A 57,671-nucleotide genomic window follows, 5' to 3' on the forward strand; every position below is an offset into this window, starting at 1 on the left:
TGCCGTGCGTGTCGGCTGGCACCACCATCCGCCACTAGCGTCATCCTGAGCTTGTCTCAGGATCCACCGTGCCGCGTACCCGATGGCCGTGGCGCTTGCGGTACAGTGGATCCTGAGACGAGCTCAGGATGACGCCAGGAGGTGAGGGCGCCGCGCCAACTCACGGGACCGCGCGCGAGGACAACTGCGCTCACCGGGCGCCCTCTCTGCGCCTCCGCGCCTCCGCGTGAGTGCCCCACCAACGAAAAAGGCGGCCTCGTAAGGCCGCCCTCCCGTGTTCCACCCCGACCCACAGCTTATCGCGGCGACGCCTCGCGCTTGCCGTCGAGCCGTCGCGCCACGCCCCAGGGGTTGGCGTCTGACAACGCCTCAGGCAGTAGCGACGCGGGCAGGTTCTGCAGGCTCACCGGCCGCAGGAAGCGGTAGATCGCCGCGGTCCCGACCGAGGTGGTACGGCCGTCGCTGGTCGCCGGGAAGGGCCCGCCGTGCACCATCGCGTGGCTGACCTCGACCCCGGTCGGCCAGCCGTTGACCAGGATGCGACCGACGCGATCGGCGAGCACCGGGATCAGCGTCTTGGCCTCCGCCTCGTCCTCGCCGTCGAGGTGGAGCGTCGCGGTGAGCTGGCCCTCAAGGCTGGCGATCACCTGACGCACCTCGTCCATGTCGCGGCACGCCACCACGATCGAGGACGAGCCGAACACCTCGTGCCCGAGCGCGCGATCGGCGAGGAAGCTGGCCGCGTCGGCGCGGAACAGCGCGCCGACCGCCTGGTTGACGCCCTCGCCGACCTTGCCGCGCGCCACCGTCGTCACCGCGCTGTGACGTGCCAGCGCCTCGACGCCCTGCTCGAAGCTGGCGTGGATGCCGGGCGACAACATGGTCGCGGGCGCGCTCTCGGTCAGCGCGCGGCCCGCCGCGGCGACGAAGGCGTCGAGCGCCTCGCCCGCGATCGCGAGCACGAGGCCGGGATTGGTGCAGAATTGCCCCGCGCCCATCGTCAGCGACTGGACATAGGCCGGCGCCAGCGCCTCGCCGCGCGCTTCGAGCGCGTGCGGCATGATGACGACCGGGTTGATGCTCGACATCTCGGCATAGACCGGGATCGGCTCGGCGCGGTTGGCCGCGATCTTCACCAGCGCGAGCCCGCCCCCGCGCGAGCCGGTGAAGCCGACCGCCTTGATGCGGCGATCGGCGACCAGCGCCTCGCCGAGCCGGTTGGTCTCGCCCGGCAGGTAGGAGAAGACCCCCGCGGGCAGCCCGGCCTTGTCGACCGCGGCGCGGATCGCGCGCGCGACCAGCTCGCCCGTGCCCGGGTGCGCCGGATGGCCCTTGACCACCACCGGGCAGCCCGCGGCGAGCGCCGAAGCGGTGTCGCCACCCGCGACCGAGAAGGCGAGCGGGAAGTTGGAGGCGCCGAACACCGCCACCGGCCCGACAGCGACGTTCATGCGACGCAGGTCGGGGCGGGGAAGGGGCTGCCGGTCGGGCAGCGCGGGGTCGATCGTGGCGTCGAGCCAGTCGCCCTGGCGCACCACCTGCGCGAACAGCTTGAGCTGGCCGACGGTGCGGCCGCGCTCGCCCTCGAGCCGCGCGCGCGGCAGCCCGCTCTCCTGCTGCGCGCGCTCGATCAGCTGGTCGCCGAGCGCGACGATCTCGTCGGCGATCGCCTCGAGGAAGGCGGCGCGGTCCTCGGGCGCGGTCGCGGCATAGGCCGGGAAGGCCGCGGCGGCGAGCTCGCAGGCGTCGGCGACGGCGTCGGGACCGGCGGAGGAGAAGGTCGGGGTGAGAGGCGCGCCCTTGGCCGGGTCGACCGCGGTGAACCGCGCCTCGGCCTGGCGCAACTCGGCACCGATCAGCATCGCTCCGTCGATCATGAATATCCTCGGCTCTGGGGAATTAGTCGGACATATTTAGGCGGCGGTAGGAGGGGGCGCAACCCTGGGTAGGTTCGCCGCCTTCACCGCAACCTTGTTCCCCGGCGAACGCCGGGGCCCAGGTGGGGGACGCTTGTGGGTGCTACCACGGCGTTTCCAACCGGACCCCGGCTTTCGCCGGGGATAGTCAAGTTTCGGCGAACGTCCCGTCACCATGGCGAGGCGGCGTGACCCACGCCGCCCCGCCGTTCTCTCAGATGAAGCGATTGAGCAGGTTCTCGATCCGCTCCTGCTGGCCAGAGCGCGGGCGCGGGTCGACATTCTCACGCTCGGCGAGGTCCGCGATCCCGGCGAGGTCGAGCGACGACACCTGCTGGCCGAACGCGCCGTCCCAGCCGGCGTAGCGGTCGCGCTTGATCGAGTCGAGCCGGCCGTCCTCGATCAGCTTCGCCGCGTTGAGCAGCCCGCGCGCGACCGTGTCGATGCCGCCGACATGGCCGTAGAACAGGTCGGCTGCGTCGATCGACTGGCGGCGTACCTTGGCGTCGAAGTTGAACCCGCCCGTGGTGAAGCCGCCCGCACGGATGATCTCGAGCATCGCCAGCGTCAGTTCCTCGACCGAGTTGGGGAATTGGTCGGTGTCCCAGCCGTTCTGCGGGTCGCCGCGATTGGCGTCGATCGAGCCGAAGATGCCGAGCGCGGCGGCGGTGGCGATCTCATGCTCGAAGGTGTGGCCGGCGAGCGTGGCGTGGTTCGCCTCGATGTTGACCTTGACCTCGTTCTCCAGCCCGTAGCGCTTGAGGAAGCCGTACACCGTGGCGGTGTCGAAGTCGTACTGGTGCTTGGTCGGCTCGTGCGGCTTCGGCTCGATCAGGATCGTGCCGTCGAAGCCGATCTTGTGCTTGTGCTCGACGACGAGGCTGAGGAAGCGGCCGAGATTGTCGAGCTCGCGCTTGAGATCGGTGTTGTGGAGCGACTCATAGCCCTCGCGACCGCCCCACAGCACGTAGTTCTGGCCGCCGAGCCGATGCGTCGCCTCCAGCGCGTCGCGCACCTGCACCGCGCCGAACGCGAAGACCTCAGGGTCGGGGTTGCTCGCGCCGCCGGCGGCGAAGCGCGGGTGGCTGAACAGGTTGGCGGTGCCCCACAGCAGCTTGCGGCCCGACGCGGCCTGCAGCTTCTCGAGATGATCGACCGCCTCGGCGAAGTAGCGGCGGTGCTCGGCGACGCCGTGCGCGTCCGCCATCACGTCGACGTCGTGGAAGCAGTAATACGGCACGTCGAGCTTGCCGAAGAAGTCGAACGCCACCTCACGCTTTTGCGCCGCGGCGGCGCTGTCGTTGGCGCCGGCGTGCCACGGGCGGTTGAACGTGCCGCCGCCGAACACGTCCGAGCCGGGCCAGCAGAAGGTGTGCCAGAAGCAGGCGGCGAAGCGGAGGTGGTCCTCCATGCGCTTGCCGAGCACGACCCGGTCCTTGTCGTAAAAGCGATAGGCGAGCTCGTTGTCGCTGTCGGGCCCCTCGTACTTGATCTGGGGGATGTCGGCGAAGAAGTCGGTGGCCATGCAGGCGCTCCTTGGCGTGGTGGTTCGTGGGTAAGATCAGGCCGCGTGCGGCGCGATGCGGGGGTAGGCGTCGCGGAAGGCGGCGCGTTTGGGGGCAAGCCGGTCGACCAGCGCGGGATCGGGCGCGACGACGTGGCTGACCGGCGGCGCAACGCAGACCTCGGCGGGCGTACCGCCGTCGACCGCGAGCTGCGCCAGCCGTGCCGCGCCCATCGCCGGGCCGACCTCGCCGCCCTTGAGATAGGCGAGCTCGACCTCGAGCGCGGCGGCGAGCGTCTCGCCCCAGTAGCGCGAGCGCGCGCCGCCGCCGATCACCGAGAGCCGCTCGACCGCGGTGCCCGACTCGCGCAGCACGCGCACGCCGTCGGCCAGCGCGAAGGCGACGCCCTCCAGCACCGCCTGGGCGAGCCGCTCGGGCGTGGTGTCATGGTCGAGCCGCAGGAAGCCGCCGCGCACCTGCGCGTCGTTGTGCGGGGTGCGCTCGCCGGAGAGATACGGGAGAAAGAGCTCGGGGCCGTTGCCGACGCCCGCCGACTCGGCGCGCGCGAACAGCTCGGCCGCCCCCGCCGCGCCGATCAGCCGCGCCGCCCAGTCGACGCAGACCGCGGCGGAGAGATGCACCGCCATCTGGTGCCACAGGTTCGGCAGACAGTGGCAGAAGGCATGGACCGCGGCCGCCGGGTTGGCGCGCAGCTCGGCGGTGGCGACGAAGATCACGCCCGAGGTGCCGAGCGACAGCAGAGCGTCGCCGTCCTTGACCACGCCGACGCCCGCCGCGCCCGCGGCATTGTCGCCGCCGCCGCCCGCGACCGGCACCTGGTCCATGCCCCAGCGCTCCGCGATCTCGGCGCGCAGCGTGCCGGCGACGTCGCTGCCCTCGACCGCGCGCGGCATCTGCTCGCGGCTGAGCCCGGTGGCGGCGAGCAGGTCGTCGCTCCAGTCGCGCTTCGCCACGTCGAGCCACAGCGTGCCAGCGGCGTCGGACACGTCGCTCGCCTTCTCGCCGGTCATGCGCAGCCGGACATGGTCCTTTGGCAGCAGCACGGTGCGGATCGCGGCGAACACTTCGGGCTCATGGTGCGCGACCCAGAGGAGCTTGGGCGCAGTGAAGCCGGGCATGGCGAGGTTGGCGGCGACCTGGTGCAGCTCGGGCGCCTTGGCCTCCAGCTCCGCACACTCCGCGAAGGAGCGGCCGTCGTTCCACAGGATCGCGGGACGCAGCGGGCGGTCGTCGGCACCGAGCAAGGTCGCGCCGTGCATCTGGCCGGCGAGCCCGATGCCGCGCACCGAGCGGCGCACCTCGGCGGGGAGCGCGCGCACCGCCGCCTCGGTCGCCTGCCACCACGCCTCGGGGTCCTGCTCGGACCAGAGCGGGTGCGGGCGCTGAACCGTGAGCGCGGCGGTACCCTGCGCGACGATCGCGCCCGCGGGGTCGATGACCACCGCCTTCACGCCCGAGGTGCCGATGTCGATGCCGAGGAACATGGTATTCTAGCCTTCGGATGCGTTGGTCGTGCCCCGGCGAAGGCCGGGATCCAGGTGGGAAGGCGGCAGCGAGTCAGCCCGCACGTTCCGTAACTGGGCCCCGGCCTTAGCCGGGGAACAGCTTGGACGTACTGCCGCGCGCCTCACTTCACGAACGGGTCGATCGTCGGGATCGTGCCGTCCGGGTTGAACTTCAGCTCGGTCATCTTGACGTTGCGGAGGTGGTTCTTCCCCGACAGCTGGGTGTCGGCATAGAACAGCCACCATTTGCCCTTCCACTCGACGATCGAGTGGTGCGTGGTCCAGCCCTGCACCGGCTTCAGGATATGGCCCTTGTACGTGAACGGGCCATAGGGCGTCTTGCCGATCGCATAGTTGAGGAAGTGCGTGTCGCCGGTCGAGTAGGTGTAGTAGTATTGGCCGCCGCGTTTGAAGACCCACGACGCCTCGAAGAAGCGCTTCTCATGGTCGCCGCCGAGCACAGGCTTGCCCTTCTCGTCGAGGATCACCGCGTCGCGCGGGGTCTCGGCGAAGCTCTTCATGTCGGCGTTGAGCTTGGCAACCTTGCCGGAGAGCGCGGGCTGGTCGTCCTGCTTCAGGTCGGTGTCGCTGCCGTTGGGATCGTATTTGCCGTCCTGCCAGCGCTGGAGCTGGCCGCCCCAGATGCCGCCGAAATACATGTACGAGGTGCCGTCGGCGTCGGTGAACACCGCCGGGTCCATCGAGTAGCTGCCCTTGATCGCCTCGGGCTCGGCCTTGAACGGACCCATCGGGTTGTTCGAGGTGGCGACGCCGATGCGGAACGCGCCCAGGCCGTTGCGATCCTTGGTGCGGTCGCGCGCCGGAAAATAGAGGTAGTAGGTGCCGTTCTTGAAGGCCGCGTCGGGCGCCCACATCTGCTGCGAGGCCCAGGGCACGTCCTTCACGTCGAGCGCGACCGGGCCGACCGTCACCTTGCCACCGGGCTCGTCGAGCCGCAGCACGCGATAGTCGCGCATGGCGTACTGGTTGCCGAGATCGTCGTCCTTGGTCTCGGTCGGAATGTCGTGGCTGGGATAGACGTACAGCTTACCGTCAGGCCAGACGTGCGCGGAGGGATCCGCGGTGTAGATGTCGCGCACCAGCGGCTGTGAGAGATACGACCGACCGTCCGGCGCGCGCTCCTGGTCCCAGCCGGCTGTCTCGGCGGTCGCGTTGTTGCTCGCGGCGGCTGAGCCGCTCTCCTGCGACGAGCAGGCGATCAGCGGCAGCGGCGCGAGCGCGGCGAGCAGCAGCCGGCGGGCAGTGGATCGGGATGGGCGCATTCGGGCGTACTCCTCTCGGTTCGCAGCGGATCTTCGCCCGCGTCGGTGAGATAGTTAGCGCTACCATGCGGTCCGCGCAACAGCTTTGATCGTGTGACCGCGTGACGTTCGATCAGGCACGGGACGATGCACGCCCGGTCCGCAGCGCGGTGCCAAGCAGCAGCACGATCCAGCCCAGCGCGAGCAGGTACGATACCGCGGCGAAAAGCAGCAGCGGCAGGTAGCCGAGCCCCGCCGCGAGTACCACGCCCGCCACCTTCGAGATCACCACACCCCCGACATTGCCGCTGAACGAACCGAAGGCGGTGACCCGCCCGACCTTCTGCTGCGGCACGATGTCGGCGATCAGCGCGAACAGGTTGGTGGAGAAGGCCTGATGCCCCGCCAGCGCGAGCGCCATCAGCGCCACCGCGGCAGGATAGCTAGCGGTCGCCAGCGCGAGCGGCACGGGCAGTACGCACAGCGCCGCCGCCAGCATCACCCCCCGCCGCACCGTCCAGGCGCGATGCCCGAGTGCGAGCAGTCGGGTCGCGATCCCGCCGCCGAGCAGCGAGCCGAGCGCGGCGCCGCCATAGGCGAGCGCCAGCGGCACGCCGAGCTCGACCCCGCTCAGCCCGAAGCGGCGGTGGAAGAAATCGGGCAGCCAGAACAGCAGCAGCCACCAGGTCGCGTCGGACAGCAGCTTGGCGCCCGCGACCGCCCACGTTCGCCGCTCGCGCAATATGGGGCCATAGTCGACCGGCGCCGACGCGCCCGGCACCATTGCGGGCGAGTCCAGCCGCAGGCCACGCGTGGCGACCAGCCAGGCCAGCGCCCAGCCGAGCCCGATCACGCCGGCGGCGGCGAAGGTGCCGCGCCAGCCGAGCAGCAGCGCCGCGGCCGGGATGGCGAGCGGCGCCAGGATCGCGCCGAGGCTGCTCGCCGCGTTGCTGACGCCGAAGCCGGCCGAGCGCCAGTTGGCGGGCAGTACCGCGGCGACGGTCTTGGTGGCGGTGGGCGTGCCCATCGCCTCGGTGGCGCCTAGCGTGACGCGGACCAGCACGAATTCGATCGTGGTGCGCGCCCAGCCGTGCAGCAGCGCGGCGACGCTCCACGCCGCGACGCCGACCGGGTTGGCCCATTTCACCCCGAGCTTGTCCGCGATCCAGCCGGTAACGAGGAAGCCGCCCGCCGCACCGGCCTGGAACCAGGCGGCGAGCGTGCCGTAATCGTCGTCGCTCCAGTGGAGGTCGGCGGCGATCTGCGGCTTGAGCACCGCGATGATCTGGCGGTCGACGAGGTTGAGCACGCCCGCGGTGATCACGAGCGCGAAGAGGAGGGAGCGACGGGCGGAGCCGAGGTCGGCGAGGCTGCGGGTCATCTGGCGCGGGCCGGTACGATCGCCCCCCTCCTCGTCACGCCGGCCCTGAGCCGGGGGCCATGGTGCCGCGCGCTCCACGCCTGTTGTGTACGCGGCGCCATGTATGCCGGGTCAAGCCCGGCGTGACGGGCGAGGGTGTGAGCGGCATCAAGGTGAGCCGGCTTGTCCCAGTTCGGCGATACGGCTCGTCCGCGAACGTCCTCCGTCACCCCGGACTTGTTCCGGGGGCTACCCGCCCATGGGCTCGACGACCGCTGCGCTCGGAACACGGTGGATCCCGGAACAAGTCCGGGATGACGGAGGAGCCTCGAATAACGGAGCGGGAGGGGAGGGCGGGGCCAAGGCGCCCATTCCGCCACTCCCCGTGCCCGCGCACCCTGCCGCACCACCCTAGCGCGCCAGCGGTGCGTGGTCGAGCCGCGGCAGCACGTGGCGCGCGAACAGGTCGGCCTCGGCGGCGTGCGGGTAGCCCGAGAGAATGAAGGCATCGATCCCCTCGGCGCGATACGCCTCCAGCTTGGCGAGCACCTGATCGGGGTCGCCGACGATCGCGGCGCCGCAGCCCGAGCGCGCGCGCCCGATCCCGGTCCACAGGTTGGCCTCGGCATAGCCGTCGTCGCTGCCCTCGCGCAGCTCGGCCTGGCGCCGCACCCCCGCCGACTGCGAGTCGAGCGAGCGCGCGCGGATCGCGGCGCCGGTGGCATCGTCGAGCCGCGACAGCAGCCGGTCCGCGGCGTCGCGCGCCTCGGCCTCGCTCTCGCGCACCACGACATGGACGCGATAGCCGAAGCGCAGCGTCCGCCCCTTCGCCGCGGCGCGCGCGCGCAGGTCGGCGACGATGCCGCGCACGCCCTCGATCGTGTCGGGCCACATCAGATAGACGTCGGCCTGCTCGGCCGCGGCGTCGCGCGCCGCCTCCGACAGGCCGCCGAAATAAAGCAGCGGACAGCGCCCCAGCGTGGTGGTGATGCCGGGCGGGTCGAGTTGGAGCTGCCAGAACTCACCCTGGTGATCGAGCGACTTGCCGTCGAGCAGCGTGCGCAGGATGTGCATCGCCTCCACCGTGCGGCGGTAGCGCGGCGCGCTCTCCAGCGTCTCGCCCGGCAGGTCGCTCGAGATGATGTTGACGGTCAGCCGGCCGCCCAGCATCCGGTCGATCGTCGCGATCTGGCGCGCGAGCTGCGGCGGCCAGCCCTCGCCCACGCGCACCGCCATCAGCAGCCATAGCCGGCGCAGCAGCGGCGCGATGCCCGCGGCAAAGGCGGTGGTGTCGATCCCGAGCGTGTAGCCCGACGGCAGCAGGATATTGTCGAACCCGCCGGTCTCGGCCTGGAGCACGATGTCGCGGCAATGCTCCCACGACGAGCGCAGCCGCTCGTCCGGAACGCCGAGGAACTCGTAATCGTCGTCGCACAACGCCGAGAACCAGCTTACCTCGCAGGGCGGGCGCGTCATGGCAGTTTCTCCCCCATGCCGGTCTCGAGCACTGCATACCAGCGCGCGCGCGTCCACTCGACCTTGTACGCGTCCGCGGCGGCGCGCACGCGCGCCGGGTTCTGCGAGCCGATGATCGGGATCACGCGCGCGGGATGCGCCATCACCCAGGACAGCGCCGCGGTGGCCGCGTCGACGCCGAACGCGGCGCCCTGCTCGGCGAGCAGCCGCGCCGCCGGGTGCGACGGGTCGGCCAGCCGCCCGCCGCCGAGCGGCGACCAGGCGAGCACCGCGAGGTCGAGCCGCATCGCCTGGTCGAGCACGCCGTCGAACAGCGGCGCGGCGCGCAGCGGCGAGAACTCGGGCTGCGTGCTCGCCAGCGGGTGCGCGAGGAAGGACTGGAGCGCCTCCAGCTCGTGCACCGAATGGTTGGAGACGCCCAGCGCGCGCACCTTGCCGCTCTCCACCATGCGGGTCAGCGCGGCAGCGACTTCCTGCGGGTGGGTGAGGAAGTCGCGGCGGTGGACCTGGTAGAGGTCGACCACCTCGACGCCGAGGCGGCGCAGCGAGGCGTCGAGCGCCTCGGCAAGATAGTCGACGCTCGAGTTGTACGGGACGCCGGGCCGGATGCCGCCCTTGGTCGCGATCACCATACGGTCGCGCAGCGCACGATCCTCGGCCAGCGCGCGGCCGAACAGTTGCTCGGCCGAGCCAAAGCCGGCGGGCACGTCGGCGCCGTAGATGTCGGCGGTGTCGAACAGCGAGATCCCGGCCTCGAGCGCGGCATCGATCAGCGCGCGCACCGGTGCAATGTCGTCGCCGGCGAGGCGCCACATGCCCCAGGCGAGCGGTGAGACGGTCAGCCCGCTCTTGCCGAGCGGGCGCGGTTGGTTCGATAGGCGCAGCGTCGTCATCCGCGGCGGCATGGCACAGGGTTGGACGTGATGGTAGCCGAGATCAGGTACGGATTGGTCGGCACGGGGATGATGGGGGTCGAGCACCTGCGCAACATCGCGTTGGTGCCGGGCGCGCGTGTCGTCGCACTCGCCGACCCGGTCTTGACCTCGCTCGGCTGGGCGCGCGACGCGCTCGGTGAGGCGGCCGCGGGCGCGATCGCGTATGACTCGGCCGAGGCACTGGCGCGCGACGCCCAGGTCGACGCGGTCGTGATCGCCTCGCCCAACCACACCCACCGTGCCGTGCTGGAGCCGCTGTTCGCCACCGAGGCGGCGATCCTGTGCGAGAAGCCGCTCGCCACTACGCTCGACGACGCGCGCTGGATCGTCGATCGGACAGCGACGCGCGCGGCGCCGTTCTGGACCGGCATGGAATATCGCTTCATGCCGCCGGCCGCGGCGTTCATCGCGCAGGTGCACGCCGGGCGCGTCGGCGCGTTGCGCATGCTGTCGATCCGCGAGCACCGTTTCCCCTTCCTCAAGAAGGTCGGCGACTGGAACCGCTTCGCCCGCAACACCGGCGGCACGATGGTGGAGAAATGCTGCCACTTCTTCGACCTGATGCGTGTGATCACCGGCGCCGAGCCCGTGCGCGTTCACTGCTCTGGCGCGATGGACGTCAACCACCTGGACGAGCGCTACGGCTGCGAGCGCCCCGACATCATCGACAACAGCTACACCACGGTCGACTTCAGCAACGGCGTCCGCGCCCTGCTCGACCTCTGCATGTTCGCCGACGGCGCCGAGCACCAGGAGGAGATGAGCGCCACCGGGGACGCCGCGCGGCTCGACGTGCTGATCCCGCCGGGCGAGCTGGTGTTCTCGCCGCGCACTGGCTTCGGCAACGCCAAGCGCGTGGAGCGAACGACCGTGGCGATCGACCCGGTCGCGCACGCCGCCGGCAGCCACGAGGGGGCGACCTATTACCAGCATCTCGCCTTCGCCGCCGCGGTGCGCGGCAAGGCGCCGGTGCAGGTGAGCGCGGAAGACGGGCTGCGCGCGGTCGCGATCGGCGTCGCCGCCGAAATCAGCGCGCGCGAGCATCGCGTGGTCGAGATGCGGGAGCTGGGGCTGTGACGCTGGTGCAGCCGGGCGACCATGTCGCGATCGTCGGCGGCGGCTTCTCGGGGACCTTGCTCGCGATCAACCTCGTCCGCCACGATGGCCCTCGCGCGACGCTGATCGAGCGACGCCCCGCTCAGGTCGCGCGCGGCGTCGCCTATAGCGCCGCGCACGACGAGCATCTGCTCAACGTCCGCGCCGGCAACATGAGCGCGCTGCCCGACGACCCCGACCATTTCGTCCGCTGGCTCGAGCGCGAGCGGCTGGGCGACCGCGCCACCTTCGTCCCGCGCAAGACCTACGGCCGCTATCTCCGCGCGATGCTCGAGGAGGCCGCCGCGGCGCATCCGGAGCGGCTGACGCTGGTGACCGGCGAGGTCTGCGCGCTCGACTGCGACTCGCGCGGCTTCGCGCTGACGCTGGCCGAGGGCGGGCGCGTCGAGGCCGATGTCGCGGTGCTCGCGCTCGGCAACCTGCCGCCGCACAGCCCGCCCGGGCTCGACCCGGCGACGCTGCCGGAGGACTGCTACCGCGCCGACCCCTGGTCCGGCGACATCGCCGAGGGGCTGTCCGACGACGACGAGGTGGTGCTGGTCGGCACCGGGCTGACAGCAATTGATGCCGCGCTGCTGCTCGAATCCGCGGGGTTCCGCGGGCGCATCCTCGCGCTGTCGCGGCGCGGGCTGGTGCCGCGCCGCCACGCCGACGGCGCGCCGCGACCGGGGCTGAGCGAGCGGCCCGCGGCGACGCTCTCGGCGCTGGTGCGCGCGGTGCGCGACCGCACCGAGGCGATCGGCTGGCGCGCGGCTGTCGACGAACTGCGCCCGGTGACCCAGATGATGTGGGGCAGCGCCGACGCGACGACGCGCGCGCGCTTCCTCCGCCACTTGCGCCCTTATTGGGACGTGCACCGCCACCGGCTCGCCCCCGCGGTGGCGGGTCGGATCGACGCGTTGGTCGAGGCGGGGCGCTTGCGCTTCGCCGCGGGCAAGCTGGTGGCGGCCGAGGCGGACGGCACGCACGCGCTGCTGCACTGGCGTGCGCGCGGCGGTGAGGCGGTGACGACGACGCGCGCGGCGCGGATCGTCAACTGCACCGGACCGCAGGGCGATCTGCTGCGCTCGCGCGAGCCGCTGATCCGCCAGCTGCTCGCCGCCGGGATGATCCGGCCCGACGCGCTGCGGATCGGCCTCGACGTCGACCGCCAGTCGCGCGTCGTTGCCGCCGACGGCGGGATCAGCGACCGGCTCTACTGTATCGGGCCGATGACGCGCGGCGAGCTCTGGGAGGTAGTGGCGGTGCCCGATATCCGGCAGCAGAACTGGACGCTCGCGCGCCGCCTCGCCAACGCGCAATGGGTCGGCGGCGAGGGGCTGTGAGGAGCCGTGCTCCTGCGGGCGCAGGAGCCTGGAGCCGCAAGCGCGGCGTCAACGCCCGCAACGTCCGCGTTCGGGAGCATGGAAGCGCCCGGACCGGCGCATCATAACAGTGCAGCGCGGGTCAGGCGCGGATTGTGCGGCGCGGCGCGATCCCGTACGCTCCGGGCTCGTCACTGGAAGACCGACTCATGACCGCGCACGCGCACGAATATCCCGTCCATGTCGCGGACGAGGACATCGACTTCATGGGCCACGTCAACAACGCTGTCTATCTCAAGTGGGTTCAGGCCGCGGTGATGGATTATTGGGAGCGCGTCGCGCCGCCCGAGGCGGTGGCGCAGCATCTCTGGGTCGCGCTCAAGCACGAGATCACCTACCGCCGCCCGACCTTTCTTGAGGACGGCATCGTCGCCGAGGTCATCGCGGAGAAGGCGCAGGGCGCGCGCACCTTCTTCAGCACCCTGTTCAAGCGCGGCGAGGAGATCGTCGCCGAGGTGAGCAGCGTGTGGTGCTGTCTCGACGCCGCGACGCAGCGCCCGGCGCGTCTCGCCAAGGACGTGATCGCGCGCTTCGTCGCCGAGCCCGGCACCGCGCGCGGTTGACGTCGCTGTCCCGAGCCCCGACACACGGCGGCGCAACGGGTTAGGGGAGAGCGATGGGCAGACTGCTGGCGTTCGGCGAGGTGATGCTGCGGCTGTCGCCGCCGGGGCGCGAGCTGTTGCTCCAGTCGCCGCGGCTCGATGTCTGGGTCGCGGGTGCCGAGGCCAATGTCGTCACCCAGCTTGCCTGCCTCGGCCATGACGTCGCCTTCGCCAGCCGCGTGCCCGATAATGATCTCGGCCGCGCCGCGCTCCGCACGTTGCGCGCACACGGGGTCGACGTTTCTCATGTCGCGCTCGGCGGCGAGCGGATCGGGCTCTATTTCGCCACCACCGGCGCGGGGCTGCGCGCGACCGAGGTGGTGTACGACCGCGCTCACTCCGCTTTCGCCGAGGCGCCGGCCGAGTCGTGGGACTGGGACCGGTTGCTCGACGGCGTCGACCGGCTCCACCTCTCGGGCATTACCCCCGCGCTCGGTCCGGTGCCAGCCCGCAGCGCGGTAGCGGTGGCGCAAGCGGCGGCGTCGCGTGGAGTGGCGGTCTCATTCGACGGCAATTGGCGCGGCAAGCTATGGGCGCGCTGGGACGGTAATCCACGCGCGATCCTCGGCGAGATCGTCCGTCACGCCGACCTGATGTTCGGCAACCACCGCGACGTCGCGCTGTTGCTCGGCCGCGACGATCTCGCCGGCGATCCGCGGCGCGCTGCCGAGGCGGCCTTCGACGCCTTCCCGACGCTGCGGACGATCGCCTCGACCGCGCGGCACGTCGAGCATGTCGACCTCAACCGGCTCTCGGCGCGGATCGACACGCGCGAGGCGGCGGTCGAGAGCGAGGAAGTGGTGCTCGCCGGGATCGTCGACCGGATCGGCGGTGGCGACGCCTTCGCCGCCGGCGTGCTCCACGCGTTGCGGCGGGGCGAGGGCGCCGCGGCGGCGGCGCGGAGCGGGCTGGCGCTCGCGGCGCTCAAACATTCGCTGCCGGGAGACGCCGGGCTGTTCCGCGAGAGCGACCTCGACGCGTTCCTCAGCGGTGAGTTGGACGTGCGGCGGTAGGGGCCTGAACGCACCGCGCCGTGCGTCTGCGCACGCAGGAGGCCAGTGCTAGTCACGCCCACGCCGCGGCTCTGTGCTCCTGCTCGCGCAGGAGCACGGATCCAGCGGTTAGGCGGGCGTCCGCTACCGTCGTCCGATCAGCGCCTCGGCACGCGCGACCTCGTGCGCCGCGACCTGGTGGGTCACGCGCAGGAACAAGCGCTGCGCCTGCTGCCACGCGCCGCGCTCGTCCGCGACGCTGCGGACCCGCCGCCCGGCGATAAGCTGGCTGCCCCAGGCGTCGAGCGTCGAGCGGATCGCCGCCTCGTCGTGCTGCGGCTGGATCACCACCGAGGGGAAGGGCAGCGGCGTACCCGGCGAGGCGAACAGGCCGGGGTCTCCGTCGACGCCGGTCTCCTCGCCGCGTGGGGCGAACAGCAGCGCGCCCGCGATCCGCGAAACATAGTCGGCGGGCGAAAGCCGCCCCCACCAGGCGCTCGCGGCACAGCCCAGCCCGTCGGCGATCAGCAGCACCGGCCGCTGCGTCGCGCACACGGCCTGGTCGACCTTGGCCGCCCAGATCTTGCGGTCGGCGCGCGAGCGGACCGACAGCGGCAGCGCGCGCGGATCATCGGCGGGCCAGCCGAACATCGTCTTCCAGGTCGGCACGGGTCGCGCCGAGTCGTTGATCGCGAGCACCGCGAACGGCCCCGAGTCGGCGATGGCGAACATGATCGTCTCCCACGGATCGGCGTTCGCAGGCTAGGCTATCCGATCGCGGAGACGAGTCCAGATGCACTTGGCATCGCAGCAGTTCTTCTATCATCGCAGCGAAGCGAGCCGATCCCGGCTTGAGCGTGCGTTGACGTTGACGTAAGCGGCATCCAACGAACTCGGACTCGAGAGGTATGAGATGAGCAACGTCGTGATCGCCGGCTACGCCCGGTCGCCCTTCCAGCTCGCGGGCAAGGGCGAGCTGGCGCGGGTCCGCCCCGACGACCTCGCCGCGCAGGTGATCCGCGGGCTGCTGGAGAAGACGAAGGTCGATCCCGCCGCGATCGAGGACATCATCCTGGGCTGCGCTTTCCCTGAGGGCGAGCAGGGGCTCAACGTCGCGCGCCTCGTCGGGCTGCTCGCCGACCTGCCGCTGTCGGTCGGCGGCATGACGGTGAACCGCTTCTGCGGCTCGTCGATGAGCGCGATCCATATCGCGATGGGGCAGATCCAGATCGGTGCGGGCGAGGCGTTCATCTGTGCCGGGCTCGAGTCGATGAGCCGCATCCCGATGGGCGGCTACAACCCGCTGCCCAGCCCCGAGCTCGCCGCCAAGAGCCCGGGCGCGTACATGGGGATGGGCCAGACCGCTGAGAACGTCGCGCAGCAATATCAGATCACGCGCGCCGAGCAGGAGGCGTTCGCGGTGAACAGCCAGCAGAAGGCGGCCGCGGCGCGCGCCAAGGGACGGCTCGCCGAGGAGATCGTGCCGATCCGCACGAAGAAGGGCGAGGTGACGCAGGACGGCATCATCCGCCCCGAGACCACCGCCGAGGTACTCGCCGGGCTCAAGCCCGCGTTCAGCGCCGACGGCTCGGTCACCGCGGGCACTTCCTCGCCGCTCACCGACGGCGCCAGCGCGGTGCTAGTCACCTCCGAAGAGTTCGCGGTGAAGCACGGGCTCAAGGTGCTGGCGCGGATCGTGTCGGTCGGTGTCGCCGGCTGCGCGCCCGAGACGATGGGGCTGGGGCCGATCGGCGCCTCGAGGAAGGCGCTGGAGCGCGCCGGGATCGCCGCGGGCGATCTCGACGTCGTCGAGATCAACGAGGCCTTCGCCAGCCAGGCGATCGCCTGCATCCGCGACCTGGGCCTCAAAGAAGAGACGATCAACCTCGACGGCGGCGCGATCGCGATCGGCCACCCGCTCGGCGCCACCGGCGCGCGCATCGTCGGCAAGGCGGCGGCGCTGCTCGAGCGCGAGGGCGGCCGCTACGCGCTGGCGACGCAATGCATCGGCGGCGGGCAGGGCATTGCCACGGTGCTGGAGCGCGCGTGACATGAGCGAGGCTGTGAAGAAGGTCTGCGTTATCGGCGCGGGCGTGATGGGCGCTGGGATCGCCGCGCAGGTTGCCAACGCGGGCGTGCCGGTGCTGCTGCTCGACATCGTGCCCAAGGACGCGACCGACCGTGACGCGGTCGCCAAGGGCGCGGTGGCGAAGATGCTCAAGACCGAGCCCGCGCCGTTCATGTCGGCCGCCGCGGCGCGGCTGGTCGAGACCGGCAACATCGACGACCATCTCGACCGCGTCGCCGAGTGCGACTGGATCGTCGAGGCGATCGTCGAGCGGCTCGACATCAAGCAGGCGCTCTACGCAAGGCTCGAGCAGCTCAAGCGCCCCGGCACCGCGGTGTCGTCGAACACCTCGACGATCCCGCTCGGCCATCTGGTGGAGGGCCGCTCGGAGCAGTTCCGGCGCGACTTCCTGATCACCCACTTCTTCAATCCACCGCGCTACATGCGGCTGATCGAGATCGTGCGAGGCGCACACACCGACGCGGCCGTGGCGGAGAAGGTCGAGGCCTTCGTCGACCGCTTCATGGGCAAGCGCATCGTCCGCGCGAAGGACACGCCGGGCTTCATCGCCAATCGCATCGGCACCTACTGGCTCGCGGTCGCGGTCAACGCCGCGCTCGACCAGGGACTGACGGTCGAGGAAGCGGACCAGATCGGCGGGCGCCCGATGGGCGTGCCCAAGACCGGCATCTTCGGGCTGATCGATCTCGTCGGGATCGACCTCATGCCGCTGCTGTCGAAGAGTCTGTCTGCGACGCTCCCCGCCGGCGACCCGTACTTCGCGACGGTGCGCGAGCTGCCGCTGGTCGATCGCATGATCGCCGAGGGTTTCACCGGTCGCAAGGGCAAGGGCGGCTTCTACCGGCTGGACAAGCGCCCCGACGGCAGCCGTGCCAAGCTGGCTATTGATCTCGCCAGCGGCGACTATCGCCCCGAGCAGAAGCCGGCCGCGCTGCCGCCCGCGGCGGAGAAAGATCTGGCCGCGCTGGTGACGGCGCCGGGCAAGGTCGGCGACTATGCCTGGACGATCCTCGGCAATGTGCTGAGCTACGCCGCGATGCTGGTCGGCGAGGCGGCGGACGACGTGGTCGCGATCGATGACGCGATGAAGCTCGGCTACAATTGGAAGTTCGGCCCGTTCGAGCTGATCGACCGGCTTGGGCCCGGCAGGCTCGCCGAGCGGTTGCGCGCCGAGGGCCGCGCCGTGCCGGCGATCCTCGACACCGCCGGCGACCGGCCGTTCTACCGCGTCGAAGGCGGGGTGCGGCAGTACCTCGGCGGCGATGGCGCGTACCACGACGTGCCGCGCGCCGAGGGCGTGCTGCTGCTCGAGGACGTCAAGCGTCGCTCGGCGCCGGTCGCGACCAGCGCCTCGGCGGCGCTGTGGGACGTCGGCGACGGCGTGCTGTGCCTCGAGTTCACCGCCAAGATGAACGCGCTCGACGGCGAGGTCGCGGCGCTGATCGAACAGGCGGTGGCGCTGGTGCCGGGCCGCTTCAAGGCGCTGGTGATCTACAACGAGGGGAGCAATTTCTCCGCCGGCGCCAATCTCGGGCTTGCTTTGTTCGCGGTGAAGGCGGGCGCCTGGGGCGAGGTGGAGAAGCTGGTCGCGTCCGGACAGCGCGCGTTCAAGGCACTCAAGTACGCGCCCTTCCCGGTGGTGAGCGCGCCCTCGGGGCTGGCGCTGGGCGGCGGCTGCGAGGTGCTGCTCCACTCCGACGCGGTGCAGGCGCACGCCGAGAGCTATGTCGGGCTGGTCGAGTGCGGCGTCGGATTGGTGCCGGGCTGGGGCGGGCACGGCGAGCTGCTCGACCGGCTCGCCAAGCTGCCGACGATACCCAGGGGTCCGATGCCCGCGGTGATGAAGGCGTTCGAGCTGATCTCGACCGCGCAGGTCTCCAAGTCCGCGGCGCAGGCCAGGGAGATGGGCTTCCTGCGCGCGAGCGACGGCGTGACGATGAACCGCGACCGGCTGCTCGCCGACGCCAAGGCGCGCGCGCTGGCGCTGGTCGACGGCTACCAGCCGCCCGAGCCGCCGGTCTATCGTCTGCCGGGCGAGAGCGGGCGTGTCGGCATCGCTGGCGCGGTCGCCGACTTCCACCGCAAGGGCGTCGCCACCGACTATGACGTGGTGGTGGCGGGCCGGCTCGCCGAGGTGCTGACCGGGGGCGAGGCCGATCTGGTCGACGCGGTCAGCGAGGAGCAGCTGCTGTCGCTGGAACGCGCCGCCTTCCTGGAGAGCGCGCGCGACGAGCGCACGCACGCGCGGGTGGAGGCGATGCTGATGACCGGCAAGCCGCTGCGCAACTAGCGCGCTCTCCGCCAACCCGGCCTCGAGCCGGGATCCATCGTGCCGCGGACGCAACAAGCGTGGTGTGAGTGGCACGATGGATCCCGGGTCAAGTCCGGGATCACGGAAGTGGGGGACGTAAGTTACTGAGAACGTTAAACCGTCCACGCCACCTTACATTTTCCTTCACCGCGCGTTCAGCCGACCTGGCCGCAGGCAGATCACAGAAAACGTCACAAGAGAGGTTCGCCCATGTCCCCGTCGAAGAAGCTGGCCCTGATCGTCATTGCCGCCACGGGCGCGCTGGCGAGCGCCGGTGCTGCGCACGCCCAGGCCTTCTACCTTCAGGAGCAGGCCGCGCGCGCCGCAGGTCGCGCTTTCTCGGGCGAGGCGGCCGATACCGGTGCGGCCTCGCTGTGGTGGAACCCGGCGGCGATCGGCGGGCAGGAACGTGCCGAAGCCACGGTCAGCGCCTCGGTGATCCTCCCCAAGGGCAAGGTGACCAACAGCAACACGCTGATCCGCCGCCCCGGCGGCACCTTCGCGCCGGTCGGCGGTGACTCCACCTCCGAGGATCCGATCAACAACGGCGTGCTGCCCTCGGGCGCGGTCGCGGTGCCGCTGACCGACCGGATCGCCGTCGGCCTCGCGGTCACCTCGCCGTACAGCTTTACCACCGACTACAGCGGCGACAGCTGGGCGCGCTACAGCGCCGACCGTACTTATCTGCGCACCTTCGACATCCAGCCCTCGGTCGCCGTCGCGGTGACCGACTGGCTGCGCGTCGGCGGCGCCGCCAACGTCGAGCATGCCGAGGCGAGCCTCACCAACGCGCTGCCCAACCTGGCCGCGGCGCTGCCCGACGGCAGCCAGAAGCTCGCCGGGGGTGGCTGGGACGTGGGCTGGAGCGCCGGTTTCCAGATGCACAATGACTGGGCGACCGTCGGCGTCAGCTACAAGTCGGCGATCAAGCACAACCTGAAGGGTGACCTGACCGTCAGCGGCCTGCTCGGCCCGCTCGCGGCGAACAACCGCGAGATCAACGGCGTCGACGCCAGCTTCTCCACGCCCGCGCAGGTGATCGTCGGCGGCCGCTTCCGCGTGACGCCAGCGCTGACGCTCAACGCGCAGACGATCCGCTACACCTGGGAGAAGTTCGACGCGATCCGCCTCGGCGCGCCGGTCAACGCCGCGCTGCCCGAGAACTACCGCAGCACGTGGAGCTACGCCGGCGGCATCGACTATGCGGTCTCGCCGCGGCTGACGCTGCGCGGCGGCGTGCAGCGGGCGCTGACTCCGACGCGCGACGGCGAGCGCGACGCGCGCGTACCCGACGCCAACCGCTGGAACTACGCGCTGGGCGCCTCCTTCGACGTGACCCCGAGCTTCTCGCTCGACCTCGCGGGCAATTACGTCGACTTCGCCGACACCACGATCGACCGCACCACCGCCGCCTATGCCGGGACGGCGGCGCAGACTCCGGTGCTGGTCAACGGTACGCTGACCGACGCGCGCGCGCTGGTGTTCTCGGCGGGCGGACGCGTGCGGTTCTGAAGGGGGGGCGAGCTACCTCACCGTTCGTGCTGAGGAGGCACTGAGCTCGTCGAAGTGCCGTCTCGAAGCATCGTTCCGCTCTAGGTGACGGCGCTTCGAGACGAGGCTTCGACGGGCTCAGCCTCTCCTCAGCGCGATTGCTGTGGGGGCCAGCGTGTGATTTCTCTCTCCTCGGCCGTGCGCGTGCTCCTGAGGACGCAGGAGCCCAGAGCCACGAGTGTCCGCCCCCTGCAGCCCTCCACTCCGGCGTTCGCCGGAGCACGGTTCGGTCGAGGTGGATCTATTGCGAGGCGGGGGTGGGCCTAAAGCGCCCCCTCACTCCCCCGCCAACTCCCGCAACAAGGCCGACGCCCGCTCCAGCCGTTCGTGCGCCGAATCGATCCGTTCGCGCAGCAGCAGCCGGCGCTCCTTCGCCTCCAGACCGTGCGCGGCGGCTTCGATCTCCACGCCCGGCCGCGGCGTCAGCGCGATCGCCGCCGGGCCCGCGACCACGGCCGCGATCCCCGCCGCGCGCGCGTCGACCCGCAGCCGCGCCACCGCCAGCAGAGTCCGCGCTTCCTCTGGTAGCGCGCCGAAGCGGTCCTCCAGCTCCTCCTCCAGCGCGTCGAGCGCCTCGCCCTCGTCGATCCGCGCCAGCCGCGCGTAAATCGTCACGCGGATCTCCTCGTCGCGGATCCAGCTCTCGGGCAGCCGGCCACCCACCTCCAGTTGCAGCTCGGGCGTCCAGCGCTCCACCTCCTCGCCGCGCGCGCGGCGCAGCGCGCCCTCGAGCAGCTGCTGGTAGAGGTCGATCCCGATCAGCTTCATATGCCCCGCCTGGGTGTCGCCGAGCAGGTCGCCCGCGCCGCGCATGTCGAGGTCACGCGCGCTGATCGCGAAGCCGGCGCCGAGCCGGTCGAACGCCTCCAGCGTGCGCAGCCGCTTGAGGGTGCGGGGCGCGATCTCGTGCTCGGGATCGGTGACGAGCAGCACATGCCCTCGCCGCGTCCCGCGCCCGACGCGCCCGCGCAGCTGGTGGAGCTGCGACAGACCGAAACGGTCGGCGCGCCAGATCACCATCGTGTTGGCACGCGGCACGTCCAGCCCCGCCTCGATGATGTTGGTGGCGAGCAGCACGTCGCCGTCGCCGCCGGCGAAGCGCACCATCGCCTCGTCGATCTCGGCCGCGGGCATCTTGCCGTGCGCCTGCACCAGCGACAGCTCGGGGACGAGCCGCGCCAGCTTGTCGGCGATCCCCGCCATGTCCTCGATCCGCGGCACCACCACGAAGCTCTGTCCACCGCGCGCGCGCTCGCGCAGCAGCGCCGCACGCAGCGTCTCCGGATCGAAGTCGCCCACCGCGGTGCGGATCGGCTGGCGCCGCGCGGGCGGGGTGGCGATGATCGAGAGCTGCTGCAGCCCAACCAGCGCACTCTGCAGCGTGCGCGGGATCGGCGTCGCGCTCAGCGTCAGCACGTGGCCGGCGGAGAGCGAGCGCAGCTTCTCCTTGTCGGCGGTGCCGAAGCGCTGCTCCTCGTCGATCACCACCAGCGCGAGGTCGTGATAGTCGACGCCCTTGCCCGCGACCGCGCCGGTGCCGATCACGACCCGGATCGAGCCGTCGGCGAGCCCGGCCTTGACGCGTTTCTTCTCCGCCGCGCTGCTCAGCCGCGACAGGCCCGCCACCTCGATCCCGAGCGGCTCGAACCGGCGCGCGAAACTCTCCAGATGCTGGCGCGCGAGCACCGTGGTGGGCGCGGCGACCGCGACCTGCTTGCCCGCGAGCGCGGCGATCGCGGCGGCGCGCAGCGCCACCTCGGTCTTGCCGTAGCCGACGTCGCCGATGACGAGCCGGTCCATCGGCCGGCCCGAGGCGAGATCGTGGCGCACCGCCTCGATCGCACGCGCCTGGTCGGCGGTCTCGGTGAAGGCGAAGCCGGCGGCGAAGCGCTCGTAGGCGGCGGCGTCAGGCTCGAGCACCGGCGCCTCGCGCGCCTCGCGCTCGCGCGCCACCTCGGTGAGCTGGCGCGCGCTCTCGGCGATGGTCGCGTCGATCTCGCCGCGGCGCTTCTGCCAGCTCGACCCGTCGAGCCGGTCGAGCGTCACTGCGTCCGCGTCGGCGCCGTAGCGCCAGATGCGATCGGCCTCGGCGACCGGCACGAGCCGCACGCCGTCGTCGGCATAGCCCAGCTTGATCGCGTCGCCGTCGTCCTCGCCGGGCAGGCTCTCGAGCCCGAGCACGACGCCGATGCCATGCTCCTCGTGGACAACGACGTCGCCGACGCGGATCTCGCCGGTCTCGATTAAGACGAGGTCGGCGGGGGCGGTGGCGAGGCTCTCGCGCTCGGCGCGGCTGCCGAGCAGGTCAGCGGCGGCGACCGCGACCACGCCGTCGCGCCGGAAACCGCGGTCCGCCGGCAGCGCGAGTGCCACGAGCGCGCCTTTCTTCGCCTTGGCGACCTCGGCCCAGGAGTTGACCGGGGCGATCTCGTCCTTGAGCGCCTTGGCGACGCGACGGCGCAGGAAGCGCAGGTCGCGCTCGCTGCCGAGCAGCGCCACCCGGTCGCCCTCCTCACGTGCGGCGCGCGCGAGCTTGGCAAAGGCGCGCAGCGGCGCCTTGTGCTCGACGAAGCGCGGCGGCGGGTCACCAGCCCGATCGACGCTGGCCTGGTCGCGTGCGGCGAGCGCCTTTGTCCAGGCCGCTTCGTCGACCACGTCGGCGAGCGTACGATGCGGCGATCTCTTGGCGGTGTCGGCGGCGAGCGCGAGGAAGCGGCGCCGCCGCTCCTCCGCCGCAGGACCGATCACGACCAGTGCGTCGGGGAGATGATCGAGCAGGGTGGTGGTTGTGCCGGACTTCTCTGCGGAAGACGCGGTTACCTCCGGCTCCGACACGCGCCCGAGCTCGCGCTCGTCCAGCTCCTCGGTCGTGCGCTGGTCCGCCGGGTCGTAGCTGCGCAGGCCGACGACCTTGCCCTCCGCCACCTCGACCCGAAGCGGCTGCGGCGCGTCGGCGGGGAAGACGTCGAGCACCTGGCCGCGCAGCGCCACCTCGCCAGGCTCGTCGACGCGCTCGTCGGCGACATAGCCGATCGCTATCAGCCCGTCGTAGAGCTCCGCGAGATCGAGTGCCGTCCCGCGCTTCACCGTCGGCGGCTCGGCCTCGAACGCCGCGGGGGAGGGATAGGCGCGCGCCAGCGCCTCGCCGGTAGTGATGCAGGCAAGGCGCGGTCGCTCGCCCTTCTTGTTCTTGGTCAGCAGCCGCAGCCGACGCAACGCCGAGACACGCTGGCCGACGTTGGCGGGGGAGGCGGCGGCCTTCTCGCCCGGCAGGGCGTCGCTGCCGGGGCAGAAGATGACGCAGGCCTCCGGCATCGCGGCGGCGAGCGCATGCGCCAGGGAGAGACCGCGCGCCTCGTCCACGGTGGCGACGAACAGGTCGCGTTCGCCGAGTAGCTCGGCCAGCGCGGCGGCGCTCTCGGCGACGCCCAGCTGCGGCGTCGGCAATGGGTCGGTCAGCGCGGGGAGCGCTGCCGCCTCTGTCTCGGTCATTCGGCTAAACCCCTGAAGTTAGGGGGCGGAACGAGCCTGCGGGGGCGGCGTTCCCTTGCTCTGCGGACGATAGGCGGCGCGAGGTGGTACGATGCTGAGAGCGAGCGTGGCGATGGCGATGGTGGCGCTGCTCGCGGCGGCACCAGCGTCGGCGAAGCGCAAGACCCCGGACGCGGAGCTGGCCGAGCTGCTCAAGGGCCGCACTGCCGAGCCCGCGGTGCGCTGCATCACCCCGACCACCAACGACTCGCAGCGGATCATCTCGGGCAAGGCGATCGTCTACGGCAACGGCCGCCGCATCTGGGTGAACGTGCCGATCGGCCGGCTCGACACGATGCGATGGGACGACGTGCTGGTCACCGAGCGCTTCGGCGGCCAATTGTGCCGCAACGACCAGATCCGGGTCGTCGACCGCTTCTCGCGCGTGCCGCGGCCGATCCTGCGGCTCGGTGATTTCGTGCCCTATGTGAAGGGTCCGGCGCGGCGGTGAGGGGTTAACTTACCGATTAGCGTCATCCTACCAACTAGGGTCATCCTGAGCTCGTCTCAGGATCCACGGCGCCGGGTACCAGCGGCCGACATGTGCGCGGCGCAGTGGATCCTGAAACGAGTTCAGGATGACGCCGAGGCATTGGAAAATCGCGGCAACGTGACTCACCTCGCCTCGATCACCTGCACGCGATGCTCGTGGCAGGCGCGCAGCAGCTCTTCCGGAAGTGGCTGGTCGGTGACCAGATAGTCCACCATGTCGAGCCGCCCGACCCGCACCGGCGCCGCGCGCCCCACCTTGGACCCGTCGACCACCAGGATCACCTGACGCGCGTTGCGCGCGATCGTCTGGGTGACCTGCACCTCGTCGGCGGCGAAGTCGAGCAGGCTGCCATCCGAGTCGATCGCGGAGGCGCCGATCAGCGCGACGTCGACCTTGAAGCTCTCGATGAAGCGCATCGCCAGCGCCCCCACCACCGCGCGGTCGCCGCGGCGCACCTGACCGCCGACCACCACCAGCTCGATCCCGTCATGCCCGTCCAGCAGATCGATGACGTTGAGGTTGTTCGAGATCACCAGCAGGTCGCGGTGCGCCACCAGCTGCCCCGCGACCGCCTCGGTGGTGGTGCCGATATTGATGAAGAGCGACGCGCCGTTCGGGATCAACGCGGCGGCGGCGGCGCCGATCGCCGCCTTGGCGCCGGTCGCGACGCCGCGGCGTTTGGCATAAGCGAGATTGTCGACCCCGGAGGTCACGATTGCCCCGCCATGCACCCGCGACAACAGCGCGCGCCGTGCCAGCACGTTGAGGTCGCGCCGGATCGTTTGCGGGGTGACCTCGAAACGCGCGGCTAGGTCCTCGACCGTCACGCGCCCGGCGCCGCGCACCAGCGCTAGGATGCGGCGGTGGCGCTCGGCGGCGGGGTCGCCGCCGTCGGGCGCGTCCCCGCTCACGCCGGCGCCAGGGCGCGCGCGAGATAGGCGTCGACCCGATCGGCGGTGCCCGGCGGGACGTGGAGCCCGAGCTTGCTGCGGCGGAAGAGCACATCCTCGGCGGTGCGTGCCCACTCGTCCGCGATTAGATAATCGAGCTCGCGCGCGGTCAGACCAGCGCCGAACTCCTCGCCGAGGTCGGCGGCGGAACGCACCGTCCCGAGCAACACGCGTGCCTTCGTGCCGTAAGCGCGCGCCAGCCGGCGCAGCAGCGCGCGGTCGAGCGCGGGATAGTCGCGCGTCAGCGAGTCGAGGAGTGGCTCGAATCCTTCTGGCGGGAAGTCGCCGCCCGGCAGCGTCGCACCCGCGGTCCAGGCGCTGCCGGCGTCGGGGAAGGTCTCGGCCAGCTCCGCCATCGCGTGCTCGGCGAGCTTGCGATAGGTCGTGATCTTGCCGCCGAAGATGCTCAGCATCGGCGCGTTCTCGTTGGCGCCGGCGGGGCCGCGATCGAGGTCGAGCACATAGTCGCGCGTCACCGCCGAAGCGCTGGCGGCCTTGTCGTCGTACAGCGGCCGGATGCCGGCGTAGCTCCACACGATCTGCTCGCGCGTGACGGGGGCCTCGAAGTAGCGCGCGATCGTCTCGAGCAGATAGTCGGTCTCGTGCGGCGCGATCGCGGCACGGCCGGGCGCGCCCTCCCATGCTTCGTCGGTGGTGCCTACCAGGGTGAACGCGCCCTCATAGGGGATGGCGAAAACGATGCGGCGGTCGGGGTTCTGCAGCATGAAGGCGTGGTCGCCCGCGTAGAGCCGCGGCACGACGATATGGCTGCCCTTGACCAGCCGAACCCCTCGGTCGTCGCGCGCGTGCGGCACGCGCGACAAGATGTCGGCGACCCACGGCCCGGCGGCGTTGACAAGGGCGCGCGCGGTGAGAGTGCGCTCGCCGCCGGCGTCCGCGCTTACGCCCAATAGCGTCGCGCGCCAGCCGCCGCCCGCGCGCGCGGCGTCGACCAGGCGGGTGCGCGTGAGGACGGTGGCGCCGCGGTCGGCGGCGTCGCGCGCGTTGAGCACGACCAATCGGCTGTCCTCGACCCAGCAGTCGGAATAGACGAAGGCGCGGCCGCGCTGGCGCAGCCCGTCGCCGCGCGGATCGTTCGCGAGGCGGATCGTCTCGGTCGCGGGCAGGCGCTCGCGCCCGCCGAGATGGTCGTAGAGGAACAGCCCCGCGCGCACCATCCAGGCCGGGCGCGGCGAGTTCGTCTGCGGCAGCACGAAGCGCAGCGGCCAGATGATGTGCGGCGCCATCGCCCACAGCCGCTCGCGCTCGATCAGCGCCTCGCGCACCAGCCGCACCTCGCCATATTCGAGGTAGCGCAGCCCACCGTGGATCAGCTTGGTCGAGGCCGAGGAGGTGTGCGCGGCGAGATCGTCCTGCTCGACGAGCGTCACGCGAAGCCCGCGCCCGGCGGCGTCGCGCGCGATCCCGGCGCCGTTGATGCCGCCGCCGACCACCAAGATGTCGGTGTCGAAACCGTCGCGTGTCTCGTTCCCGCTCGCCATGGCGCGAATATGAGCCGCGGCATCCGAGACTTCAAACGAAGATGTTGACGTTCGTTCGAACCCGGCGGACAAAAGTCGGCAACGGTCACCAGGGCCGCGGGGAGAGGGACATGGCGGAGGATGCGGCGCCGGTGGCCAGCACGCTGCGCGGCGAGCTGATCTCGGAGATGCTCGCGGTGGCGATCATCATCACGCTCGGCGACTCGGCGGCGGCGATGATCACGCTGTACGACCCCAGCCCCTATGCCACGGCTTACTGGGGCGTGTGCATCGCCTGGGGTCTCGCGGTAACGATCGCGATCTACGTCACCGGCGCGGTCTCGGGCACGCACGCCAACCCGGCGGTGACGCTGGCGCTGACGCTGTTCCGCGACTTCCCGCGCCGCAAGGTGCTGCCGTACGTGGTGGCGCAGGTGGTTGGCGCGATGATCGGCGCGGCGCTGGTCTACCAGCTCTTCGGCCCGGTGATCGACGCCTATAATGCGAGCCACGCGCTCACCCGCGCGCAGGGCGGGGCGGCGGGCGTGTTCTTCACCGCGCCGGGATTGCACATCACGGCGGTCCACGCCTTCTGGGACGAGGTGGTGCTCACCGCGATCCTGCTGCTCGGCATCTTCGCCATCACCGACGAGTTCAACACCTCCGCGCCGATGGCCAATGCCAGCGCGCTGATCATCGGCCTGCTGGTGGCGTGTATCGGCGCCTCGGCGGGCTTCCTCGAAGGCTGGCCGATCAATCCCGCGCGCGACGTCGGGCCACGGCTGTTCTGCTGGCTGCTGGGTTGGGGCGAGTCCGCCTTCCCCGGGCCCGACCATTATTGGTGGGTGCCAATCGCGGGGCCACTGGTGGGTGGCGTCGTCGGTGCGGGGCTCTATCAATTCCTGGTCAAGCCGTATCTGCCGCGGCGGCGCTGAGGAGAGGGATCATGGCCGATACGAAGAACCACGTGCTGGCGATCGACCAGGGCACCACCTCCACCCGTGCGATCGTCTTCGACCGCGACGCGCGCCCGGTCGCGACCGCTCAGACCGAGTTCGCGCAGCATTATCCCGAGGGCGGCTGGGTGGAGCACGATCCCGAGGACATCTGGCGCGACACGCTCCAGGTCGCACGCGACGCGATCGCGCAGAGCGGTGTCGGCGCGGCGGGCGTGGCCGCGATCGGCATCACCAACCAGCGCGAGACGGTGGTGGTGTGGGATCGCGCAACCGGCGAGCCGATCCACCGCGCGATCGTCTGGCAGGACCGCCGCACCGCCAGGCTCTGCGCCGAGCTCAAGTCGGCCGGGCATGAGCCGGCGGTGCGCGCCAAGACCGGCCTGCTGATCGACCCCTATTTCTCCGCCACCAAGCTCGCCTGGATCCTCGATCACGTCACGGGCGCGCGGGAGCGGGCGGAGCGCGGCGAGCTGGCGTTCGGCACGATCGACAGCTTCCTGCTGTGGCGGTTGACCGGCGGGCAGGTCCACGCCACCGACGTCACCAACGCTGGCCGCACCCTGCTCTACGACATCCGCGCGCAGCGCTGGGACGAGGAATTGTGCCGGCTCTTCGACGTGCCGATGACGCTGCTGCCGGAGGTGCACGACAACAGCCGCGTCTTCGGCCACACCGCCGAAGGACTGTTCGACGAGGCGATCCCGATAGCAGGCATCGCCGGCGACCAGCAGGCCGCGCTGATCGGCCAGGCCTGTTTCGATATCGGCATGGCCAAGTCGACCTATGGCACCGGCTGCTTCCTGCTGCTGAACACCGGCGCCGAGGCGATCGAGTCGGAGCACCGGCTGCTGACCACGCCGGCCTATCGGCTCGACGGCGCGATGACCTACGCGCTGGAGGGCTCGATCTTCGTCGCGGGCGCGGCGGTGAAATGGCTGCGCGACGGCATCGGCGTCATCACCCACGCGCGCGAGACCAACGACATGGCGACTCAGGTGCCCGACAGCCACGGCGTCTACATGGTCCCGGCGTTCGTCGGTCTCGGCGCGCCGCACTGGGACCCGGACGCTCGCGGGGCGATCTTCGGGCTGACGCTCGGCGCCACCCAGGCCCACCTCGCGCGCGCCGCGCTGGAGGCGGTGGGCTATCAGACGATGGATCTCACCGCGGCGATGATCGCCGACGGCGGCGCCGCGCCCGCCACGATCCGGGTCGACGGCGGCATGGCGGCGAACGACTGGCTGTGTCAGTTCCTCGCCGACCTGCTCGAGGTGGCGGTGGAACGGCCGGTGCATCTCGAGACCACCGCGCTGGGCGCCGCCTTTCTCGCCGGCCTGGCGACGGGAGTGTGGGCCGACCTTGACGCGGTGCGCGCCACCTGGGCGCGGCGCGACTGTTTCGAGCCGCGCATGGCCGCGGCCGACCGCGAGCGGCTGGTGGCGGGGTGGAAGGTCGCCGTGGCGAAGACGCTGACCACGGGGTGAGGGGGCACTTCGAGACGAGGCTTCGACAGGCTCAGCCTCTCCTCAGCGCGACCGGGTGACGACGAGGCACCGTTCATGTTGAGGAGGCGCTGAGCTCGTCGAAGCGCCGCCTCGAAGCACATGGCGTAGCGACCTGTCGAGCGGTTCAGAACAGCAAGGTCAGGGAGTAGACCAGCGCGCCCACGGCGGCCGAGGCAGGGATGGTGATCACCCACGCCACCACCACGTTTTTGGCCACGCCCCAGCGCACCGCTGTGGCGCGCCGCGCTACGCCCGCGCCGATGATCGATCCGGTGATCGTATGCGTCGTCGACACCGGAATGCCGAGCGTCGACGCGCCGAACAGCACGATCGACCCCGCCAGCGAGGCGCTGAACCCCTGGTGCTGCGACAGCCGCGTGATCCGCGAGCCCATCGTCTCGATGATCCGCCAGCCGCCGGTCATCGTGCCGAGCCCGATCGCGACATAGCAGCTGATCGCGACCCAGTGCGGCACCTCGAACGGCCCGGTCAGGTAGCCGGTCGAGTAGAGCAGGACGGTGATGATCCCCATTGTCTTCTGCGCATCGTTGAGACCGTGGCTGAGCGAGTAGGCGGCGGACGACATCAGGTGCAGGACACGGAACGAACGCTCCGCCTGGTTGGCGGTGCGGCGCCGCAGCGCCCAGCTCGACAGCAGCATCACCAGCATCGCCAGGAACATCCCGATCGTCGGCGAGAGCACGATCGCGATCAGCGTCTTATTGAGCCCGGCCCATTTCACGCCCGAGAGCCCGGCATGCGCCACGCCCGCACCGATCAGGCCGCCCACCAGCGCGTGGCTGCTCGACGAGGGGATGCCCTTGAGCCAGGTGATGACGTTCCACGTCATCGCCCCGCCGAGCGCGCCGAAGATCACGGCGGGGGTCACCACCTCCTGCGCGATCAGCCCCTTGCCGATCGTCTCGGCCACGGCGTGGAGGCTCGGCACCGCTAGCGTCAGGAAATAGGCGGCGAAGTTGAAGAAGGCGGCGAACACCACCGCCTGCACCGGTGACAGCAGCCGTGTCGCCACCACGGTGGCGATCGAGTTGGCGGCGTCGTGCAGCCCGTTCAGATAATCGAACGCCAGCGCGACCAGGATGAGGCCGACCAGCAGCGGAAAGGCGAGCTCGTGCATGGCCGCGGCTCAGGCGTGGTCGATGACGATGCCATCGATCTCGTCGGCGACGTCCTCGAAGGCGTCGAGCACGCGCTCGAGATGCTTGTACAGCTCGCGCTCCACCACGAAACGCAAGGTGTCGGTGCGGCCGAACTCGCCGAGCGAGCGCTTGAGCCCGGCGGCGTGCATCTCGTCGGCGCGGCCCTCGATGCGGATCAATTGCTCGGTGAAGTCGTGCAGCTTCTGCCCGTTGCGGCTGACGTCGCGCAGCAGCGGCATCGCCGCGACGGCGAGCTCGGCCGCCTCCACCGCGGCGGCGGCCATCTCGCGCATCTCGGGGGCGAACTCGCGCACCTGGTAGAGGTCGATCGCGGCGGCGGCTGCCTGCATCTCGTCGACCGTATCGTCGAGCGCGCCGATCAGCGTGGCGATCGCGCCGCGGTCGAACGGCGTCAGGAAGGTCGAGCGCACCGTCTTGAGCACGTCACGGGTGATGTCGTCGGCGCGGTGCTCGTGGGCGATGATCTCCGCGATCATCGCCGCAGCATCGCACTCGCCGCCGACCAGCTTGGCGAGCGCGCGCGCGCCCGCCAGGTCGGTCACGGCGTGCGCCTCGAACATCTCGAAGAAATTGCCCGTCCTCGGCAGAAGACGCTGGAACCAAGCGAACATCGAACTCCCATCCCCACCCGAAGGTGTTTCCCGTCCCGATAGCCCGAAGCACGAGTTGCGCGCGGCGCCAAGCAAAACCGAGCGGCGCCATGGCCGAGACATGTGACACTTGGGTTGCAGCGCCATCGGCGGTTTCGTCCCGAAAACCGATAACCTGCATCAAAGCTATTGTTTTTAAAGGAACATCCCGCGCCGCACCAGCTTGATCGGGGGAGCAAGGAGAGACGCATGCCAAGCTATTCCAACGAAACGGTCCAGTCGGTGTTCGTGACCGGGTTGAAGAACGCGCACGGAGTCGAGCATCAGGCGCTCGCGCTCATCGACCGCCAGCTCGACCACCTCGCCAATTATCCGGAGGTCGCCGCGCAGCTGCGCATGCACCGTGCCGAGACGGAGGAGCAGATCCAGCGGCTGGAGGAGATCCTCGCCGGCTTCGGCGAGACCCATTCGGTGCTCAAGGACGCGGCGCTGTCGTTCACCGGCAATATGGCGGCGCTGGCGCACGTGTTCGCGCCCGACGAGATCCTCAAGAACAGCTTCGCCAATTTCGCTTTCGAGAATTTCGAGGCGGCGAGCTACAAGTCGCTGCTGACGCTGGCGGACGCCGGCGGCTTCCAGCAGCCGGTGTCGCTGCTGACCGCGTCGCTCAACGAGGAGCTGGCGATGGCCGCCTGGGTCGACGAGCACAATGCCGAGCTGACGCTGAAATATGTCGAGCGCCGCGCCGCGGGAGAGACGGCGAGCCACTAAGGCGGGCGGGACTCAACGTTCGCGCGGTGACGGCGCGTTCGGCCAAGTGACGGCGGGACTGGGGTTTCGCCCTGTCGGTCGGGGCGGTGGCGGCCGCGAATGTTGCGAATGTTGGGTCGCTGGCGCGGTTCGCGCGCATGTTGAGTCCGCGGGCGCGAATGGTGGGCTGCGCGTGCGTGACAGGCGTCGCGGCGCGGGATCGCGGCCGGCGACGATGAGACAGAGCCGCGCGTTTGTGACAGGCCGCCCAAGTGTAGGACAGCGGTGAGTCGAGGCGCCAATCCTCCCCGGCACGGGGAGGGGGACCGCCGCGCGCAGCGCGGTGGTAGAGGGGGCTCTCCCCGGAGCGCAGCGCCTGCGGAAGCCCCCCTCCACCATGCTTCGCATGGTCCCCCTCCCCGTGCCGGGGAGGATCTAGGTCCCGCTACTCAGCCCGCTCACACCACCGCGACCGTCACCGGCGATGCGGCGAACAGCGCGCTCGCCGCCATCTCCTCGCCCGAGTCGTAGCGCACGCGCGTGTCGCCCCAGTCCCTCGCCCCGTGCAGCGCCACCGCGCAGCGCAGGGTCCGGCCATCGCCGCGGCGCTCGAAGGCGAGCAGGTGCGCGGCACCCGCGCCGCTCACCTCGGCCGCGGCATAGTCGCCGTCGCGGAACAGCGCCGGGTGCGCGCGCCGCAGCGACAGCAGCTCGGCGATCAGCCGCAGCTTCGCCGGCGCCGCGGCGTCCAGCAGTCGCGCGCGCCGATCATAGTCGACCGGCCGACGGTTGTCGGGATCGACCAGCGAGAGGTCGGCCAACTCGGTTCCCTGGTAGAGGTCGGGCACGCCCGGCAGCGTGTAGCGCAGCAGCACCTGCGCCAGCGTGTTCGCCTCCGCGATCGGGCGCAGCGCGGCGAGCATGTCCTCCACCGCCGCCACGAAGGCCGCGTCGGCGAGCCAGCGGTCGAGCAGTGCGTCGGCGGCGGCCTCGTAGGCCTCGTCGGGCGCTTCCCACGACGAGCGCAGCTTCGCCTCGCGCAACGCCTTCTGCTGCCAGCCCTTCACCCGCTCGGCGAAGTCGCTGCCGGAGCCGGCGTCGGGCCCATTGTCTGGCCACGCCCCGACCATCGTCTGGAGCAGCATATAGGCGTCGGCGGGATCGACCGCCTCGTCCTCGTCCACCCACCGTAACGCCAACGCGCGCCACGCCTCCGGCCGCGCGCTTACCGCCGCCAGCCGCGCGCGCATGTCCTCGCCGCGCTTGTGGTCGTGAGTCGCGGTGGTGAGCATCGCGTGCGGCACCGCCCGCGCGCGCTCCTCCATCGCCGCGTGGAAAGCCGCGGGGGGCATCGCGAAGGTCTCGGCGTCGAAGCCGACGTCGTTGCGCGAGAGCAACCGGCCGTAGCGGTAGAAAGCGGTGTCCTCCACCGCCTTGGCCGCGATCGGCGCGGAGAGCTGCTGGAAGCGCCGCACCGCCTCGGCGGCCAAAGCCGCATCGCCGGGGCCGTCGCCGGCGAGCCAGGCGAGAATAAGGTCGGTGATCGGCGCCTCGCCCGGCGGGATCAGCTCGGCGACGCGGGCGCGGACCTGCGCGCGCACAGCCTCGTCTCCGGCGGGCGCGGCGTCGCCAGTGCCGTAGGTGCGATAGACCGGGAAGACCCACAGCAGCCGCTCGATCGCGCGGCGCAGGGCGGCCGAGGTGACGCCGTCGCCGCCGGGCGCGCTCGCGGCGAGCGCGGCGAAGGCGGCGACGCAGCCGTCGAGCTGCCCCGCGAACTGCCACGACAGCAGGTCCTGGCGCGCCTGGAACTCCTCGGGCTCGAAGGTCGCGCTGCGCCCGCTGATCTCCTCCCACAAGGCGCCGAGCGGTTCCGCGCCGGCGGGATCGTGGAGCAGCGCGGTGACCTGCTCCATGAAGTCGTAGCCGCTGGTCCCGTCGATCGCCCAACCGTGCGGCTGCGGCTCGCCCGCGCCGAGGATCTTCTCGACGATGATCCAGGCATCGTCGCCGAGCCGCTCGCGCAGCCGGTGACAATAGCCGATCGGGTCGGTGAGCCCGTCGACATGGTCGACACGGACACCGTCGATCAGCCCCTCGTCGTGGAGGCGGAAGTAGAGCGCGTGCGTCGCCTCGAACACCGCGGGGTCCTCGGCCCGGACGCCGGCGAGCTCGTTGATGGTGAAGAAGCGCCGCCAGTTGAGCTGATCGTTGGCGGTGCGCCAGTAAGCGAGGCGGTAATGCTGACGCTCGAGCAGCGGGGCGAGCGGGCTGGTCTCGGCGCCGTCCTGGTCCTCGTCGCGGATCGGGAAGCGGTGCTCGCCATAGGCCACCACCTCCCAGCGGTCACCGGCACGCTCGACCGCGATGTCGCCGTTGCCCAGCGCCTCCGACAAGGGCGCGCCGAGCACGGGCAGGACGATCCGCTCGCGCCAGTCGATGTCGAACACGCGCGCGTGCGGGCTGTCGGGGCCGCGCTGGAGGACGTCGGTCCACCAGGCGTTGTGGCCGCCGGCGACGCCCATGTGGTTGGGGACGATGTCGATGATCACGCCCATGTCGCGTGCGCGCAGCGCGGCCACGAGCGAGCGGAACGCCTCCTCGCCGCCGAGCTCGGGGTTGATCCGGGTCGAAGCGGTGACGTCGTAGCCATGCGTCGAGCCCGGCGTCGCCACCGTGATCGGCGAGGCATAGACGTGGCTGACCCCGAGCTGGTCGAGGTACGGGACCAGTGCCTCCGCGTCGGCGAAGGTGAAGTCCTTGTGGAACTGGAAGCGATAGGTGGCGCGCGGGGTCATCCGTGTCTTTCGGCGGTGAGCAGGTCGGTGCGGCGCGCGACGTCGCGCTGCGCGAGCAGCTGCTCTGTGGGGGCGGGTAGGCGGCGGCGCCAATTGGGGTGCTCGTCGACCGTGCCGGGCAGGTTGGGCTGTTCCTCCTCGCCGAGCAGGTCCTCGACCGGCACGATCGCGAGCGGCGCGGGCGCGGCGGCGACGTGCGCGAGCACGCGGTCGAGCGGGGGCTGCGCGGGCGGCGCACCGGTCCCGCCCATCGTCTGCCACAAGGCGGCGCGTTCCTCGTCGCGGTGCGCCCTGTCCCCGGCCGCGCTGGCATGGCGCGAGCGGCGGCCGAGCTTCCACGCCCAGTCGATGTCGCGGCCCTTCCACCAGCCGGCCACCGTGGGGGTGTCGTGCGTGCCGGTCATCGCCACCGCCATCTCGTCCCAGCCGGCGGGATCGGTGAAGCCGCCGTCGGCATCGCGCTCGAATGGAAGCACGCGCATGCCGAGCATGCAGCGCCGCGCGAGCTCGTCGCGGAAGCCGGGCGGGACGGTGCCGAGGTCTTCCGCGATCACCAGCGCGCCGGCGCGCTGCGCCTCGATCGCGAGGATGCGGCGGAGGTGGTCGCCGGGCATCGTGAGATAGGCGCCGCGCCCGGCGCTCTCGCCCTCCGGGACGACCCAAAGGCGCTGCAGCCCGAGCGCGTGGTCGACGCGGATGCCGCCGGCGTGCGCCAGCGTCGCGCGTAGCGTCTCGACGAAGGGTCGGAAGCCGGTGCGCTCGAGCGCGAACGGGTCGAGCGCGGTGATCCCCCAATTTTGCCCGTCGGGGCCGAGCGGGTCGGGCGGGGCCCCGACGGTGAGGCCGGTGAGCAGCTCGTCGCGCGCGCCCCAGGCGTGGCTGCCGCCGCCGTCCATGCCGACCGCGAGGTCGGCGATCAGCCCGACCTGCATCCGCTCGCGCGCGGCACGCTGCGCGGTGGCGAGGCCGAGATCGGCGAGCCACTGGAGGAAGGCGTAGAAGGCGACATCGTCGGCGTGCTCGGCGACGAAGCGGATCACCGCCTCGGAGGTCGGGTCCTGATAGTTGCTCGGCCAGTCCTGCCAGCCGCGCCCGCCGAGCCGCGCGTGGAGCGCGTCGAAGCGCGCGTGCGCCTCGAGCGCGACGCCGCGCTGGCGGCGGAAGGCGAGCGCGGCCGAGCGCGCCGCCTCGCCGGCGAGGTCATAGGCGCCGCGCAGCTGCTGCAGCCGCTCGCGCGCCGCGCTCTCCCATTCGATGAGTGGCGGCGCGGGGGCCGGGGGGAGCGGCACGCCGATGAGGCCGGGGTCGGCGAGCAGGACGTTGTGGAACAGCCGCGTCGACGGCGCATAGGGGCTGAAGCGCGTCGGGTCGGCGGGGAAGAGCGCGTGCGTCGGGCTGATCGCGAGCGCGTGCGCGCCGGCGCGGCCGAACGCCTCGGCCGCCTCGACCAGCGCGCCCGCGTCGCCGAACGCGCGGCGCTCGCGCGACTGGAGCGCCGGGATCTGCACCGCGGCGCCCCAGCTGCGCGGTGGCGGCTCAGGGCAGCGCCGCGGTGCGAGCGCGAGCGTGTACGCGCGGTCGCCGACGAGCAAGCGGTGGTAGCCGGGGCGGTCGAGCGGGGGGAGCCAGCCTCTGGCGTCGCGCTTCGGGGTGGCGCGGCCGCCGTCCTCGAAGTGGAGCTCGACCGCTCCGCTGGCGTCGGCGGGGAGATCGATCGCGGTGTCCGCGTCGGCGGAGAGGAAGGGGGTCTCGGGCGGCGTCGGGTCGAGTCGGTCGAGGACGGCGGCGAGCACGTCGTCGGGCACGCGCTGCGCGTTGCCGTCGGCGTCCTCCCAGTCGCGGACGAGGCCGGCAGCGGCGGCGCGGGCGGCGAGGTCGGTCATGCGAGGGGGCCGCGGCGGGGAGGGAGGCGCGCGATAATGTCGTCCCTGACGTCACCCCACCCCTTGCCGTCATCCCGAACCTGATCCGGGATCCACCGTGCCGCGAACTCAGGGGCGGCAGGGTGCGCGAAGGGGTGGATCCCGGAACAAGTCCGGGATGACGGAGGAGGGGGGAGCGTTGCCCCACCCGCCGAGCCGGAGGAGGCCGCCCCCAAGCTCATGCCTCCACCCAGGCGACGAAGCGCTCGCCCTCGCGCCACAGCACGCGCTCGGGTGTCGGCAGCGGCGCGGGATCGTCACCGAGGTCGAGCGCGAGCGCCAGCGTGGTGCCGTCGCCGAGCCGCCAGCGCGCCTCCACCGCCGCCGCGCCAATGGCGCGCGCGCCGAGCGAGGTCGTACCCTCCAGCCCAGGCACGATCCGCTCGGCGCGCAGGGCGAGCAGGTCGGCGTAGAGCGCGCGCCACGCCGCCGCCTGCGGCCCCGGCTCGGGGCGCGAGCGCTCGAACGTGCTCGCCGCGTTGGGATCGGGGATGCGCTCGCGCGCCGCCTCGTCGGCGAAGGCGTCGAACTTGGCGAACTCCTTGCGCCGGCCCTCGCGCACCGCGTCGGCGAGCTCGTCGTGGAAGTCGGTGAAAAACAGGAACGGCGTCTCGCTGCCGTCCGTATCGCCCATGAACAGCAGCGGCACCTGCGGGCACAGCAGCAGCAGCGCGGTCGCGGCGCGCAGCTTGTCGGGCGCGGTCAGCAGCGTCAGCCGCTCACCCATCGCGCGATTGCCGACCTGGTCGTGGTTCTGGAGGAAGGCGACGAAGCGAGTCGGCGGCAGGCCCTTGCTCGGCGTGCCGCGCGGCTTGCCGTCGTGGTTGGGCGAGGGGTCGCCCTGGTAGATGAAGCCCTCCGCGAGGCAGCGCGCCAGCCGTTCGGCGGGGCGATCGGCGAAGTCGCCGTAATAGGCGCTCGTCTCGCCGGTGAGCAGCACGTGGAGGACGTTGTGGAAATCGTCGTTCCACTGCGCGTCATAGCCGCCGTCGTTGAGTCGCGCGGCGTCGTTGCGCTCGTTCTCGAGCACGAGATGGACGTGGCGGCCCGGCAGCGTGGCGCGCAGCTCGGCCGCCATGGCGTCGAGGAAATCGTCGTCGGCGATGGCGTGGACGGCGTCGAAGCGCAGCCCGTCGACGCGATAGTCGCGCAGCCACATCAGCGCGTTGTCGACGAAATAGCAGGCCACTGGCGGCGCCGAGACGTTCACCGCGCCGCCCCAGGGCGTGTGGACGGCCTCATCAAAGAAGCTCTTGGCGTAGAGCCCGAGATAATTCCCGTCGGGGCCGAAGTGGTTGTACACCACGTCGACGAAAACGCTCAGCCCGAGCCCGTGCGCGGCGTCGACCAGCGTGCGCAGCGCGTCGGGCGTGCCATAGGCCTCGTGCAGCGCGTAGGGCAGCACGCCGTCATAGCCCCAGCCGCGTTCGCCGCCATAGGCGCCCAGCGGCATCAGCTCGATCGCGGTGGCGCCGCTGGCCGCGATGTCGGCGAGCCGCTCGGTCATCCCGGCGAAGCCGCCGAGCGCGCCGGCGTGGAGCTCGACGATCACCATCTCGTGCCACGGCCGCCCGCGCCACTGCGGGTGCTGCCAATCGAAGCGGGTGTCGGTGACGACGCTCCAGCCGTGCACCCCGCCGTCCTGCCGGCGCGACGCCGGGTCGGGCACGGCCTGGTCGCCGACGCGGAAGCGGTAGCGCGCGCCGGCGCCGACCGGCGCCTCGGCGGCGTACCAGCCGTCCTCGCCCGCGGTCATCTCGATCGGCGCACTCTCGGCGAGCTCGAGCGTCACCGCCGCGGCGTCGGGCGCCCACAGGCGGAAGCGCGTGCCAGTCTCCGTCGGCTCGGGACCCCAGGCCATCATGACGGGAACGCGCTCCGCCACGTCAGCAGTACCGCGCCCTGCGGCGCGACCTCATACTGGTCGTCGACCTCGATCTCGCCCTGCTCGGGCTTGGCGCTGTCGAGCAGCACAACCCGCTGCACCTGCGGAGCGGGCAGCTGGAAGGTGATCGGGTCGGCGCTGGCGTTGAGCAGCAGCGAGATCGCCTCGACCTCGCCGTCCTCGGTGCGCGTGGCGCGTCGCATCATCAGCGCGCGGCCCTCGGGATTGTCCCAGTCCTCGGGCGTCATGCGCTCGCCGCGCTCGTTCCACCACTCGACGTCGTTGACGCCCTCGCCCGGTGAGTCCTGGCCGTAGAGGAAGGTGGCGGCGCGCAGCACCGGGTAGCGCCGGCGCAGTTCGGTGAGCCGCGCGGTGAAGTCGATCTGGCGCTGGCCGTCCTCGCTCGCCGCCGCGCTCCAGTCGAGCCAGCTGATCTCATTGTCCTGGCAGTAGGCGTTGTTGTTGCCGCCCTGCGTGCGCCCGAACTCGTCGCCGGCGACCAGCATCGGCGTGCCGAGCGAGGCGAGCAGCGTCGTCAGCATCGAGCGCATCACGCGGCCGCGCGCGTCGTTGATCAAGGGATCGTCGGTCGACCCCTCGGCGCCCCAGTTGCGCGAGTAATTCTCCGAATGGCCGTCGCGATTGTCCTCGCCGTTGGCCTCGTTGTGGCGGCCCTCGTACATCACCGTGTCGGCGAGCGTGTAGCCGTCGTGTGCCGAGAGCAGGTTGACCGTGGCCCAGGGGCGCCGCGCGCGTCGGTCGAACAGGTCGCCCGAGCCCGACAGCCGCGCGGCGAGGTCGCCGCGCTGCGACGGATCGCCGCGCCAGTACTTCCGCACCGTGTCGCGGTACTTGTCGTTCCACTCGGCGAAGCCCGGCGGGAAGTTGCCGAGCTGGTAGCCACCGGGGCCGACGTCCCACGGCTCCGCGATCAACTTGAGCCGGCCGAGCACCGGATCCTGCCGCAGCACGTCGAAGAAGGCCGCGCCGGGGTCGAAGCCATAGTCCTCGCGCCCGAGCGTCAGGCCGAGGTCGAAGCGGAAGCCGTCGATGCCGAAGCTGGTCGCCCAGTAGCGCAGCGAGTCGGCGACCATCTGGATCACGCGCGCCTTGCTCATGTTGAGCGTGTTGCCCGTGCCGGTGTCGTTGATCGTGTAGCGCGGATTGTCCTGGACCAGGCGATAGTAGCTGGCGTTGTCCAACCCGCGCCACGACAGGGTTGGGCCGCGCTCGGACCCCTCGCAGGTGTGGTTGTAGACGACGTCGAGGATCACCTCGATCCCCGCCTTGTGGAGCCGGTGGACCGCACGGCGCAACTCGTCCTGATGGTCCGAGGCCATGTACGACTGCTCGGGCGCGAAGAAGCCGAGCGAGTTATAGCCCCAGTAGTTGCGCAGCCCCTTCTCCTGCAGGAAGCGGTCCTGCGTGAAGCTGTGGATCGGCAGCAGCTCGATCGCGGTAACGCCGATGCGCTGGAGATGCTTGATCACCGCCGGGTGGCCCAGCGCGGCATAGGTGCCGCGCTCGCGTGCGGGGACCAGCTCCATCAGCTTGGTCAGGCCCTTGACGTGCGCCTCGTAGATCACCGTCTCAGACCAGGGCGTGTTGGGCCGGCGATCGCGCGACCAGTCCCAGTGATCGTCCACCACCATCGCCTTGGGCATGGCGGGGGCGCTGTCGCGCTTGTCGAACGACAGGTCCTCGCGGCGGTGACCGATGCGATAGCCGTGGAGCGCATCGGTCCATTTGATTTGGCCCTGGATGCGGCGCGCATAGGGGTCGAGCAGCAGCTTGTTGGGGTTGAAGCGGTGCCCCTCCTCGGGCGCGTAGCGGCCGTGCGCGCGATAGCCGTAGACCAGTCCCGGCCCGACATCGGGGAGATAGCCATGCCACACCTCGTCGGTGCACTCGGGCAGCATCAGCTTGCGCAGTTCGCGCTTGCCCGCGGGATCGAACACGCAGAGCTCGATCGCGTCGGCGTTGGCGGAGAAGACCGCGAAATTGACGCCTTCGCCGTCGAACGTGGCGCCAAGCGGATAGGGCGATCCCGGCAACAGCCGGTCCGGCAGGTCGTGCAACATCATGCTCCCGACAGGAGAGAGGCCGCGCTGCCGCGGCCGAAGAGGGAAAGTGTCTCGCGCCGGGGAGGGGCGCCGCGGCGCGCCTCAGGCGCGCTTGGTGCGCGGTCCCGGACGCTTGGGTGCGGCGGTGGCAGCCGGCACCTTGGAGTCGGCGGCCTTCGCGCCACGCGCGCGCGGCGCCTTGCTGGCGGTGCCCCCGGCCTCGGGGCTGCCTGAGGGGATGGTGGTGGCGGGCGAGTCCGCCGGCTCGTTGGCGAGCGGCTTGGTCAGCTCGGCGCCGGTGGTCTCGTCGCCGGAGGTGACGGCGGGCGTGTCGCTGCCGTCCTGCGGCTCGGGCGTGGCGGCGGGCTGCTCGCCGGGGAATTCCTGCTGCGCGCGATGCCAGTGCTCGTCGTGCTTGCCGTGCGGCTCACCCTCGTCCTGCCAGAGGCGATAAGCGCGCTCGCGGATCTGTCCCTCGCGATCGTCCGACATGCCCGTTCCCTTTTTCCCGGTTTTCCGCGGCTGTAACTCCCGAACCGCGGGATCGTCGCAAGGGGGTTGAGAAAATCGTTGCGGGGGAGCGGCAGATCCTCCCCGCATGGCGGGGAGGGGGGACCATGCGCAGCATGGTGGAGGGGGCTCTCCGCTAGTGCTGCGTTTCGTGGAGAACCCCCTCCACCACGCCCTTCGAGCGCGGTCCCCCTCCCCGCGAGCGGGGAGGATTTAGCACCTCACCCCTCCGCGAGCGTCGCGTTGTCGATCACGAAGCGGTACTTCACGTCGCTGCGCTGCATGCGGTCATAGGCCTCGTCGATCTGCTGGATGCGGATCATCTCGATGTCGGCGGTGACGCCCTTCTCGGCGCAGAAGTCGAGCATCTCCTGCGTCTCGGCGATGCCGCCGATCAGCGAGCCCGCGATCGCGCGGCGGCCGAAGATCAACGTGCCGACGCTGGGCGACGGATGCGGATGCTCGGGCACGCCGACCAGCACCAGGGTGCCGTCGCGCTTGAGCAGGCCGGTGAAGGCGTCGAGATCGTGGCTCGCGGCGACGGTGTTGAGGATCATGTCGAAGCTGCCGGCATGCGCCGCCATCTCCTCGCTGTTGCGCGAGTTGATCACCTCGTCGGCGCCCAGCGCCCGGGCGTCCGCGCGCTTCGTCTCCGAAGTGGTGAAGGCGATCACGTGCGCGCCCATCGCGTGCGCGATCTTGACGCCCATGTGGCCGAGACCGCCAATCCCGACGATGCCGACCTTCTTGCCCGGCCCGACGCCCCAGTGGCGCAGCGGCGAGTAGGTGGTGATGCCCGCGCACAGCAGCGGCGCGACGGCGGCGATCTGCTCCTCTGGGTGCGAGATCTTGAGCACGAACTTGTCCGACACGGTGATCGCCTGCGAATAGCCGCCGAGCGTGTGGCCGGGCGCGTCAGCGGTCGGGCCGTTGTAGGTGCCGACGAAGCCGCCGCCGGTGCAATATTGCTCAAGCCCCTCGTCGCACGAGGCGCAATGCTGGCAGCTGTCGACCATGCAGCCGACCCCGACCGTGTCCCCGACCTTGAATTTGCTCACCTCGGCGCCGACCGCGGTGACATGGCCGACGATCTCGTGGCCCGGCACGCAGGGATACAGCGTGCCGCCCCACTCGCCGCGCACCTGGTGGAGATCGGAGTGGCAGACGCCGCAGTACGCGATGTCGATCTGGACGTCATGCGGCCCGGGCTCGCGCCTAGTGATATCCATCGGCTCGAGCGGCTTGTCGCCGGCGGTCGCGCCATAGGCTTTGGTGGCCATGATTGTTCCCCTTCAGAAGTGGGCGCGCCTGGCGACGCGCGGGCCTCAGATAGGGCCGCGGCGGCGCCAGCGCAGGCGGGACGTGCGTTCAACGCGGTGATGAGGATCGCTCAGCGGTGCCTTCCCGTGTGCTCCTGCGCACGCAGGAGCGCAGAGCTACAAGCGCAGCGTTCGGGAGCCTGGGCTCCTGCGTGCGCAGGAGCACGGACCGGCTACATCGAGACGCTACTCACCCCAGCGGCCGCCTCTCCCGGATGTGATCGGCGAGCAGGCGCAGCGCGGTCGGCACCTGGCGGCGGCTCGAATAATAGAGGTGATAGCCGCCACCGACCGCGGCCCAGTCCTCCAGCACCAGCCGCAGCGTACCCTCGCCCAGCGCGCCCGCGAAGACCGGCTCGGGCCCGTACATCAGCCCCGCGCCGCCGCGCGCCAGCGTCAGGCCGAGATCGGTATCGTCGATCGTCAGCGCGCCGGGCACGTCGATCGCCAACTCCTCGTCGCCGCGCTCGAACTCCCAGTGGTAGATGCGCCCGGCGCCCTGGCGCAGCCGCACGCAGCGATGCTGCGCCAGTTCGCGCGGGTGCGCCGGCGTGCCGAAGCGGTCGAGATAGGCCGGCGTTGCGGCCACCACCCAGCGGATGTCGCGCGAGAGCCGCAGCGCGATCATGTCCTCGGGCACGGTGCCGCCGTAGCGGATCCCGGCGTCGAACCCCTCGCCGACGACGTCGACCAACCGGTTGCTCGCGACCACGTCGACCTCGATATCGGGGTAGCGCTCGACGAAGCCGGGCAGCACCGGCGCGAGCAGCAGCCGCGCCGCGTCGACCACCACGTTGAGCCGGATCCGCCCCGCTGGCGCGTCGCGGAACCGGTTGAGCGCCTCGATCGCGCCGTCGATCGCGCGCAGCGGGTCGCTGATCGAGTCGCGCAACTGCTCGCCCGCGGCGGTTAGCGTGACGCTGCGGTTGGTGCGGTGGAGCAGCCGCACGCCCAGCCGCGCCTCGAGCGCCTTCATCGAGTGGCTCAGCGCCGAAGCGGTGACGCGCAGCTCCACCGCCGCACGCGCGAAGCTCAGGTGGCGCGCGATGACGAGGAAGTAGCTGAGATCGGGCAGGTCGCCGCGGGCGGTGGACATGACGCCGATGTGCGACCTCGCCGCCGTGCTGGCAACCGCGTCAGCGCCGCGCGCGCACCAGCGTCACCGCGCCGGTGCCGAGCGCGGTGAGCACCGCCAGCACCGTCAGCAGCAGCGCGAAGTCGCGCGGCGTCGCCAAGGTCCAGGTCAGCAGCGGGCCGAGCAGCGCCGGCAGCGTGTTGGTCAGGTTGAGCAGCCCGAGGTCGCGCCCGCGCCGCCGCGGGTCGGGCAGCAGCTGCAGCGCGAACGCCGAGTGGAGCGCGAGGAACACCGCCGAGCCGACCGAATAGGTCGCGAAGCCGATCGCCGCAGCGGTGGTGCCGGCCGCCAGCGCCATCGTGCCCAGCCCGGCCACCGCGACCAGCCCGGCGGCGACGAGGAAGGGCTGGCGCCGCCCGACGCGGTCGGACCAGCGCCCGACCAGCAGCGCGAGCGGCAGCGGGATGACGTAGCAGATCGTCAGGAGGGTGCCGACCTGGCGCGCGAGCACGAGCTGGCGCTCGCCCGGCGCGATGCTCTCGAACACGTAGAGCAGGTAGAGCGACAGCGCCGCGGTGGCGAGCTGCATCAGCAGCCGCGCCGCCGCGGCGATCAGCAGGTCGCGGCGCGGCAGAAGCGGCGCGGTCGCGGGGGCGGTCTCGTCCGCGCCGCCGCCATCGCCGCGCAGCAGCAGCAGCGGCAGCAGCGCCAGCGCGGCGAGCAGCGGCACCACCGCTAGGCGGGTCGCGTCGGCGAGCCCTTCGTCCGCTACCAGCACAGCCGAGAGCAGCGCCGCGACCGGGTTGCCGAGCGCGATCAGTCCGGCGGCAAGACCTTTGCGCGCGTCGGGCACCTCGTCGGCCATGATCGGCAGCAGCGGCGCGAGCACCGCGTTGACCGCGACCTGGAACAGCACCACCGCGGCCACGATCGTCACCGCGGTGGAAGCCGAGGCGACCAAAACGTAGCTTGCCGCGGTGGCGACCAGCCCGCCCGCGACCCAACGCCGCCGCCCCCCACCGCGCGCCACCGAACGGTCGCTGAGCCAGCCGAACAGCACGTTGGCCGCGCTGGCCGCGACCGCGCCGAGGATCGCGGTGAGGCTCAGCAGCGGGATGCGCGCGTCGCCCGCGATGGCGTGGATCTTGAGCGGCAGCAGCAACGTGAGCAGCGGCAGGTAGGCGATCACCCCGCCCATGTTGGCGAGCGCGAAGGCCAGCAGGAACCACGCCGGACGCGCGGGGCGGGGAAGAGCGGGAAAGGCCATGGACGCGCGCATGATAGGGCCGCGCGACCGCCGCGCCACCCTCGACCTCAACGCGATGGCGGGGCGTGGCGCGCTTGGCTATGGCGGGCGCCGCCGGGCAGCGGCGATCGGGGGAGCGGGGATGGCACGGCGGCGGCAGACGGTGACGATCAAGCATGTCGCGGCGGACGCCGGCGTGTCGCTGCAGACCGTCAGCCGCGTGATCAACAACGAGCCCAACGTCCGCCCGGCGATGGCCGAGCGCGTGCGCGAGGCGATCACGCGTCTGGGCTATGTCCCCTCGCTGGCGGCGCAGCGCATGGGCGGCTCGCGCAGCTATCTGATCCTGGCGCTCAACGACCGCGACCGTACGATCAGCGACTGGCGCGCGCGCCAGGGCACCGACTGGGTCGACCAGATGCTGCTCGGCGGCATGCTGACCTGCGCGCGCCACGGCTATCGCCTGCTGCTCGAGCTGGTCGACACGCACAGCGACCGGATCGAGCGCGAGCTCGCCGCGACGATCGCGGCGCTCCAGCCCGATGGCGTGATCTTGACTCCGCCGCACTCGGACAACCCGCTCATCGCCGAGCTGCTCGACCGGCACGACATCGCCTTCGCGCGGATCGGCGCGCAGGGCGGCGGCACCGGCATCGCGCTGTCGATGGCGGACGAGGCGGGGGCGCGGCGCGCCACCGAGCACCTGCTGGCGCTCGGCCACCGCCGCATCGGCTTCGTCGCGGGGCCGGAGGATTATACCACCAGCGCGCAGCGGGCCGACGGCTGGCGCGGCGCGATGCGCGAGGCCGGCGCGAGCTGCGACGGGCTGCTCGCGGTCGGCAACTTCGATTTCCCGAGCGGCGAGGCGGCCGCGCACGCGCTGCTCGGCGCGGCGGTGCCGCCCAGCGCGATCCTGGCGAGCAGCGACCAGATGGCGCTGGGCGTGCTCGCCGCGGCGCGCGAGCGTGGCCTCAGCGTGCCAGAGGACCTGTCGGTGGTGAGCTTCGACGACACGCCGATCGCGCGCTTCGCGCACCCGCCGCTCACCGCGATGGAGCAGCCGATTGCGGCGGTGACGGCGCGCGCGGTGGAGCTGATCATCGCGCAGCTCGGCGGCCGGGCCCGACCCGCCGCGCCGGTGGTGATCGCGGGCGAGCTCAAGGTGCGCGCCTCGACCGCGGCGCCGCGATGAGGGGAGGTGTCGTCGATAGAAATTGTCCAAGCGCAGCCGGGACGACCCACCCGCCGCTGGCGTCATCCTGAACTCGTTTCAGGATCCACCGCTTCGCAGGCGCCTCACGCCTCAGGTGCGCGGCGCCGTGGATCTCGAAACGAGTTCAGGATGACGGCGAAGAGAGAGGGTGCCGAGCCATCTTCCGCCGACCCATCCTCCCTCAAGCCGCCTCGCGCCGCCGCTCCCACTCGCGCACCAGCGTCGCGGCGGCCTCCGCCTCGACCGGGGGCGAGAACAGATAACCCTGCACCGCGCCGCAGCCGATCCGCAGCAGCGCGTCGAGCTGCGCCTCGGTCTCCACGCCCTCCGCCACGCATTCCAGCGCCAGCGAGCGGCACAGGGCCACCACCGCCGCCACCACCGCCCAGCCGCGCGCGGCCTCGTCGTCGGCGAGGAAGCTGCGGTCGATCTTCACCTTGTCGAGCGGCAGCTGGTGCAGGTTGCTGAGGCTGGAATGGCCGGTGCCGAAATCGTCGAGCGCCACCTTGATGCCGCGCGCACGCAGCTGCGCCAGCGCGCGCGCCGCCGCGGGCGGGTCGCGCATCACCGCGGTCTCGGTCACCTCGATCCAGATCCGCTCGGCCGCCACGCCCGAGGCGGTGATCTCGCGCTCGATCGCCGTCATCGTCGCGGGCGAATGCAGGTCGCACGCCGAGAGGTTGAACGACAGCGCCAGCTCGGCCGGTAGCGCGCGCGCCGCCGCGAAGCCCTTGCGGAACACCGCCAGCGTGATGTCGTGGATCAGCGACGAGCGCTCCGCGATGGCGACGAATTCGGCCGGGGGTACCTCGCCCACGAGCGGGCTGTGCCAGCGCGCGAGCCACTCCACCGCCACGATCGTGCCGCTCGCCGCGGCCACGATCGGCTGGGCGACGACGCGCAGCTCGTCGTCGAGCGCGCTGGCCTGGAGCGCGGCCTCGATCGCGCGGTCGGTGCGGATCGCGCGCGCCATATCGGGCGTGAACACGCAGGTGCCGCCGCCGTTGACTCGCTTGGCATGGTAGAGCGCATAGTCGGCGCGATCGAACAGCTCGCCCGCCAGCGCGCCCGCCGCCTCCACCTCGCCCGAGAGTGCCAGCCCGAGCGAGCCGCCCACCGCGACGCGCAGCTCGCCGACGCTGAACGGCGCGGCGATGCTCTGGCACAGCCACTCGGCCGCGGCGACCGCCTCGTCGCGCGCGCCCAGAGTGAGCAGGCCGAACTCGTCGCCCCCGAGCCGGTAGATGGTGGTGGTGCCGCCCGCGATCGCGCGCATCCGCCGCGCCAGCTCGACGAGCAGCAGGTCACCGATTTGGTGACCGTAGGTGTCGTTGACCGGCTTGAAGCGGTCGAGGTCGAGCAGCCCGACCGCGAAGGGCGTGCCGTCGCGCGCGGCCGCGAGCAGGTCGAGATCATGGTGGAACTGGCGGCGGTTGGGCAGCGCGGTGAGGCTGTCGGTCAGCGCCAGCCGGCCGTTCTCGGCGTTGAGCCGCACCAGCTCGGCGTGCTGCTGCTCCAGCGCGGCGCGCGCCGCGACCTGGTCGCGGAAATAGTCGAAGCTGTTGAACAGCACGCGCAGCAGCACCGCGACGACCAGCGCCACGTTGGTGGCAATCACCGCGAACATGATCTGATAATGCGCGAGGCAGGCGGCGATGAAGGGGGGGACGACCATCGTCGCCACCAGCAGCGCGGCCTGCGGCAGCGACATCAGGCAGAAGACGCAGCCCATCACCGTGGTCGAGAGATACACTGCGGCGTGCGTCTGCTGCGCCGCGCCGCCGTAGCGCATCAGCAGCAGCGACCAGACCATGTAAGCGGTGGCGATCGGTGCAGCGGCGGCGGTGATCGTGCGCAGCTGGCGACGCGCGGCGGCGGGGGAGGGCGCGACGCTGCGGCGGCCGGCACGGGCCCAGCGCAGCAGCCGGATCAGCGTGACGGCGAAGAGCAGCGTGGGCACGGTCACGGTGAGCAGCGCGGGCGCACTGCCGCGGTGAGTCACCGCGACCGCGAGCGAGTTGATCAGCAGCAGGCCGTAGAGCAGCGGCACCTGGCGATAGAGGTTGGTGACCTGGGCGATCGCCAGCCGCGGATCGTCACCGATCCCGGCGTACCAACGATACAGCCGCCTCACCATCGCCACCCCCAGACCGCGCGCGCCCTTTCCCCCGCGGCGATCCATAGAGCGGATGGACTGACGATACACTAACGCGGCGACGGCGATTCCTTCCAATTCAGGCGGTCTGCGGGGTGACGGCCCAGGCGCTTCTTGCGACGGCGAGCCTGCTGCCCGCTCCGACGTCACTTCGAGGGAATGCGGCGCATCAACCAACCCTTCCGTCATCCCAGACTTGGTTCGGGATGACGGAGGTAGAGGGGAAGTTACTCACCGCGTCGTTCGTGGCGGCTCTACACCGAGGAGCGCTGCTCCCCGCCCGGCGTCTCGGCGCGCCCCAACCCGTTCGCCGGATCGCGCGAGAGCAGCTCGAGCCGCTGCGGCACCGTCCCCAGCTCGATCCCCTTGTCGCGAAAACGGCGCAGCAGCACCGTGAAGACCGCGCTGCGGGCGCTGTACGCGGCACGCGGAGAGCCGACATGCGCGAAGCAGTTGAAGAAGATTCGCCCGTCCGCGATCGAGTCGATGAAGATCGCGGGGGCCGGATCGTCGAGGATGGCGCTCTCGTCGGCGAAGGTCTGGGAAACGATCGCGCGCACCTCGTCGGCGTCGCTGTCCAGCGGCACCGAGAATTGCACCTGGATGCGGCCGAGCGGGCTCGCCAGCGTCTTGTTGAGCACCGACTTGGTGATCAGCTCGCTGTTGGGCACGATCAGCGTGGAATGGTCGGCCAGCGCGATCTCGGTCGAGCGCACGCTGATGCGCTTGACGTCGCCCTCGTCGGTGCCGACGCGGATCCAGTCGCCGATCTTGATCGGGCGCTCCGCCAGCAGGATCAGCCCCGACACGAAGTTGGAGGTGATCGCCTGCAGGCCGAAGCCGATCCCGACCGACAGCGCCGAGAGCAGCAGCGCGATCCGCTCGACGCCGATACCGAGCGAGGCCAGCGCCCAGATCACCGCCAGCGCGACGCCGACGTAGCGCGCCACCAGGCTGACCGAGTTGCGCCCCGAGCCGTCGAGGTCGGTGACGGGCAGATAGCGCTGCTCGAGCCAGCGCATGAAGCCGCGCACCAGCGCCAGCCCGATGAACAGCACCACCACGCCGCGCAGGATCGTCCCGGGCGAGATCGCGATACCGCCGACCTGCACGCCTTGCGCCAGCGTGCCCAGCCGAGACACGAGCGCTCCCACGCCGTTGCCGCCGTTGAAGGGCGAGAACAGCAGACCCAGCGCGAACAGCGCCAGCGTCAGCCGCAGCACGCCCGAGGCGAGCACGCCGAACTGCTCGATCAGCGCGCCGCGCACACCGAGCGCGCGTGACAGCGTGCGCCCGAGCCCGCCATCGCGCACGAAAACGGTGGTGGCGACGTCGTCGATCGCCGCCATCAGCAGGAAGGTGGCGCAGCCGAGCACGGTCGCCCAGGCGACGATCCGGACGATGAACGAGGCCAACCCGACATAGCCGAGCAGCAGCGCGAACGTCGCCACCACGACCACCGTCCAGGCCACCAGCGAGGCGGCGCCCAGCCCGGCGCGTGCCGGCGCCTGGTCGTCCTCCGCGCGCGCCGCGCGCAGCCGGCCGAGCGCGACCAGCGCGGCGGCCAGGATCAGCAGGTGGAGCAGCGCGACGAGCACCTGGGTCGCGCTCAGCGCCGCGGCACTCGCGCCGACGATCTGATTGAACGCGTTGACGGCGATGGAGAGGAAGGCGACCGCGGCGAGCAGCCAGCTGAAGGGTCGCAGCCGCGCCGCGACATCGTCGGCGATCGGCGCGACGCGCCAGCTCGGCTGGTGGCGCATCAGCACCGCGCCCGTGACCGCGACGGTGAAGCCCGCGAACGAGCTCGCCTGCACGAACGTGTCCGCCAGCCCGTTGACCGCCGCGGGCACCAGCCCCGCCCAGCGCAGCCCCTGCACCAGCGCGAAGCTGGCCAGTAGCGGGGTGAGCGTGCCGACCAGCACGCGCCAGATCGCGTTGCCCGAGCGGCGTACGCGATGGCCGGGGGCGTCGTCGATCAGGAAGCGCAGGCCGATCCGCACCGCCGCGGCGCGGCCGGGCAGCGCGATCGCCAGCGCGACGAGCAGCCCGAGCAACGCCGGCCAGACCGGCGCCTCGCGCCAGCCGGCGGCGAGCTGGCGCGTCGCCTGCGTGACCACCACCTCGATCCGGCGCAGGTCGCGCGGGGCGGCCTGCAGCACCGCGCCCCAGAAGCCGGGGGAAAGCGGCGAAGGGACGTGCGCCGCGATCGTCTGGCTGAACTGCTCGGCCTCGGTGCGGTCGATTTCCTCGACCAGCTGTTGCGCCTCGACCGCGATCAGCCGGCCGCGCTTGCTGTTCGAGTCGATCGCGGTGCGCTGCCGCGCCAGCCGCGCGCGCTGCGCGGCGAGGTCGGCCGCCTCGCCAGCGGCGGCAGGGCCGAGCTGCGCGGCGCGCGCGTCGACGAGCGCGAGCTGGTCGGTGAGGTCGTCGGCGGCGGCGGCGGCGTCCTCGCGCGCGGCGTTGACCCGCTCGCGCAGCGTGTCGCGTGCCTCGCGGTCGGTCGACTGGTCGAGCGCGCCGTCGACCGAGCGCACCTCGCGCTCGGCCTTGATCAGCCGCGCCGTGGCGGCGGTGACCGGGTCGACCTGCGCGGCGGCGAGCGGCGCCAGCAGAAGCGCGAGCAGCGCCAGCAGCAACAGCGCGGCGGCGCGCACCCGAGCGGACAGCGGAGAGCACGTCATCGCCGCGGCGATAGCAGAGCGGGCGGGGGCGCGGCCAGAGTGCGGGAGGGGCCACCTCCGGCGTCACCTTCTCGCCTACTCTTCCGCGCGCACTCGGTCTTTTCCCGTCGTCATCACGTCAGTGGCGCAGTGAAATGGGGGGCGGTCGCGAAGGCGTGCGTCGGCGGTGGCGCCGATCCGGCGCGCGACAGCGACGCGAGATCCTGCGCTTCCCCGCTCCCCCTCGGCGCCGTTCCGCCCTACACCGTCGTCGAAGGGAGACGGGTGTGGCGGAGCGGGAGCGGGTGAGGCGCGTGGTGATCCTCGGCGGCGGCACCGCCGGCTGGATGACCGCGATCGCGCTCGCGCGCCAGCTTGGGCGCTCGGTGGAGATCACCTTGCTCGAGTCGGAGGAGATCGGCACCGTGGGCGTCGGCGAGGCGACGATCCCGACGATCCACTGGTTCAACCAGCTGATCGGGCTCGACGAGGCGGCGTTCCTGCGGGCCACGGGGGCGACCTACAAACTCGGCATCGAGTTCGTCGACTGGGCGCGGCCGGGGCACCGCTATTTTCACCCGTTCGGCCACTATGGCGCGGCGCTGCCGGGGGTCGCCTTCCACCACCGCTGGCTGCGCGCGCGGGCGGAGGGGCTCGATCTGCCGCTCGCCGCGCTGTCGCTGGCCACGCAGGCGGCGCTCGCCGGTCATTTCGCCAAGCCGGCGGCGGAGCAGCGTTCGATCTTGTCGACGCTCGGCTATGCCTATCATTTCGACGCCGGGCGCTACGCCGCGCATCTGCGCGGGCTCGCCGAGGCGGCCGGGGTGGTGCGGGTCGAGGGTCGGCTCGCCACGGTCGAGCGCGACGCGGGCAGCGGCCGCGTCACCGCGCTCACCACCCAGCGCGGCGAGCGGCTCGCGGGCGAGCTGTTCGTCGATTGCTCGGGCTTCCGCGCGCTGCTGATCGCGGGCGAGATGGGCGCGCGCTACGACGATTGGTCGCACTGGCTGATGTGCGACCGCGCGGTGGCGGTGCCCAGCGCGGCGACGCGGCCGACGCTGCCGTACACGCGCTCGATCGCGCGCGCGGGCGGCTGGCAGTGGCGCATCCCGCTGCAGCATCGCACCGGCAACGGTTATGTCTATGCCTCGCCCTTTCTCTCCGACGACGAGGCGGCGGCGACGCTGCTCGCCGGTCTCGACGGCGCGGCGTTGGGCGAGCCGCGTTTCCTGCGCTTCACCGCGGGCGCCCGGCCCGAGCCGTGGCGCGGCAACGTCGTCGCGATCGGGCTAACGGCGGGCTTCCTCGAGCCGCTCGAATCGACCAGCATCCACCTGATCCAGAGCGGCATCGCCAAGCTGCTGACGCTTTTCCCCGAACGCGGCGACGATGCGGCGCTCGCGGCGCGCTACAACCGGCTGATGGCGGCGGAGATGGAGCGGATCCGCGACTTTCTGATCCTCCACTATCACGCGCAGCGCGGGAAGCTCGATCCGCTGTGGGAGGCGTGCCGCGCGATGACACTGCCCGACGCGCTGCTGGAGCGCGAGGCGCTGTACCGCCGCGGCGGGCGGCTGATGCTGGAGGCCGACGAGCTGTTCCGCGAGACGAGCTGGCTGGCGGTGCTGGAGGGTCAGGGGATCGCGGCCGAGGGCTATCACCCGCTCGCCGACGCGCTCGACGGCGCTGCCAACATCGAGCAGGTGCGCGCGCTCGCCGCGCTGATCGCGCGCGCCGCGCCGACGCTGCCGACGCACGACGACGCGCTGGCCGCGGCGATGGGGTGAGGATGGTTGGTCGCCTCCCGCTTTCATCCTCCCCGTCATCCCGGACTTGGTCCGGGATCCACCGGGCCGCGCATTCCGCAAGCGTTGCTCGCGCGGAGGAGCGGATCCCGGAACGAGTCCGGGATGACGGAAGAGATTAGCGCCGCCCGCTCACCGCGGCGGGCGAACCGCCAGATAGACCGTGCTCCACAGCTGCGCCGCGTTGGACTCATCGACGTCCTTCTTGCCCGCGCCGAACGGCACCACCGCATAGTGCCCGTCGCGATAGGCCCAGGACCACAGCTCCGAGCTCTGCGTCGCGCGCGTCGCAGCGATGGCGCGCCACAGCCGTGCCTGCGCGTCGGTCAGCACCGCGCGGGTCGAGGCGGGCAGGTCGCGGCGCTTCAGCTGCCGTTCCAGCCCGGCGGCGAACAACGCCTGCTGCCACGACCATACGACCGCGCCGTGATAGGCCGCGGGCGTGAAGCGCGCCTGCGTCGCCGCGTCCGCCAGCGCCGGGTTGGCGACGAGCAGGCCGATGTCGGTCATCAGCCCGGCGGGAAAGGGACGCGCCAGCGCGGCGACGTCGCGCTCCAGCTCGGCCGCTGGCGGCTCACCGAAGAGCAGCGCGAAGCCCTCGTCCGAGTTGAGGATCGGCACCGCGCGGCCGCGCGCGTCGAGCGACAGCGCGTGATAGACCAGCGGCGCCTGACCCAGGCTTGCCAGCGCCGGCGCGGCGGGGACGCCGAGTGTGCGCGCATAGGCCGCGATCTTCGGTGCCGCCGCGCGCGCGGGCAGCTCGACGCGGAACAGCGCCGGCGCGCGCTCGCGCCACGTCGCCGCCATCGCCGCGGCACGCGCGAGGCCGGCGCGGTCTGACGGGCTCACATACGGTTCGAGCAGCCCCGCCGCGCTCAGCCGGGCCGCGGCGTCGAGCGCGGCGGGAACCAGGACGGCGTTGACGTCATAGGGGTAGCGCCCGCGCCCGAGCCCCTCCTCGCTGTCGCGCCACTGACCGGTCATGCGGCCGGGGCGCAGCGCGACGAGTCGGTCCACCGCGGGTGCCTCGGCGAAGGCGCGCGCGCGCTCGATCACCAGCCGCAGGTTGCGCAGCAGCGCCGCGCCGGCGGGCTCGCTGGTGCCCGGACGCGCCTCGCTCGCGATCGGGCGTGCCAGGAAGGCGCGCGCGCGGGCCGGGTCGGCGTGTTCGAGCAGATAGGCGGCGGCTACCGGCGCGAGCATGAAGTCGTCGTCGATCATGGCATAGTCGAGTGTGGCGGCGTCTCCGCTGCGCCCGGCCTTGCGATTCTCCAGCAGCGCGAACTCGGACAGGCCTTCCTCGTGCGCGACGTCGCCGTCGGCGGCGAGCCGCGCCAGCACCGCGCCGAGCCCCGCCTCGATCGCGGTGGGCTGGAGCGCGGGCATGAGCAGCCGCACCGACATCAGCGTGTCGCGTCCGAAATAGGTGTCGAAGCGCCACGAACCCGCCAGGAACTTCTCGCGATAGCTGAGGAAGCGCAGGGCATTGCGCGCCTGGGGATCGTCGGCGGCGTCAGCGTTGAGCAGATCGGGCAGCGCGATGCCGGTGAGCGGCGTGTCACCTGTCGCGGCGGTGATCTCGAGCTGGATGCGGCCGTCGCGTCCCGCCACCAGCGCACCGCGTTCGATCCGGCCGGCGAGCACGCGCAAGCCGAGCCGGTAGCCGGGCGCGCCGTCGGCGCGGTCGCGCGCGTAGGTGATGGTGTCGCGGCCGAAACGGGGAGCGACCGCCAACTCGGGCGGGAAGCGCCCGACGCTCTGATAGTCGCGCAGGAAGCGGACGTTCGACAGCACGGCCTGACGCAGCGCCAGCCGCGGCGCGGCGACGCTGGCGGTGGCGCGGAGGCCGTGAAGCGGGCGGCCGCGCGCGTCGGCGAGCGTGATCGCCGCGGGTGCGCGGTCGAGCCGCCACGTCACCGGGGCGGCGGTGCGCTCGAACCAGAGGCCGACTCCGCTATTGCCCGCCGGGAAGGCGACGAGGATACGCGGCTCGGCGCCCTCGCGCAGCAGCAGGTGCGCCGCGGTGGCGCCGTCGCGCAGGAAGGCGTTGAGGTTGTCGCCCTCGCTCAGCTGATAGGCAAGCGCGGGCGGACGCTGGGCGAGCGCCACCCCGGCGCTGCCCGCAAGCAGCAGCGCGGCGAGGAGGCGGGCGACGCGGGTCATGATCGGGCTCCGGATGTGGGTGGCAGACGCATCAGCACTGTAGCCGTTGCCGTGGTCCTGCGCACGCAGGAGCCCAGGATCGCGGCCGTCGCGCTCTCGTCGCCGTGCTCCTGCGTGCGCAGGAGCACAGTGCGGGGGAGCGGCTGAGGACGACCCATCCTCTCCGCTCGCCCCGGTCCTCAGAACCGCAGCGTGACCGACCCGCCATAGGTCGGGCCGACGATGCCGCGGGCGTAGAAGAAGCCCTGGGTGATCGCCTGGGTCTGGCCCTGGCGCGGGTTGCCCTCCGTCAGGCCGACGACGTTGAAAATGTTCTCGGCGTTGAAGCTCACCTGCAGCTGCGGCGTGACGTTGACGTTGATCCCCGCGCTGGTGACGCCATAGCCGGGCAGCGCGACGCCGTTGCCCGCATCGGCGAAGATCTTGCCGACGTATTTATAGCGCGCGAAGATGTCGCCGAGACCGTTCGGCAGCTGGATCGCCGGCGTCACGGTCCACAAGGTGGAGGGCGTGCGCTCGGGGCGATTGCCCTCATAGCCCGCCTGGGTAGCGCCATCGAGCTGGAGGTTCTCGAGCCGCGGATCCTGGAACACCGCCTGGCCGTCGATCGAGAACCAGCGCACCGGCCGGATCACCGCGTCGATCTCGATGCCCTTGGTGCGCAGGTCGGCGTTGATGTTCTGTTGCTGCGCCGGGTTCTCGGGGTTGGCGAAATTGTAGTTCTGGTCGTCGAAGTTGGTGCGGAACACCGTGACCGAGCCGCTGAAGAAGCGCTGATACTGGTAGCGGATTCCGGCCTCGTACAATTTGATCGTGGTGATCGGGTCGGCGCTGTTGGTCTGGAAGCCGTCGGCGTAGCGCGCGTAGATCGAGAGGTTCGGCGTGATCAGATAGTTGGCGCCGACCGTCCAGGCGATCTTCTCCTGGCTGCGGTTGAGCGTGGTATATTGGCCCGCGAAGGTAGGGCCGACATAGCGGACAACGCCACCGACCCCCGTCGGCACCTGTTGCTGGAAGACGCCGGGCCGTACCTCGTCGATCCGGTTGGCCGCATCGATCGCCGCGGCGTCGATGCCGTCACGCGCGGTCGACTGGATGTTCTCGAAGCGGATGCCGCCGTCGATGCGGAGCTTGCCGATCGCGAGCTCGTCGTTGGCGTAGAGCGACACGGCATTGTCGTCGCGCACGCGGATGCCGTTGCCCCAGTCGCCGTAAGAGACCAGCCCGTTATCGCTCAGCGTGCCGATCACGTTGTTGCCGCCGTCGAGCGCGACGATGTCGTAGATGTCGCTGTTGTTGCGCACGTCGTTGACGACGCTGGCGACCGCCGACTGGTTCTGGCGACGGTGGACGGCGTAATACATCATGCCCGCGGTGAGCGAGTTGGTGAAGCTGCCGCCCTGATATTCCCAGCGCCCGCCCAGGTTGAGCCCGAAGTCATGCGCGTCGAGCCGATCGTGGTTGAGCGTGGTGCGCTGGAGGAAGCCGTTGCCGTTGAGCGCGTTGAGCTCGCTCGTCTGATTGGCGCCGATCACCGTGCCGGTGCGCAGGTTGCGGATGCCGAAGCTCACCCGCGCCGGGAAGGCGACCGCGCCGGCACTGAGCAGGTCGTTGATCGGCGAGCCGCTGCCCGGAGTCAAATAGCTCACCGCGCTCGCCAGACCGGCGTTGCCGGTGCCCGAGCCGGGGAACAGGCCGTTGAAGTCGTAGGAATAGTCGAGATAGCGGCTCCGCAGGAACACGTCGAACGTGTCGGTCACCGGCTTCTCGAGATCGATCCGGAACTGGTTCGAGATCGACTTGATGCCCTGATCGTAGCGGAAGTTGCGGATGCCGTCGCTCTCGACGAACGTCGACACCGGCACCGCGATGTTGCGAAAGGCGTCACCGCCGATATTGTCGCGCTGCGTGTCGAGGCCCGGAAAACCGCTCGGCTCGCCGTTGTCGTAGCGGTACGGCATGCTGGCGTAATAGGCCGTGCTCATGTCGCCGCGCTTGGCGGACAGCCGCAGGAAGCCGCCGTCGTCGAAGCGGTATTCCAACATCGCCTTCACGCGATAGCCGTCATAGTCGAACGGGTTGCGCCGCACGCCCGGGCTGCTCTGGTAATAGCCGCCGATGCTGAAGGCGAGGTTCTGCGCCAAGGGCGCCGAGACGTAGAGATCGGCGCGCTTAAGTCCGTAATTATAATAGGTGCCGCGCGCGATCGCCTCGAACCGCTCCTGGTTGGGGCGCTTCGAGATGAAGTTGATCGTCGCGCCCGCGCCGTTGACGGTGAGCACGCCCGACGAGCCGCCCTTGACCGCCTCGAGCCGGTCGATCGTGAGGTCCTGCTGGAAGAAGAAGTCGGCACCGCCGCCGCCGTAGAGGATCGGCATGCCGTCCTCCTCGAGCTGAACGAAGCGCTGCCCGCCGCCCTGCAGGCCGCGCACCGAGTAGTTGTTCGACGCCTCACCCGCGGTGCCCTCGACGAAGATGCCGGGCACCAGCTCGAGCATGTCGGCGGTGGAGCGCGGCGCGCGGCGGTCGATGTCGTCGCGGGTGGCGTAGGTGATGTCGGCGGAGGAGGTGATCAGCGGACGGTCGCGCGAGGTCTGGCCGGTGACGACGATGTCCTGCAGCCCGTCGCCGTTGTCGGCCGCGGGCGCCGTATCGGGCGAGTCCTGCGCGGGGGATGGCGTGCCGGTTTGGTCGGCGGCCTGGGCGGCGGGGGGGCTGGCGACTGACTGGGCCAGCGCGGGCGCGGTCGGCAGCAGCGCGACGCCGGCGAGCAGGGCGGCGCGGCGCGTGGTGAGTAGCGGCATCTTCCCCTCCTGAGGAACGTGGGTCGCGTCACCCTCTCGATGGGGGTGGCGTCGACCGCGACTCTATGCCGGCGTTAATCGATTTCAAAGATGCGACGGGACCGTATCGGAACGATCCCGCCGCAGCTGTGGCCGGCGCGCAACGGTAGCGCCGGCCGTGCGGCTCAGACCGAGGTCGCGTCGGTCTGCTCGACCTGCGCCATGCCGTCGGGCCGTGCCGCGCCGAGGTCGGGCTCGCCGCCGAGGGGCTCGTTGCGGAAGACCGTGAACTCGCCGCGCCCGTCAATGCTCGGGCCGCTGGTCCAGCGTCCCTCGGGGTAGCTGCCGTCGAGCGACGTCACGAAGAAATCGTAATTGTGCTCCTGGTCCTCCTTCTCCTGCGGGAAGGAATTGGGGATCGGCAGCTGGGTCGCGGCGCCGCCGAGCTCCTCGATCACCGCGAGCCACTGCTCCTGATGCATCGTGTCGCGCGCGATCATGAAGTGGAGCATCTTCTTCATGCCCTCGTCGCGCGCCGCATTGTAGAGGCGTGTGGCGAGTACGCGCCCGGTGCTCTCCGCGGCGACGTTGCAGTACATGTCCGCGGCGATGTTCCCGCTGGCGTA

Annotated in this window: 39 protein-coding genes (1 of these 39 running past the window's edge); 13 read left to right on the forward strand and 26 right to left on the reverse strand. The window is 71.3% G+C overall.

Features of this window, described 5'->3' with window-relative positions; genetic code table 11:
• Nucleotides 1–296: 296 nt before the first annotated feature.
• The 7 genes from FHY03_RS19945 to FHY03_RS19975 all read right to left on the reverse strand — a co-directional run bounded on the left by FHY03_RS19945 (nucleotide 297) and on the right by FHY03_RS19975 (nucleotide 9,938).
• Nucleotides 297–1,877: an aldehyde dehydrogenase (NADP(+)) gene (locus tag FHY03_RS19945; RefSeq protein WP_183932197.1), complete on the reverse strand. Its 1,581-nt coding sequence runs from the start codon at nucleotides 1,875–1,877 to the stop codon at nucleotides 297–299.
• A gap of 253 nt (nucleotides 1,878–2,130) precedes the next feature.
• Complete coding sequence (gene xylA / locus FHY03_RS19950) at nucleotides 2,131–3,441, reverse strand: xylose isomerase (protein ID WP_183932198.1); 1,311 nt, start codon at nucleotides 3,439–3,441, stop codon at nucleotides 2,131–2,133.
• Nucleotides 3,442–3,477: 36 nt separating this feature from the next.
• Nucleotides 3,478–4,926 (reverse strand): xylulokinase, encoded by a 1,449-nt coding sequence (gene xylB / locus FHY03_RS19955; protein ID WP_183932199.1) that lies wholly within the window; start codon nucleotides 4,924–4,926, stop codon nucleotides 3,478–3,480.
• 143 nt (nucleotides 4,927–5,069) lie between these two features.
• A complete protein-coding gene (locus FHY03_RS19960) occupies nucleotides 5,070–6,230 on the reverse strand; it encodes a glycoside hydrolase family 43 protein (RefSeq protein ID WP_183932200.1) in 1,161 nt (386 codons plus the stop codon).
• A 112-nt stretch (nucleotides 6,231–6,342) separates the two neighbouring features.
• Complete coding sequence (locus FHY03_RS19965) at nucleotides 6,343–7,590, reverse strand: MFS transporter (RefSeq protein ID WP_183925956.1); 1,248 nt, start codon at nucleotides 7,588–7,590, stop codon at nucleotides 6,343–6,345.
• Nucleotides 7,591–7,980: 390 nt separating this feature from the next.
• Nucleotides 7,981–9,045: an LLM class flavin-dependent oxidoreductase gene (locus FHY03_RS19970; RefSeq protein ID WP_183932201.1), complete on the reverse strand. Its 1,065-nt coding sequence runs from the start codon at nucleotides 9,043–9,045 to the stop codon at nucleotides 7,981–7,983.
• Nucleotides 9,042–9,938, reverse strand: a complete 897-nt coding sequence (locus FHY03_RS19975) for an aldo/keto reductase family oxidoreductase (protein WP_183932202.1) — start codon at nucleotides 9,936–9,938, stop codon at nucleotides 9,042–9,044. Before FHY03_RS19975 ends, FHY03_RS19970 begins: the two co-directional genes overlap by 4 nt.
• A 30-nt stretch (nucleotides 9,939–9,968) precedes the next feature.
• Here FHY03_RS19975 and FHY03_RS19980 point away from each other — a divergent pair, with 30 nt between their 5' ends.
• The 4 genes from FHY03_RS19980 to FHY03_RS19995 all read left to right on the forward strand — a co-directional run bounded on the left by FHY03_RS19980 (nucleotide 9,969) and on the right by FHY03_RS19995 (nucleotide 14,075).
• A complete protein-coding gene (locus FHY03_RS19980) occupies nucleotides 9,969–11,057 on the forward strand; it encodes a Gfo/Idh/MocA family protein (RefSeq protein WP_183932203.1) in 1,089 nt (362 codons plus the stop codon).
• Complete coding sequence (locus tag FHY03_RS19985) at nucleotides 11,054–12,421, forward strand: FAD/NAD(P)-binding protein (protein ID WP_311722474.1); 1,368 nt, start codon at nucleotides 11,054–11,056, stop codon at nucleotides 12,419–12,421. Before FHY03_RS19980 ends, FHY03_RS19985 begins: the two co-directional genes overlap by 4 nt.
• A gap of 188 nt (nucleotides 12,422–12,609) precedes the next feature.
• On the forward strand, nucleotides 12,610–13,023 hold the full coding sequence (locus tag FHY03_RS19990) for a thioesterase family protein (protein ID WP_183925965.1): 414 nt from the start codon (nucleotides 12,610–12,612) through the stop codon (nucleotides 13,021–13,023).
• Between the two features lie 53 nt (nucleotides 13,024–13,076).
• Nucleotides 13,077–14,075: a sugar kinase gene (locus tag FHY03_RS19995; RefSeq protein ID WP_183932204.1), complete on the forward strand. Its 999-nt coding sequence runs from the start codon at nucleotides 13,077–13,079 to the stop codon at nucleotides 14,073–14,075.
• Nucleotides 14,076–14,198: 123 nt separating this feature from the next.
• Here FHY03_RS19995 and FHY03_RS20000 read toward each other — a convergent pair whose 3' ends face one another.
• Nucleotides 14,199–14,786, reverse strand: a complete 588-nt coding sequence (locus FHY03_RS20000; protein ID WP_183932205.1) for an alpha/beta hydrolase — start codon at nucleotides 14,784–14,786, stop codon at nucleotides 14,199–14,201.
• Nucleotides 14,787–14,967: 181 nt separating this feature from the next.
• On the opposite strand from FHY03_RS20000, the gene FHY03_RS20005 reads away from it, so the two are divergent.
• From FHY03_RS20005 to FHY03_RS20015, 3 genes are all read left to right on the forward strand, one after another.
• On the forward strand, nucleotides 14,968–16,104 hold the full coding sequence (locus FHY03_RS20005) for a thiolase family protein (protein ID WP_183932206.1): 1,137 nt from the start codon (nucleotides 14,968–14,970) through the stop codon (nucleotides 16,102–16,104).
• Between the two features lies 1 nt (nucleotide 16,105).
• Entirely contained in the window at nucleotides 16,106–18,433 is a 2,328-nt protein-coding gene (locus FHY03_RS20010) for a 3-hydroxyacyl-CoA dehydrogenase/enoyl-CoA hydratase family protein (RefSeq protein ID WP_183925973.1), read from the forward strand.
• Between the two features lie 231 nt (nucleotides 18,434–18,664).
• Nucleotides 18,665–19,966 (forward strand): OmpP1/FadL family transporter, encoded by a 1,302-nt coding sequence (locus tag FHY03_RS20015; RefSeq protein ID WP_183932207.1) that lies wholly within the window; start codon nucleotides 18,665–18,667, stop codon nucleotides 19,964–19,966.
• Between the two features lie 315 nt (nucleotides 19,967–20,281).
• Here FHY03_RS20015 and FHY03_RS20020 read toward each other — a convergent pair whose 3' ends face one another.
• Nucleotides 20,282–23,497 (reverse strand): helicase-related protein, encoded by a 3,216-nt coding sequence (locus FHY03_RS20020; RefSeq protein WP_183932208.1) that lies wholly within the window; start codon nucleotides 23,495–23,497, stop codon nucleotides 20,282–20,284.
• A 91-nt stretch (nucleotides 23,498–23,588) separates the two neighbouring features.
• Here FHY03_RS20020 and FHY03_RS20025 point away from each other — a divergent pair, with 91 nt between their 5' ends.
• Nucleotides 23,589–23,987 carry a hypothetical protein gene (locus FHY03_RS20025; protein WP_183925982.1) on the forward strand — a complete coding sequence of 133 codons (399 nt, stop codon included), beginning with the start codon at nucleotides 23,589–23,591 and terminating at the stop codon, nucleotides 23,985–23,987.
• 164 nt (nucleotides 23,988–24,151) lie between these two features.
• Here the strand turns inward: FHY03_RS20025 and FHY03_RS20030 are convergent, their stop codons facing one another.
• A complete protein-coding gene (locus tag FHY03_RS20030; RefSeq protein ID WP_183932209.1) occupies nucleotides 24,152–24,940 on the reverse strand; it encodes a DeoR/GlpR family DNA-binding transcription regulator in 789 nt (262 codons plus the stop codon).
• A complete protein-coding gene (gene glpD / locus FHY03_RS20035) occupies nucleotides 24,937–26,481 on the reverse strand; it encodes a glycerol-3-phosphate dehydrogenase (RefSeq protein WP_183932210.1) in 1,545 nt (514 codons plus the stop codon). The genes FHY03_RS20030 and glpD overlap by 4 nt, the downstream gene beginning before the upstream one ends.
• Nucleotides 26,482–26,591: 110 nt before the next feature.
• Here glpD and FHY03_RS20040 point away from each other — a divergent pair, with 110 nt between their 5' ends.
• Nucleotides 26,592–27,395: an MIP/aquaporin family protein gene (locus FHY03_RS20040; RefSeq protein WP_183925991.1), complete on the forward strand. Its 804-nt coding sequence runs from the start codon at nucleotides 26,592–26,594 to the stop codon at nucleotides 27,393–27,395.
• Nucleotides 27,396–27,406: 11 nt separating this feature from the next.
• Complete coding sequence (gene glpK / locus FHY03_RS20045) at nucleotides 27,407–28,903, forward strand: glycerol kinase GlpK (RefSeq protein ID WP_183932211.1); 1,497 nt, start codon at nucleotides 27,407–27,409, stop codon at nucleotides 28,901–28,903.
• Nucleotides 28,904–29,048: 145 nt separating this feature from the next.
• Here glpK and FHY03_RS20050 read toward each other — a convergent pair whose 3' ends face one another.
• Together FHY03_RS20050 and FHY03_RS20055 are read right to left on the reverse strand one after the other, a co-directional pair.
• The gene (locus FHY03_RS20050; RefSeq protein WP_183925997.1) at nucleotides 29,049–30,062 is read right to left on the reverse strand and encodes an inorganic phosphate transporter; all 1,014 of its coding nucleotides are present in this window, start codon (nucleotides 30,060–30,062) and stop codon (nucleotides 29,049–29,051) included.
• 9 nt (nucleotides 30,063–30,071) lie between these two features.
• Nucleotides 30,072–30,716: a DUF47 domain-containing protein gene (locus tag FHY03_RS20055; protein WP_183926000.1), complete on the reverse strand. Its 645-nt coding sequence runs from the start codon at nucleotides 30,714–30,716 to the stop codon at nucleotides 30,072–30,074.
• Nucleotides 30,717–30,944: 228 nt separating this feature from the next.
• Between FHY03_RS20055 and FHY03_RS20060 the strand changes: the two genes are divergently transcribed.
• Nucleotides 30,945–31,466: a ferritin-like domain-containing protein gene (locus tag FHY03_RS20060; protein ID WP_183926002.1), complete on the forward strand. Its 522-nt coding sequence runs from the start codon at nucleotides 30,945–30,947 to the stop codon at nucleotides 31,464–31,466.
• 437 nt (nucleotides 31,467–31,903) lie between these two features.
• Here the strand turns inward: FHY03_RS20060 and treY are convergent, their stop codons facing one another.
• The 8 genes from treY to FHY03_RS20100 all read right to left on the reverse strand — a co-directional run bounded on the left by treY (nucleotide 31,904) and on the right by FHY03_RS20100 (nucleotide 44,284).
• Nucleotides 31,904–34,243 carry a malto-oligosyltrehalose synthase gene (gene treY, locus FHY03_RS20065; RefSeq protein ID WP_183932212.1) on the reverse strand — a complete coding sequence of 780 codons (2,340 nt, stop codon included), beginning with the start codon at nucleotides 34,241–34,243 and terminating at the stop codon, nucleotides 31,904–31,906.
• On the reverse strand, nucleotides 34,240–36,126 hold the full coding sequence (gene malQ, locus FHY03_RS20070; protein ID WP_183932213.1) for a 4-alpha-glucanotransferase: 1,887 nt from the start codon (nucleotides 36,124–36,126) through the stop codon (nucleotides 34,240–34,242). Before malQ ends, treY begins: the two co-directional genes overlap by 4 nt.
• 217 nt (nucleotides 36,127–36,343) lie before the next feature.
• The gene (treZ, locus tag FHY03_RS20075) at nucleotides 36,344–38,029 is read right to left on the reverse strand and encodes a malto-oligosyltrehalose trehalohydrolase (protein ID WP_183932214.1); all 1,686 of its coding nucleotides are present in this window, start codon (nucleotides 38,027–38,029) and stop codon (nucleotides 36,344–36,346) included.
• On the reverse strand, nucleotides 38,026–40,134 hold the full coding sequence (gene glgX, locus FHY03_RS20080; RefSeq protein ID WP_221190376.1) for a glycogen debranching protein GlgX: 2,109 nt from the start codon (nucleotides 40,132–40,134) through the stop codon (nucleotides 38,026–38,028). Before glgX ends, treZ begins: the two co-directional genes overlap by 4 nt.
• 81 nt (nucleotides 40,135–40,215) lie before the next feature.
• The gene (locus FHY03_RS20810; protein ID WP_221190377.1) at nucleotides 40,216–40,605 is read right to left on the reverse strand and encodes a DUF2934 domain-containing protein; all 390 of its coding nucleotides are present in this window, start codon (nucleotides 40,603–40,605) and stop codon (nucleotides 40,216–40,218) included.
• Between the two features lie 239 nt (nucleotides 40,606–40,844).
• A complete protein-coding gene (locus FHY03_RS20090) occupies nucleotides 40,845–41,903 on the reverse strand; it encodes an NAD(P)-dependent alcohol dehydrogenase (protein WP_183932216.1) in 1,059 nt (352 codons plus the stop codon).
• A gap of 229 nt (nucleotides 41,904–42,132) precedes the next feature.
• Nucleotides 42,133–43,038, reverse strand: a complete 906-nt coding sequence (locus FHY03_RS20095) for a LysR family transcriptional regulator (protein ID WP_183932217.1) — start codon at nucleotides 43,036–43,038, stop codon at nucleotides 42,133–42,135.
• A gap of 40 nt (nucleotides 43,039–43,078) precedes the next feature.
• The gene (locus FHY03_RS20100; protein WP_183932218.1) at nucleotides 43,079–44,284 is read right to left on the reverse strand and encodes an MFS transporter; all 1,206 of its coding nucleotides are present in this window, start codon (nucleotides 44,282–44,284) and stop codon (nucleotides 43,079–43,081) included.
• A gap of 121 nt (nucleotides 44,285–44,405) precedes the next feature.
• Here FHY03_RS20100 and FHY03_RS20105 point away from each other — a divergent pair, with 121 nt between their 5' ends.
• Nucleotides 44,406–45,455, forward strand: a complete 1,050-nt coding sequence (locus FHY03_RS20105) for a LacI family DNA-binding transcriptional regulator (RefSeq protein WP_183932225.1) — start codon at nucleotides 44,406–44,408, stop codon at nucleotides 45,453–45,455.
• A 202-nt stretch (nucleotides 45,456–45,657) separates the two neighbouring features.
• Here FHY03_RS20105 and FHY03_RS20110 read toward each other — a convergent pair whose 3' ends face one another.
• The gene (locus FHY03_RS20110; RefSeq protein ID WP_183932219.1) at nucleotides 45,658–47,658 is read right to left on the reverse strand and encodes a bifunctional diguanylate cyclase/phosphodiesterase; all 2,001 of its coding nucleotides are present in this window, start codon (nucleotides 47,656–47,658) and stop codon (nucleotides 45,658–45,660) included.
• Between the two features lie 227 nt (nucleotides 47,659–47,885).
• The gene (locus FHY03_RS20115) at nucleotides 47,886–50,315 is read right to left on the reverse strand and encodes a DUF3772 domain-containing protein (protein WP_183932220.1); all 2,430 of its coding nucleotides are present in this window, start codon (nucleotides 50,313–50,315) and stop codon (nucleotides 47,886–47,888) included.
• A 266-nt stretch (nucleotides 50,316–50,581) separates the two neighbouring features.
• Between FHY03_RS20115 and FHY03_RS20120 the strand changes: the two genes are divergently transcribed.
• Complete coding sequence (locus FHY03_RS20120; RefSeq protein ID WP_311722490.1) at nucleotides 50,582–52,081, forward strand: tryptophan halogenase family protein; 1,500 nt, start codon at nucleotides 50,582–50,584, stop codon at nucleotides 52,079–52,081.
• 150 nt (nucleotides 52,082–52,231) lie between these two features.
• Here FHY03_RS20120 and FHY03_RS20125 read toward each other — a convergent pair whose 3' ends face one another.
• The 3 genes from FHY03_RS20125 to FHY03_RS20135 form a co-directional block, all read right to left on the reverse strand.
• Entirely contained in the window at nucleotides 52,232–54,262 is a 2,031-nt protein-coding gene (locus FHY03_RS20125; protein WP_183932222.1) for a hypothetical protein, read from the reverse strand.
• Nucleotides 54,263–54,441: 179 nt separating this feature from the next.
• Nucleotides 54,442–57,066, reverse strand: a complete 2,625-nt coding sequence (locus tag FHY03_RS20130) for a TonB-dependent siderophore receptor (protein ID WP_183932223.1) — start codon at nucleotides 57,064–57,066, stop codon at nucleotides 54,442–54,444.
• Between the two features lie 164 nt (nucleotides 57,067–57,230).
• On the reverse strand, nucleotides 57,231–57,671 hold the 3' portion of the coding sequence (locus FHY03_RS20135) for a manganese catalase family protein (RefSeq protein WP_183926026.1). 426 nt of this gene lie beyond the right edge of the window; only the last 441 of its 867 coding nucleotides appear in the window; the start codon falls outside the window, past its right edge — the gene reads right to left on this strand; its stop codon occupies nucleotides 57,231–57,233.

Source organism: Sphingomonas sp. BK345, from assembly GCF_014193845.1.
Taxonomy (GTDB): domain Bacteria; phylum Pseudomonadota; class Alphaproteobacteria; order Sphingomonadales; family Sphingomonadaceae; genus Sphingomonas.

Coding starts and splice junctions, on each gene's coding strand:
- FHY03_RS20090 (WP_183932216.1), bottom strand. CDS start 41,903: ATGGCCACCAAAGCCTATGGCGCGACCGCCGGCGACAAGCCGCTCGAG.
- FHY03_RS20005 (WP_183932206.1), top strand. CDS start 14,968: ATGAGCAACGTCGTGATCGCCGGCTACGCCCGGTCGCCCTTCCAGCTC.
- malQ (WP_183932213.1), bottom strand. CDS start 36,126: ATGACCGACCTCGCCGCCCGCGCCGCCGCTGCCGGCCTCGTCCGCGAC.
- FHY03_RS20000 (WP_183932205.1), bottom strand. CDS start 14,786: ATGTTCGCCATCGCCGACTCGGGGCCGTTCGCGGTGCTCGCGATCAAC.
- FHY03_RS20125 (WP_183932222.1), bottom strand. CDS start 54,262: ATGACCCGCGTCGCCCGCCTCCTCGCCGCGCTGCTGCTTGCGGGCAGC.
- FHY03_RS20100 (WP_183932218.1), bottom strand. CDS start 44,284: ATGGCCTTTCCCGCTCTTCCCCGCCCCGCGCGTCCGGCGTGGTTCCTG.
- xylA (WP_183932198.1), bottom strand. CDS start 3,441: ATGGCCACCGACTTCTTCGCCGACATCCCCCAGATCAAGTACGAGGGG.
- FHY03_RS20010 (WP_183925973.1), top strand. CDS start 16,106: ATGAGCGAGGCTGTGAAGAAGGTCTGCGTTATCGGCGCGGGCGTGATG.
- FHY03_RS20110 (WP_183932219.1), bottom strand. CDS start 47,658: ATGGATCGCCGCGGGGGAAAGGGCGCGCGCGGTCTGGGGGTGGCGATG.
- FHY03_RS20115 (WP_183932220.1), bottom strand. CDS start 50,315: ATGACGTGCTCTCCGCTGTCCGCTCGGGTGCGCGCCGCCGCGCTGTTG.
- FHY03_RS19975 (WP_183932202.1), bottom strand. CDS start 9,938: ATGACGACGCTGCGCCTATCGAACCAACCGCGCCCGCTCGGCAAGAGC.
- FHY03_RS20055 (WP_183926000.1), bottom strand. CDS start 30,716: ATGTTCGCTTGGTTCCAGCGTCTTCTGCCGAGGACGGGCAATTTCTTC.
- FHY03_RS20020 (WP_183932208.1), bottom strand. CDS start 23,497: ATGACCGAGACAGAGGCGGCAGCGCTCCCCGCGCTGACCGACCCATTG.
- glgX (WP_221190376.1), bottom strand. CDS start 40,134: ATGATGTTGCACGACCTGCCGGACCGGCTGTTGCCGGGATCGCCCTAT.
- FHY03_RS19945 (WP_183932197.1), bottom strand. CDS start 1,877: ATGATCGACGGAGCGATGCTGATCGGTGCCGAGTTGCGCCAGGCCGAG.
- glpD (WP_183932210.1), bottom strand. CDS start 26,481: ATGGCGAGCGGGAACGAGACACGCGACGGTTTCGACACCGACATCTTG.
- FHY03_RS19990 (WP_183925965.1), top strand. CDS start 12,610: ATGACCGCGCACGCGCACGAATATCCCGTCCATGTCGCGGACGAGGAC.
- FHY03_RS20095 (WP_183932217.1), bottom strand. CDS start 43,038: ATGTCCACCGCCCGCGGCGACCTGCCCGATCTCAGCTACTTCCTCGTC.
- treZ (WP_183932214.1), bottom strand. CDS start 38,029: ATGATGGCCTGGGGTCCCGAGCCGACGGAGACTGGCACGCGCTTCCGC.
- FHY03_RS19970 (WP_183932201.1), bottom strand. CDS start 9,045: ATGACGCGCCCGCCCTGCGAGGTAAGCTGGTTCTCGGCGTTGTGCGAC.
- FHY03_RS20810 (WP_221190377.1), bottom strand. CDS start 40,605: ATGTCGGACGATCGCGAGGGACAGATCCGCGAGCGCGCTTATCGCCTC.
- FHY03_RS20130 (WP_183932223.1), bottom strand. CDS start 57,066: ATGCCGCTACTCACCACGCGCCGCGCCGCCCTGCTCGCCGGCGTCGCG.
- FHY03_RS20015 (WP_183932207.1), top strand. CDS start 18,665: ATGTCCCCGTCGAAGAAGCTGGCCCTGATCGTCATTGCCGCCACGGGC.
- FHY03_RS20025 (WP_183925982.1), top strand. CDS start 23,589: ATGCTGAGAGCGAGCGTGGCGATGGCGATGGTGGCGCTGCTCGCGGCG.
- FHY03_RS20050 (WP_183925997.1), bottom strand. CDS start 30,062: ATGCACGAGCTCGCCTTTCCGCTGCTGGTCGGCCTCATCCTGGTCGCG.
- xylB (WP_183932199.1), bottom strand. CDS start 4,926: ATGTTCCTCGGCATCGACATCGGCACCTCGGGCGTGAAGGCGGTGGTC.
- FHY03_RS19960 (WP_183932200.1), bottom strand. CDS start 6,230: ATGCGCCCATCCCGATCCACTGCCCGCCGGCTGCTGCTCGCCGCGCTC.
- FHY03_RS20060 (WP_183926002.1), top strand. CDS start 30,945: ATGCCAAGCTATTCCAACGAAACGGTCCAGTCGGTGTTCGTGACCGGG.
- FHY03_RS20105 (WP_183932225.1), top strand. CDS start 44,406: ATGGCACGGCGGCGGCAGACGGTGACGATCAAGCATGTCGCGGCGGAC.
- FHY03_RS19980 (WP_183932203.1), top strand. CDS start 9,969: ATGGTAGCCGAGATCAGGTACGGATTGGTCGGCACGGGGATGATGGGG.
- glpK (WP_183932211.1), top strand. CDS start 27,407: ATGGCCGATACGAAGAACCACGTGCTGGCGATCGACCAGGGCACCACC.
- FHY03_RS19995 (WP_183932204.1), top strand. CDS start 13,077: ATGGGCAGACTGCTGGCGTTCGGCGAGGTGATGCTGCGGCTGTCGCCG.
- FHY03_RS20040 (WP_183925991.1), top strand. CDS start 26,592: ATGGCGGAGGATGCGGCGCCGGTGGCCAGCACGCTGCGCGGCGAGCTG.
- treY (WP_183932212.1), bottom strand. CDS start 34,243: ATGACCCCGCGCGCCACCTATCGCTTCCAGTTCCACAAGGACTTCACC.
- FHY03_RS19965 (WP_183925956.1), bottom strand. CDS start 7,590: ATGACCCGCAGCCTCGCCGACCTCGGCTCCGCCCGTCGCTCCCTCCTC.